Origin of the sequence: Paenibacillus sp. Lou8.1 (assembly GCF_024213565.1) — a bacterium.
GTDB lineage: Bacteria > Bacillota > Bacilli > Paenibacillales > Paenibacillaceae > Paenibacillus > Paenibacillus polymyxa_B.
The window spans coordinates 115,343-173,013 of sequence record NZ_JANAVN010000013.1 but is presented as its reverse complement, the minus strand read 5'-3'; the positions used below and the strand labels follow the sequence as shown (position 1 = coordinate 173,013).

Here is a 57,671-nt window from a genome sequence, read left to right as displayed (position 1 = left end):
GAAAAACGGATACAACCGATAGTGGTTATTTTCTTCAAGCACTTGTACTTTGCTTTTAGGAACGACTACCGCATCTGCAGGTGGTTCATTAATCAGAGCAGTGAAAGAGATTTTTAAGCCGTTCGCAATTTTCCATACGGTTGTAATCGAGGGATTAGATTCTCCCCGCTCAATCTGACCGAGCATCGTTTTACTGATCCCCGTCAGATCAGCTAATTTATCTAGACTTAATTTTCTTTCATTTCTTAGATATTTCAAATTTTTACTTAAAATCAGATTAATATTCTCCATAATTCTTCGCTCCTATTGTGCTTTATAAAGAACATATTGTACAATCATAAAGTACAAATGTGCGCTTCAACGTACATTTCATTCAATTATAACATACTGGAGTTGATTGTTGCATGCCATTTATTCCGTTCCTTTCTTATGTACTTGTTACCAGCTTTACGCCAGGTCCCAACAATATTATGTCTTTAGACAGTGCCAGACGGTTGGGTTTGAAAAAAGCATTCCCATTCTTGCTGGGAGTAACAGCAGGCTGTTTCGCTATTATGCTGTTAGCCTGCTATTTTAATCTTGCTTTGTATCATTTTTTGCCACGAGTTAAGATCTGGATGAATGTCCTCGGCAGTCTGTACATGCTCTATCTGGCGGTGAAAATTGCAAGGAGCAAATCCTCTACGGACGATAATGATCACAATGAGGGATATTCCTTCAAATCAGGACTGCTGCTGCAATTTATTAATTTAAAAATCATTTTGTATGGTATTACGGTCATTTCAACGTTTGTAATGCCTTATGATGTATCGTATATAGAGCTTATTACGATTTCATTACTCCTGACCTGTATTGGATTTGTAGCTGTAGTATGCTGGGCGATTTTTGGCGCTGTGTTTCAACGTTTCTTGAATAAGCATGAGCGTTCCTTCAATATCATAATGTCCTTATTGCTCCTTTATAGTGCACTATCGATATGGATGTAAATGAGCACCTTTATTCATCATAGAAAAGAAGGGTTCCTGACTATAGGCAGGAGCCTTTTTTTCGTTGAATTGAGCTTATTCTACGAGTCATAACATACAATCGAACAGAATGGATGAGTCTCCTGATCATTTAGCTGCAAAACGGGTATTACCTTAATAGATAAAGCTGTTGACAACTTGTATATACATGACTTAATCTTGTATATACAAGATGTTGAAAGCGTTATATTATTTTTACGCTACTTCATTTCGCAAGAAAGGAATGAGCATGAATGGAAGCAATGAACAAGACTTTAATTCCTCAAGATAAAGACTGGTGGCGTAAATCAGTTGTCTATCAGGTTTATCCCAAAAGTTTTAACGATACGACGGGCAAAGGAACCGGTGATATAAGAGGACTGACGCAAAAGCTGGATTATTTAAAAAAACTGGGTGTTGATATTGTCTGGTTGCAGCCTGTATATGTCTCACCACAACGTGATAACGGGTATGATGTAGCCGATTATTGCCAGATTAATCCTGATTATGGAACCATGCAGGATTTTGAAGAATTGAGCGAGGGAATCCGGGCACGTGGGATGTACTTAATGATCGACATCGTGGTTAACCATTCTTCCACAGAACATGCCTGGTTTCAGGAGGCACGGCTTTCTAAGGATAGTGAGTATAGGGACTACTATATCTGGCGTGATCCAGCACCCGATGGTGGACCACCAAACAATTGGGTTTCCAAATTTGGTGGACCTGCTTGGCAATATGACGAGGCAACAGGCCAATATTTCCTGACACTATTTGATAAGACTCAGGCGGATCTAAACTGGGAAAATCCCAAAGTCCGTCAGGAAGTTGTCAATCTGCTGGAATTTTGGGCTGAGAAGGGAGTCAGTGGTTTCCGGCTCGATGTCATTAATTTGATCTCCAAAGATCAACAATTCTCGAATGATGATGGGAGCACGGTTCCTGGCGACGGACGTAAATATTATACGGACGGTCCACATGTGCATGAATACATTCATGAGTTACATGAGAAAGTATTTGCCAAACAAAACAGCGTCACTGTGGGTGAGATGTCCTCTACCTCCCTAGAGCACTGCATCCGTTATTCCAATCCAGAGAGAAAAGAATTGTCTATGACCTTTAATTTTCATCATTTAAAGGTGGATTACCCAAATGGACAGAAGTGGGAACTCATGCCATATGATTTTGAAATGCTGAAAAAGCTATTCTCGGATTGGCAAACGGGCATGCAACAGGGTGGCGGCTGGAGTGCATTGTTTTTTAATAATCATGATCAGCCAAGAGCAATCTCTCGCTTTTTGGATGATGGCCAATACCATGCGGAAAGCGCCAAGCTGCTGGCAACCACGCTACATGGTCTTCAAGGTACACCTTATATATTTCAAGGTGAAGAAATTGGGATGGCCAACCCGCAATGGGCAGACATTGAAGAGTTTCGGGATGTTGAATCTCTGAATATGTATCGTATTTTACAGGAGCAAGGCAAAAGTGCAGAAGAAGCATTGAATATCATTCGAGAGCGGTCTCGTGATAATTCGAGGACACCGATGCAGTGGGATAGCACTCGCAATGCGGGCTTCACTACAGGCACTCCCTGGATTAAGGTAGATGAACGATATCCACAGATTAATGTTCAGGATCAGTTAGAGGACCCGAACTCTATCTATCACCATTACCGTAAGTTGATTCACTTGCGCAAAACGGTGCAGGTCATTACCGATGGTAATTATCAACGCTTGGACGAAGCTCATCCTCAGGTCTACGCCTATCAACGCAGCAATGAAGAGGAGACTTTGATCGTCATCTCTAATTTTAGCGGACAGGATGCGCAATTCCGTATACCGGATTCAGTTTATTCACGATTAATAAATCAAGCGTTGGATGCGGCTGAGCTCTTAATTGGTAATACCCAGCACGCCCCAGAGCTAAAACAAGTGATCTCTTTAACTCCATATGCTTCATATATGTGGATTGTTCGTAGACTTAGTGAATAGTATGGAGACATCTAGTAGCACCCCGGGCACGTTATTTTGATAACCGGGGTTGCTACTTTAAAATGAGCAAACGTTAAGGGAGTGGGCTAAATGGCGATTGAAAGATCACAGGTAGAAGACATTATAAAAGCCGTTGGTGGCAAAGACAACATAGAGGCCTCTACGCATTGCGTAACTCGTCTGCGATTTGCCCTTTATGATGATAAGCTGGTTGATAAAGATGCACTTGAACAAAATGATCTGGTCAAAGGCCAATTTTCTTCACAAGGACAATATCAGGTCGTGATTGGCCCAGGTCTGGTGGATAAGGTATATGACGAAATGATCTCCATTACAGGAGGTAGTCGGGCTTCTAAAGATGATGTCAAAAATGCGGCAAGCAAAAAACAAAATCCAATTCAGCGTGCCATCAAGACGCTGGCAGATATTTTTATCCCCATCTTGCCCGCAATCGTGACTGCAGGCTTATTGCTTGGAATAAATAATATTTTGACTGGCAAGGGAATCTTCTTCGAAGGTATGGCTCTGGTTCAAGTCTATCCTCAATGGACCGACTTTGCTGCTATCATTAACACCATTGCCAGCACCGCATTTACATTTCTACCTGCCTTAATTGGATGGTCGGCTGTGGTCCGGTTTGGCGGCAGTCCTTTACTCGGGATCGTACTGGGTTTGATTCTGGTTCATCCGGATCTGCTAAGTGCATACGGTTATGCAGATGCTGTTACCAAAGGAACCGTTCCGGTTTGGAATTTGTTTGGGTGGGAAGTGAACAAGATTGGTTATCAAGGACAGGTTTTACCCGTTTTAGTATCCGCTTACGTGCTCGCGCACATTGAGAAATTCCTAAATAAGAAGATAGCAGATTCATTTAAACTGTTACTTGTAGCACCGATTACATTATTAATAACGGGATTTCTGGCTTTTACAGTGATCGGTCCGGTTACTTTTATGATTGGTAATGCTATTACGTCTGGTCTTGTATACGTTTTCGATTTGGCTCCTGCGCTGGGAGGCCTGATTTATGGAGGCTTGTACTCCTTGCTCGTGATTACGGGAATGCACCATACTTTCCTGGCGGTGGACGTGCAATTAATTGGTACGCAGGGTGGAACATTCCTTTGGCCGATGCTGGCGCTGTCCAATATCGCTCAGGGTGCCGGAGCACTGGCAATGATGCTGGTATTGAAGGAGCAAAAGGGAAAAGGATTGGCTCTTACCTCTTCAGTGTCTGCATTTTTGGGTGTAACCGAGCCTGCCATATTCGGGGTGAATATCCGATATAAATATCCGTTTGTATTCGCAATGATCGGTTCCGGTATTGCAGGTATACTGCTCACCGTAAATCATGTGATGGCTTCTTCCATTGGTGTGGGCGGGATTCCAGGCTTCTTGTCTATTTTCCCAAACAACTGGGGTGTATTCTTCATCGGGATGGCGATCGTGTTAATTGTGCCATTTGCTTTAACCTTTATGTATGGAAAACTGCTAAATAAGCGCCGTCAGACTCCAGCTACACCAGCTAACGACTCCGTACAGAAAGAATCGGGCGGTCAAAATTCTGCACTGGATGTGCTTGAAGTAAAGACTCCGGTACTGGGACATGTTGTGCCACTGGAGCAGGTTCCTGATCCGGCTTTTGCCGAACGGCAGATGGGGCAAGGTATTGCAGTGGAACCGAAGGATGGCAAGATTCTTGCCCCATTCAGGGGAAAAGTTATTCATATCATGATGAAAAGCAAGCATGCCTTGATTTTGGAGCATTCGACAGGTGTACAGATTCTGGTACATGTGGGGATCAATACGGTGTCACTGAAGGGTGAGGGATTCACCATGCATGTGGAGACCAATCAAACCGTGGAGCAAGGACAACTACTGATGGAATTTGACCGTGATCTGATTCAGAAATCCGGATATCCCGTCATTACACCAGTCATTGTCCCGGATGGTCAGAGTATGATTGAATCGGTTGAGGAACTGCCAGGTGAGGCAGACCATTTGCAGTATACCTTAATGAGAATTCATTTGAATTCTTCATCAGGTCATAGGAATTAATTCAGATTCAATTCGCACAGTCTATTATAGTGAACAGGGAAGTGAAAGAATGCTACAATGAACGTGGTGATGAAAATTGACAAAGAATATATTTTTGCAAATTTATCAGGATTATTCGGGACAGATCCAGACAGGCGAATTGGCTCCAGGCACGAAAATGCCATCTGAAAATGAACTGGCCAGAGAGTATAACACTTCTCGTGAAACCGTACGTAAAGCACTTCACTTGCTTGCACAAAATGGGTATATCCATAAAATAAAAGCTAAAGGATCTTTTGTTCTGGATATTGGACGGATGGATTTTCCTATAGGAGGACTGGTCAGTTTCAAGGAAATGTCTGAACGAATTGGGCGTACATCACGAACCATTGTACATGAAAATCAGCTAATTCCAGTTCCAGATGACATAGCCAATCATCTTGAGATTGACAAAGACAAGTATTTGGTCTGGAAAGTTATTCGTGCGCGTGAGATTGAAGGTGAATGCGTCATACTGGATAAAGATTACTTTCGATCAGACATTGTACCTGTGCTTACCGAGGAAATTAGTCGTGGGTCCATCTACGAATATTTGGAGGGAGAGCTCCATCTTCAAATTAGTTATGCCAAAAAAGTGGTTTCTGTAGAAAATGCAGACGAAGAAGATCATAGGCTGATGGACCTTCAGAACTACACTCATGTGGTCGTAGTACGTAACTATGTTTATCTGGAAGACACCACGTTGTTCCAGTATACCGAGTCAAGGCATCGGCTAGACAAATTCCAATTTATTGACTTTGCCAGACGTTCCCACGGTGAAGACAAGAGAGCAGATTTTTTAAAATAACGATCAATAAAATAGTTAAGAAACCCCGTCTTTTAAGACGAGGGTTTCTTTTTTACCTTGGATGCAACTGCTGAGCAGCTTGTATACTGGCATTTGAGGGATTTGAATTTGCGTTTTATCCAAAAGCTGTTTATTGAATATTAAAAGGTTATATACTGTTTAGAATACAATTCCATGATCAATGCAATGGGAACGAGGTGTATGTTATTTATGTATAGAGTGGCTATCTGCGATGATGAGCACAAGCAGAGAGAACTTGTTAAAAATATGCTGATTACTTTGTCGATAAAGACCAGTATAGAATTTAAAGTTGAATTATTCGACTCCGGAGAACAGCTGGTATCTCATTATCAAAACCATGAGTCTCCATTCCATATCTTAATATTGGATGTTGAAATGAATGGCATGAACGGAATTCAAACCGCCCAAAAAATAAGGAGTTTAAATCACCTGGATGAACAGATTGTTTTTTTAACGAGCTACCCTGAATATATGGTGGAAAGTTTTGACGTAGTCACATTTCAGTATTTAATAAAACCGATTGCTCCCCATATCTTTGAGGAAAAAATGATAAAGCTGTGTCAATATTTTCAATCTCTCGATAAAAAATTCGTTATCATCAAGTCAGCTTATGAGGAAGTGCTTTTAAAATATGATGATATCATTAGTATTGAAGTGGTCAAAAGCTTAACCATAAAAAACAAACTGCATTTTGTAACCTCTACTCAAACCTATGATAGCAAAGGGATTCTTTCGGACTATGCTTCAGCATTAAAAGAACATAATTTTCTACAAATTCATCGTTCGATTATTATAAACTTAATTCATGTGAAAAAATTTGCTGGCAGTGATGTTTTGATGTCAAATGATGTGAAGTTACCTATTGGGCGTTCTAAAATAAAAGAAGTTAAAGATTTATATACCAAATTTATGATCATGAAGATGCATTAATATGATGGAATATAACTCCCTGCTTCTTAATCTTTGCGTTGTCCTTGTTATGTGCTTCCAAGTGAATTTTTACTTTAACTCGGTTTTTGATAAGTCCAATCGAAAGCCGAACAGATTCGTGTACTTCATTATTTTTGGGTTGCTGAATTCCTTATATTTAAGTGTTTATTTGACTCCTGCGGTATCTTCGATTTTAGCATTACTTGTCATATTTAGTTTAGCGCAATCGTATACAGTGGAAATAAAGACAAAGATCATTTTTTCTATTCTTTATGCTGTATTGATAACCATCGTTAATTTTATATCTCTTTATATTTTATATGCTGTAGGCTCCGTTAAAATTAGCAACTTTAGCCATTTGAGTGGACAAGATCACTTGATATTCTCTAAGGTTATGTTACTCAGCTGCATTATCATGTTTGCTGTCATTCAGATTATACGGCTATTTGCCAAACGCAGAACCTTCCCTTTGCAGCATCGTTACTATATTTTATTTCTAATCGTTCCCATCATAAGTTTATACCAGGTCAATGTTTTATCTGTTTATAGTGAAAAGAATATGTATTATTTTGGTTCTATTATTGGCTTTATTTCCTTAAATGTTTTTATCATATATATTTTTGATAATGTCATTGAAAAATTTCAATTAATGCATGAAAATGCTCAATTACAACATCAGATGGACTACCAAGATGCTAACTACGAAAAAACGGTTCACAGCTTCAAAAATATAAAAAGAATCATTCATGATACACACCAACAGTTTTTGTATATTGAAGAATGTATCAAGAGAAATGAATTGGCAGAGGCAAGTGAACATATTAAGGTTACCTTAAATAAAATCGAAGGAGCATATCAAAGGGTTAATACCGGTAATCTGGTTATAGATGCCCTTGTCACGAATAGTCTTAATATTGGGCAAGCCAATGGCATAAAGATAGATACCCAACTTCACTTATATTCACAGAAAGTAAATATTGAGCGTTATGATTTATGTGTAGTTCTAGGGAATTTGCTGGATAATGCCATAGAAGCATCTAAAAAGGTCAAGATTGCCGATGACAGGTACATTCTTATTAAAATACATTCCAATGAGTCTGCGCTTTTCATTCACATCCTTAATCATGTGGAGAATGAAGTGGCTCATTTGCATAGTCAAAAATCAAATCCGGATTTTCATGGTATTGGCTTAACCAATATATCTAGAATATGTGACAAATATGGTGGGAATATGACCATTGAAACGAAAAATAAAGTATTCAATAATATGGTTTTATTGCCATTTTATAAAGACATTCCTTAGACATTATGTTGTTTAGGGATTGTTTTTTACATTTAAGGGTGTTTTTTTATATAGAATCCTCGTTCATTGTATGATCAGGTCAGTAATAAAGACTGGTGAAGCTATAAGAGGAGGAAATATGGAATGAAGAAAATAATAGCTGTGTTCGTTTCTGCTATGCTTTTTGTACTGCCGATGACGAATACTTTTGCTCAAGGCACTGCTGAACCCATCAAGGAAAAGGCTCGCAGTCTAGCCTCGGAGCTGGTATCCAAATACGGTGTTAGCGGTGTGCAGTATGCCATTATGGACCAAGGAAACATTATATTATCGGATAGCGTGGGTGTAAAGAATAAAGCAACCAACGAGCCGATCACCAAAGATACGATGTTCGGTATAGGCTCTACAAGCAAAATGTATGTATCTGCTGCAACGATGATGCTGGTCGATGCCCATAAGGTAGATATTGATCAGCCGCTAACAACATACATTAAGGACTTTAAAATGTCTGATGAAAGATACAAACAAATTACACCCCGTATGCTGTTAAATCATTCGTCAGGTCTTTACGGTGCTCACTATAAAAATAGTATGTTATTTAATGACAATGATACAGAAAATCATGATGAGCTCTTGCTAAGGTTGCAATCAGAAACTTTAAAATCAAACCCTGGCGAATATTCCGTATATACCAATGATGGATTTCAATTGCTTGAAATATTGGTTGAGCGGGTGAGCGGTCTAAGTTACACCGATTTCCTGGCAAAGCATATTAGTACACCTTTAGGTTTGAAATCTACCAAAACACCTCTCGATCAATTTGATAGACAAAAGCTGTCCAAAACTTATTTTCCTGCGATTGAGGGAGCTTTACCGGTTGAAAATGCCAATGTCATCGGGACAGGGGGCTTATACTCCACCGCAGAAGAGATGGCTATGTTTTCAGAAGTATTAACGGGGAACAGACCCGATATTCTGTCTGCACAATCGGCGAAGTCCATGAAAAGTCATGAATATCGAAATGGAATATGGGTACCTGAAGAGACAAACAGCTTTAATTATGGACTTGGTTGGGATGCGGTTCAGTTGGCACCGTTTAGTGATTACGGAATAACTGCGTTATCCAAGGGTGGGGATACTGTTTTGTATCACTCTACTTTGATCACCATACCAGAGCATCATATTTCTATGGCTGTGCTTTCATCTGGAGGGTCTTCCATCTTAGATAGTATTTTTGCTTCTAACATTTTATTGGAAGTTTTAAAAGATAAGGGCATCATTAAAGACATCATACCGGAGAAAACATTTGAGCCTCCTGTAAAAGTGGAAATGCCATCTGATTTACTTTCTTATTCGGGATTATACGGTTCTGTGGGTACAACCATCAATGTAGAGATTAAAAACGGTGAGTTTGATTTACCTGCTTTCTTGGATGGATTCGTCCCGGCGCAAAAATATGTGTATACAGGCAATGGACAATTCAAAAGCAATGATGGCAGTGTAGCCATAAGCTTTGACAAACAAAAAAACGGGAAAACGTATATTAAGGCTAACCTATATTTAAACTTTCCGGGATTAGGTCAAATGGTTATGGTGACTTATGAATATCAAAAGCTAGATGCCAATCCTGTAAATCCCACAGTTAAAAAGGCATGGGAAAACAGAAACGGGAAAAATTATTATGCTTTGGATGAAAAGATATCCTCCATATTTTATCTGGCCCCCTCATTTATAACGAAAAAAATATCCTTTGATCATGATGGATACGCAAGTGGTACTAAAATTGTGGATGAGAATAAAGCAGTAAATGCCGTTGAGATTCCTGTTATGAGTGGAAGAGATGCATTTGATCTGAATTTTTATACCAAGGATGGTTCGGAGTATTTAACCATAGATGGACAATCCTATATCAGTGAAGATGCTGTTAAACCTATCTTGGGAGGAAAGTCAGTGTACACCATACCATCTAATGGCCAAGCCACATGGTATAAAATAGATAAAAACTCAGCCAATAAAACGATGACCGTTGATTTTCCAACAAGCGGAGGGTTCGCTGTCTATGATGAAAACGGAGCGGTTGTACAATTTTCAACTGCTAGCAATAACAATTCGGTTGTACTGCCCAAAGGTGGCTTGATTGTTTTGGGTGGCAATGCAGGGGATGTATTTAAAATCAATTTGAATTAAGCGTGTAGCCGCTTCTGGAAATTCAGGAACGACCGTTGCAGCGTTGGAAGGTTAAGTAGATAACCGCGAATCTTAAGTCGAATTGGCCTTTATATAAGGCCAATTCGACTTTTTCATTCAGCAGATGAGCCTAAATCCGTAATAGATAATTTTATATCGAAGGTTACGGGGATTTTGCTGAATTTGTAATCCCAATCATCCTTTACTTTTTTCCACACCTGAGGTTTCTCGATATGCAAATGATCACCAAAACCGGCAACATCGACTTTATATTCTGACTGTAATTTGTGCATAACAGACTTAACCCTGCGAGTCACTTGTTCTTCAAACTCTTTCTCAGCCTCTTTCATGTTTCGTGTCTCAGTCGGGTCCGCTTTATCATCCCAGTTTTCGATTAGACGTCCTTTAGATTCAATTTTTACATGGAACGAGATATCATTGCCCTCGGTCACCTTGGTTGTTATTTTGCTTTTTACCGATTTGATTTCGTAAGTGATGGCTTCATTCCGCTTGTCATACGTTTTGACAGCCCCACCTTTAACATCACCGGTAATCCATCCAATACTCTCCACGTCTTGTTGTCCCAAAGTACCTATCCAGTGACCGGTATCTCCTTTAATAATCCCGGCACCTGAAAATTCTAATTCTCCATCTGATTCAGTGATGTTCTGTAATATATAGCTTTTTTTGGAATGCATTAATCCATCCAATTCAGACAAATTGACTCCCCTCATTACCTTGCTGGTTCTGAAATGGTTACGAAGCATATACAAAATATGAATGGATGGGACCTCGTCTTCATATTTGGTAACTAAAGTGCTAGCTGCTCGATCCTTGCTTAAGAAGACCAAACAACTCGGGCGAATATCATTATCACGTAGCACAAAATCCATTAATTGCTGCATCGTCTGTTCTTTCGCCAAATCGGTGGCAACCACCATGACCTTTAGATGGTGACCAATAACCGGGCGATCCAAACGGAGAGAGAGTTGTCGAAAGATTTCAAGCAAAGAATCCCCGGTGGCTGCTATATTGACATAGTTTGGTCCTTGTCCGCCACCGCCTTGCTGCTCTGTGCTTCCAGATGATTTTTTGGGGACGATTTGTACGCTGGCGGTAATTTTATTTTTCTTGAAGTAACGACTACCTTTCTTTTCCAGATTCTGCTCTAATGGAGTAAGCTCCCCCTTATCCAGAGCCAGTCCTGTATATATGCTGAGCTCTTCTACTTCTTTGCTGCTCCAGCAACCGACTTGAGTTATAAGTAGAATGAAAGCAAGCAGCAAGGATAGCATAGGGCGTCTACACATTTTGCTTCATTCCCTTCTTCCTGATTATGAACACGATGGAGAGAAGTACCGGAACCAGAACAAATATAACGATTCCCATGTATCCGATCGCATCGCCTAGACTAAACACTTCCATCATACGAACAGGAGTCATTGTAGAGATAAAAATAATTGGGATTAAGCCAAAAATCGCATAACGATATTTAAGACCGAACACCTGTGAGACCCCTAGGGAAGCATTGAAGAAGAAACTGCAGAAATTACAAAACATTTGCATCATCCAGATCACTAGCAGAGGAAACTCAAGCCGCTCAAAAAGAAAACCGGGGATTTCAAAACTGCGCATCAAATTGATGGTAGGCCAAGTACTTGTCACAGTGGAGTCCATCGATAACCCGCCGATCACCATAACTACGGTCAAAAAGTACAAAATTAAGGGGATACTGATCCCGACTACCATGGCCTTTAATGCTTTCTCAGGGTATTGTAAAAAAGCGACCAGTGTCATGACGACTTCACATCCAGAGAAAACAAGAATAGTCGATTTCAGACCCTTGATGACAGGTAAAATCCCCTCACTCAGTACAGGACGAAGATGATCAATCTCAAAAATCCTTAAGCTAAAGACAAAACAGAGCAGCAGAAAAAAAAGACTAATTGGAAGTACAATCTGGTATAGCCGAGCGATGGGATTAATGCCGCCAAAAACCAAATAGCTTCCTACCCAGATGAATGGAATCACAATCGCCCAGATCGGAGTGCCTTCCAGCAGAAAAAACATGGTCACTTCAGCTAAAACCCGAATCTCAAAGCCGGCGATGATTAAAAAATATATAATCAATAACACACTTAAAAATCCACCCGGAATTGTGCCCACGATTCTTCTGGAATATTGATACACGGTGTTTTCAGGAAACTGTTGACTTAATTTCACCATGAGCCAGACGACCAATATGACAATACATCCACCGAGAAGGACAGAAAGCCATGCATCAGGAGTCTGTACCTTTTCAGTTACACCTCTCGGCAGTGTCAAAATCCCTGCGCCCAATACAGTATTGGTCAGGAACACAGCCGCCTGCTTGGTTGTGATCTTATCATCAGAGCGTCTAAACACCATAGCTCCTCCTTCGTCTTGGCATCATGGCCTACGTTTGGTTTGCTGAGTTTTCATCATAAGAGGTCTTTTTTTCATCATAGATATAGGAGCTCGAATATACATATCCTTCCAATCGCTTAGGCGCATAGGGGAAAAGGGCGTTACATACGGTACGCCAAAGCTTTTTAATTTCGTCAGATGGATACAAATTAACAGAAAGAACAATATAGTTCCGAACATGCCCAGGATGGCTGCAAAGAGCATGCCGGCGAAACGCAAAAGACGCAAGGTAATGCCCGCACTGTATGTCGGTATCGAAAACGAAGAAATGGCAGTAACCGCAACCACAATTACCAGGAAGGGGCTAACGATGCCTGCATTTACAGCAGCGTCGCCGATGACCAAGCCTCCCACAATACCCATCGCAGGACCAATGGGTTTGGGCAAGCGAATGCCGGCTTCCCGTAGGATTTCGATAGAGATTTCTAAAATCATAACCTCAATGACGGATGGGAAGGGGACGCCTTGACGGGTTTCGATGATGCTAATGACCAGCTTGGTCGGAATCAAACCGGGATGAAACGATATAAAAGAGATGTACAAAGCAGGCCCCATAAGCGCTATAAAAGCCCCGCTAAAACGCAACAGCCGTAAAAGTGTTCCTGGAATCCAGCGCTCATAATAGTCTTCAGGTGATTGAAGCAGCATACTGAAGGTCACCGGAACAATAAGTGCAAAGGGAGTCCCATCCAGCAAAATAGCTATTCTTCCTTCCAACAAAGCATTAATGACACGGTCGGGACGCTCTGTGTTGTGAGCCTGCTGGAACGGACTTAAATAATTGTCTTCAATAAGTTGTTCCACATAACCGGATTCAGCCAAAAAATCCATGTCTATCTTTGAAATTCTGCGGGTTACTTCTTCGAGGAGATCTGGATTCACAATATCCTTTATATACGCGACAACCAGATCTTTTTTGATTCGGCTTCCCACTTGAAATTTCTTCATTTCCAGACTTTTGTTTAAGCCTTGGCGTCGAAGCATCGAAGTATTTTCACTTAATACCTCCGTAAAACCAATGCGGGGACCCCGAAGTAATGCTTCAGAGGTTGGTTCATTGACGGAGCGAATGGCGCCATTGGGCGAGCCCACCAGGAGTGCTCCCTTCATACCTTCAATTAATAAGGCAGTATGGCCTAAAAGTATAGACTCCTGCAGGTCCTCCATATCAGCAACTTCACTAATCTGCGTAAGTGGCATCAAGTTTTCTTTTATAAAAGAGTTACTTATACTTTCCAGCTGTTCCTGTGGGCGCTGTGGGTCCTGCTGGCCCTCGAACATCAAGACCTCCAATACCTGCTTGCTCATAAGCTTTTCATCCTGCATACCTTCTATGAAGACTAACACGGACCGAGCATGATATTTCTTTACTACAAACTCACGAAAATGCACATCACTATTTTCGCCTATAGCCTCTCGGATCAACTTTAAATCGGAATCATAATTCCCTGTAATTTTGGAGCTTGATTCATGCTGCTGATCAGCATCGCCTTCGTTATGTTCGTCGGAAAGCGGACGATCAGAAGAATGTTTGGGTTTTGCTCCCTTACTGCCAACAAACGAATAAATCGATGTGTTTATATAATAAATTCCTAAAGGAATAACCAACGCGAGGCCTGCTTGAAAGAGTGTACTCCAGCTTGGAATATAAGAAATAATTTTAGACCACATGATGATCACCTCCATACGATTCAATTCATGTTTCCTTAAGATACAAGTTGTTCCTAAAGTATTCCTTATAAAGGTTGTAATTACACATGAAATGGAAAGATTCGTTCGATGAATTGGGCAAGTGATGTATTTAATATTATGAAATTTGATTTCAGCTTCTTACCTTTATCCCTTGAAATAGAATAGGGAAATCCCTAAATATTCTTAATTTGAACTATATTGTGACTGTAATCACATATAGCTCTGTCTGCTGTATTAGAATAGAAGCATAAGCAATATTCATAGGAACGTAGGAGATGTCGTCGGATAGGGAGTATCGTCGAATGAATGGAGGAACCGGTATATGATAAACAGTAAACAGAAACTTGTGGTTATAGGGAACGGGATGGCTGGTATCAATACGGTCGAACAAATTTTAAAATTAACAGATAAGTATGAAATTACGGTCCTGGGAAATGAGCCGCATCCGAACTATAACAGGATCATGCTCTCTTATGTACTGGAAGGCAGTAAAACGATTGATGATATCATACTGAACGATTTGCAATGGTATGCGGATCAAGGGATTACTTTGTTTACAGGAAAAATGGTGAAAAGCATCGACGGTGAGAACAAGAAGATTCACACCGAAGACGGACTGGAAATTGATTACGATGTAGCTTTGGTAGCTACTGGCTCACAATCATTTATTCTGCCTATTCCGGGTAAAGAATTACCGGGTGTCATCGGTTTCCGAGATATCGCCGATTGCTCGGCAATGCTTGAGGCAGCGAAGACCTTTAAAAAGGCAGCTGTCATTGGTGGAGGTCTGTTAGGGCTGGAAGCAGCTAAAGGCTTGGTCAACCTGGGAATGGATGTTACGGTCGTTCATTTAATGGAGGATTTGATGGAACGCCAGCTGGACCGGGAAGCCTCTGCGATGCTGAAAGCAGAACTAGAACGCCAGGGAATCAAGTTTGCTATGCAAATGCAAACTGCGGAGGTGTATGGTCAAGATCGGGTACAAGGGCTGCGGTTTTCAGACGGAAGCGAGCTAGAAGCGGATTTGGTCGTTATGGCCGTCGGGATCAAGCCTAATATTCAGGTGGCTATGCAAAGTGGTATGGAAACGAACCGTGGTATCGTAGTCGATGATTTGATGAGAACCTCCGTACCGGATGTATACGCCGTAGGGGAATGTGTTGAACACCGCGGAATCTGTTATGGTCTGGTAGCTCCGCTGTTTGAGCAGGGAAGTGTCATTGCCAAACATTTGGCAGGCGCGGAAACTGAAGGTTATATGGGATCGGTGGTTTCTACCAAGCTCAAAATTTCAGGGGTGGATGTTTTCTCAGCTGGCGAATTCATAACCCAGCCTGAACATACGGTGATTGTTGCAAAGGATGAGTGGAAGCGCACATACAAAAAAGTGCTGCTTCGTGAAAATAAGATTGTTGGAACTGTACTGTTTGGCGATGTGAGCGAATCTGCTAGTCTTCAAAAATATGTGCGTCAGCAAACATTGATGACAGATGAGATATATGGACAGATCATGGGTACTGGATGTAGCAATCACGGGGCGAAAACATTATCCGCTGAAACGATGGCTGATGATGAAATTGTCTGCGGCTGTAACGGTGTGACTAAAAAGGCGATTGTGGATGCAATTAATGATAATGGACTGACCACAGTCGATGAAATTAAGGCATGCACCGGAGCAACGCGTTCCTGTGGAGGATGTAAGCCAGTCGTTGAGCAAATTTTACAATATGTTCTTGGAGACAGCTTCAAGACGTCAGCCAAGCAAGGAATATGTGGTTGCACATCATTGAGTCGGGACGAGATTGTGGAAGCGATCAAAACCAAAGGGCTGACAACAACGCGTGAAGTTATGAATGTACTGGGTTGGCATAATGATGAAGGATGCTCCAAATGCCGCCCGGCGCTGAATTACTATTTGGGAATGATTAACCCGGATACCTATGAAAATGAGGGAGATTCCCGTTTTGTAAATGAGCGATTGCACGCAAACATTCAAAAGGATGGAACGTTTACAGTTGTTCCTAGAATGTACGGCGGTGTAACGACCCCAGAAGATTTGAAGAAGATAGCAGATGTTTCTCTTAAATACAACGTTAAGGTCGTTAAAGTAACAGGAGGACAGCGGCTGGATTTGATCGGTGTCCGTAAAGAGGATCTGCCTAAAGTATGGGAAGAACTCGATATGCCGTCGGGATATGCCTACGCGAAGTCACTTCGTACGGTTAAAACCTGTGTTGGATCGCAATTTTGCCGGTTTGGCACACAGGACTCGATGGGAATGGGAGAAGTGTTGGAACGAAAATTCGAACGACTGGATTTCCCAGCAAAATTCAAATTAGCAGTTAATGGATGTCCACGTAACTGTGCGGAATCATGTACTAAAGATATCGGAATCGTAGGTAATGATGGGGGCTGGGAGATCTTTATCGGTGGTAATGGCGGTATTAAAGCACGGTTGGCTGATTCACTCTGTAAAGTGAAAACCGATGCCGAGTTGATTGATATTGTAGGTAGCGTAATGCAACTCTACCGGGAAACAGGACAATACCTGGAGCGCACGTCGGAGTGGGTGGAACGGATCGGTCTGGAAGAGATTCAGAAGGCTGTCGTTCAGGATACAGATCATCGACAAGCTTTAGTAGAACGCATCGAATTTGCACTACAACAGGTGGAAGACCCGTGGAAAAAGATTATCAATGATGAGGATACACGCAAAAATCTATTTGAGGTTGTCACTCCGTCTATTGTGTAATTGTATCTAAAATGCCTGAGGAAGGGAGCGATCAAGCAAATGATCAAAAATGCCGAATGGCTTGTCGTCGGTCACAGTAAGGATTTTCCGATCAGAATAGGGCGTACCATCCATATCAAAGGTGCTGAAATTGCTGTTTTCCGCACTTCGGAGAATGAGCTTTACGCCGTTGAAAATGTCAGTCCTCATCCCAAAAGAGGCCCTCTTACAGAGGCGATAGTATCTGGTCATTATATCTATGACCCTTTATATGACTGGAAAATTGATCTGCAGACAGGCATCGTTCAAGAGCCTGATCACGGACAAGTTAAAACATTCGCCGTTTGTGAAGAGGGAGAAGAAGTAAAAGTATCACTCGAAACAGTTTAGTTCGTCTGATGGAATATAAATAAAAAAGGGCTTGATAGGAACAATCCTGTTGGGCCCTTTTTTCGTCTCGGATCAGGTAATGGTAACGCCTGCACTTGCATAACCTACGATAGTGTTTACGAGGGAAAGTCCCGTAGCTGTTGCAGAGAAGACAAGGAGCAGACGAGTCTGTGCGGTTACCGGTATAGCCAACCCGGTAGTAATACCGCTAGAGATCGTTCCCAAAGCAATAATGCCAGCCAGTGAAGGGGCCAATGTAACGATAGCTCCGGGAACTGCTGTGAAGTTATTATTAGGTGTTGGGGAACTAAACAACTGGGCAGTAATCGTCGCAGTTGAACCCACGAGAGTTAACGCAGCTGTTGTACTGAAGTAACCAGCAATAGATGTAATTACGCCATCCCGTGGTACGGAAAAGGCAAAATTAATCAGAGGTCCTACAAGTGTACCTGTGAGGTCAATGGTATCGCCTACGAGGCTAACCCCTGTTGCTGAGCTTCCAAAGCCGATTAAACTGGTAGTTCCTACCACCCCGCCAAGAACGGTTGTCAGGATAGCAGGTCCACCCGAAGCAAATGGAATGATGGCTCCCGAACCGGTCGCTCCAGTAACACCAGCTGTGCCCGTGGCTCCGGTAGCGCCAACCGCGCCTGGCAGCCCATCAGCTCCGGTCGGCCCTGTGACCCCGGCTGGCCCGATCAATCCATCCGCGCCCGTAGCGCCCGTGGCACCTGTCACACCCCCGTCAGGTCCCGCAGCACCCGTAGCGCCGACGGGTCCGGCAGGGCCTTCCGGTCCAGCGGCCCCGATAGGCCCTGCGGCGCCAATAGGTCCAGCTGCTCCAACTGGTCCGGCAGGCCCCGCAGGCCCGGCAGGGCCAACTGGTCCAGCCGCACCGATAGGTCCAGCGGCGCCGATAGGTCCGGGAGGCCCTTGTGGGCCAGGTCCACCTGCTGGTCCAGGCGCACCGCCGGGTCCCGCAGGTCCAGGAGGTCCTTGTAAACCGGGCTCCCCTGACAAGTATGTTTCACCTAATACGTTGCTAACCGTCTTTCCAGCGATTCTGATCGCGCTGATTAAGCTATCTTTAAGAGCAGGATCGAGGGATTCTTGTAAAACGATGGACAATAGGGCATCCAGCAATTGTTGCAGTGCAGTACCTACGCCGATCGGAGAGAAGGGTGTAGCTTCTAACGCAACAATAGCAAGCTCCAGCGCTGCCAGTAGGTCTGCCTTAACCCCGCCTCTAAGTCTTAAGCTTTTCGCCAGAGACAACAAACGTCTTAAAATCTGTTGCAAGGAAGATACATTAGCCGCAGAGGGGTTTGCGAATACGATGGGGATGATCGCGGTCAATTCATTAATCAGTCTGAGAAGATCTTCGATACTTCTATTTACTCTTGTTGGTTTACAGTCTTCGTCTTTTTTTGAAGCACCACTGAACCTGAACGGTTTTTTATGTTTCATGCTCAAATATCTCCTCCTCATTCTTCCTACTGTAGAGGTGACAGGTGGTTCATCGCCCCGCTTCGCAGATATTCATAATATATTTACTGAAGCGTAAAGGGTGAATAAATAAGCAAACATGATTGTTAAAGGCTTGTACATAAAATATACATAAAAAAATACGGCCCCCAAAAAGCATGGAGGCCGCGTTGTATGTGCGTATACTCATCTGGTCTATGAAGCTTAAAAAGTCTTATTTAAGAATACGTACCAGCAGTTCAGCCATCTCACCTCTGCTGATAGCCGCTTTTGGCTTGAGTGTTCCATCTGGATAACCGCTGATCCAACCGGAGGATACTGCATTCTGGAATGCTGCGGAGGCCCATGCTGCAATCTGCTGCTCATCCTTGTAGGATTGCAGTGCGGCAGTGCTGGAAATGGATGTCTGATTCTGCATCGCGTGTGACAGGATCACCATCGCCTGTTCACGGGTAAGACTCTCATCAGGTGCGAAAGTTTGAGCGGTTAGCCCTTGAATCCATCCCTGACGGTGAGCAAAATCCACGGCTGATCCAGCCCAGTGTCCCTGCATATCTGTAAATGAGGTAGAAGGGCTCTCGTCTCCAGCAGTTCCCAATGCTCTGGTCAGTATGGCTACAAATTCTGCACGGCTTACAGCGCGATCAGGACGTATGTTGCCGTCTTTATAGCCTTGTATCCAGCCTTTGTCTGCAAGAGATTGCAGGGACTTCGCTGCCCAATGGCCTTGTACATCCGGCCATACTTGAGCTAGCACTTGTGGATCTGACGAATTGCTTGGGTCATTTTGCACACTGGCATTATTGGTTTGAGTCTTGGCGTCTGTGGCGACGGCAAAGGTACCTAACCCGGTCGTATTCAGACTCACACCCGACAACATCCCTTTTGAATCCATTACAGCAGTCCCTTTTAGAATCTCACGCTCACCATTCTCATGAATAACAAGAATGGAGAACTGGGGCTCTGTATTGTGTAACTCACCTAAGGATTCGTTATCCAGCGGTAGAATGATCGACGAGGTCCCAGTCACATTGGCTTTGATGTCTGTAACCGGACCCATCAGCGTCAGGCTGGATTGTTGCTCGGCCCAGTCACGGATCTGCTGTGCACGTTGTACATCTGCCTGCTGGAATGACAATGTAACATCCTGCTGGCCTGAGGCCATGCTGGTTAAGGTGTCACTGGATATCAACAGTGTTCCATATCGGGATATTACCGATGCACCAAACTTATCCCATTTATTCAGTGAAGAATGAGAAAGGATAACACGACTCAGTTGCTTCTCCTGCTCCAAACGAATGTCTGCGTACGCTTTGCCTTCGCGAAGTGCTTGCTGTATCTGCTCATCCAGGAATGCCGGCGAAGGAACAAAGAGGGAGAACTCTTTCCCTTGTTCGGAAAATCCGATCTGTGGTACGAAAGCAGATAGATCCTCATTCTTATCTTTGTTAGATTTGCCTGTGTTCGCAATTACCTTGGCAGGGACCGTGACTTCTATGGCTTGCGTGAAAGCATGAGAACCATCGCTTACCCTCATAACATCCAGCATGATAGTTACAACGGAAGGAGTATCTGCTTGAATAATAGTTCCGTCTGTACGCACGATGTCTGGTTGGCTACTGCTGCTGATGGTCACACGGAAGCCATCAGGTACAACAGGCAACCTGAGCAGTGTATCACTTGTTGTAGGAGCTGCTATGCTTGTGATGGAATCCGCAACGCGCTGCGCGGTTAACCCTTGCGGATACACTAGCCCTGACGGAGCACTCTTCATGCCATTTACGTTCTGCAGCACATAGTAGCTGGCTCCTTCAGGAACAGGTGTAAATGTATACCTTCCCTCTCCCGAAGCAATTCCTTCCGCTATAAGCTCCTGCTGGGCATTGTACAACTCAAGCCTTGCGCTCGGCAACGCGCCTGTAACGATTACTGAGGCTATATCCTCATTGCCTGCTGAAGCTGTAACAGCACGAGGCAGCACGTTTATACGGCGTTCTGCCGGTTCTGCCGTCCAGCCCCCATTGTCGCTATAAGCATAGTTCAATACGTATACGCCAGGTACATTTGTATCGACATTCCCGCTACCTGAAAGCTCAGGGATCAGGATATTGCCGTATACGCTGTCCAGTACGCTGGCTCCTGGATCAGTGAAGCTATCGCCGGTTTCCAGAACAATTGGATTACTACCGTTTAGTCGTACGTAAGGTGTATTCGGTAATGCCTTCAGCACGGTGATCGTGAATGTTCTTTGTACAGAAGCTGCACCTTTAGAAATAATGGCAATTAATTGTACATTCACATCACCATCTGTAAATTTAGGCCGATTCACTTGACCGCTGTCGCTGAGGATATCTGGTTGTTCCGAGGACCAATCAATCTGGGTGTCAAATGCTCCTGTACGAGGCAGAGCGATGGAATCCTTAATCCCTTGCGGGTAATCCAGATTCAGTGTATTTGCTGCCAAATTTACGGCTTCATCAGCGCTTACAGGCAGTGCGGGCACGAGCAGGCTAAATGTTTTTCGTAGCTCAACCGCGCCTCGTGATACAACTGCTTCCAGCGTGATGGTCTGATCGCCCTGTACATAGCTTGGGAAGGTTACATGCCCAGTATGATCCAAGAACTGGGGTTGATTCGATGACCATGACACCTGAACACCATTCAGAGCATCTTTTGGCAAATATACGTCTCCCGTTACTGTCGTTATCGGCAGTTCAAGTGCTTTGTATGCTGCGTCTACGGCTTCAGTGTCGCTCATCGGCAGACGGAGTACGTGTGCAGTAAAATCCTTTGTTTTCGTTAAGCCTGCAAGTTGCAGGGTAGCCGTTAGGGTAACATCCGTATCTCCACTGTTATAGGAGGGTCTGGTGAGTGTTCCATCTGCTGCAATGACAAGAGGTTTAGACGAGGACCATTCGATCTGCGCTCCACCATAACCGGATAAAGGAAGAGAAATATTTTCTGTTAGCGCAGACAAATCGCCAAGCGAGAGGGTGTCTGCTGCTTGATTCAATGTATCTTGAGCAGTGATCTTCGCTACGGTAACCTCAAAAGTTTGGGTATCTGAGGCGCTTCCCTTCGCAATCGTTGCTGTCAGTTTTACTTTTCGGTCACCCAGATCATACTGCGGGCGTGTGACAGCCCCCTCGTTCGTAATGATGTCAGGAGTATCCGAACTCCAGCTCACCGTCGTATCATTCAACCCAGCGAGTGGCAGCGTCAGCTTTTGGGATACCGAATCAGCTGTATCTCCAGGTGCGAAGCCTAATGCAAGAGCAGCTTTTGCCTGTGCAACTCTCTCGGCATCGGTAAGTATGTTCACTTTAACCTCTGAGGGAGTGCTCTCCCCCTTAGCATTCACGGCCTGAACCGTGTAAATTGCTTCACCTGGGGGCAATGCTGAAGTGTCTATGAATTGAGTTAAGTTACCTGAATAAAGCGTTACACTATCTCGTATGACTTTGTATGAAGTTGCATAAGGAACAGCATCCCAGCTTAACTCTACTGTATTTCCATTTTTAGTTCCTGTAAAATGACCCGGAGCCTGTGGAACGGGCAATTGCTCGCCATAAGCTGCGAATTCCATGATGGAAGCCCATTGATTGTTTCTCGCATTTCCTTGATCAATATATACTCGCAAGTATCGTGTAGTTACAGGAGTAATACTCTTTTCAACATTAGAGCTCCCATTATTCTGGACGGTATCCACAGTCACCCAATTACTTCCGTTGCTGCTTGTTTGCAATCGGAAACTGTATGGATCACGTTGATCATGCCACCCATAATGGACACCCATACCTGTAATAACGTATCGATCTACGATATACCAGTCTCTCAGATCGACCTGAATCCATTTCTCACCGTTGCTGGCTTGATACCAGCGGCTTGTTGGTCCGATTGACCCATCCACAGCTCTGGAGGGATCATAGGGCTGGCTATAGCCACTGGATGTGGCTGGTTTGTTAAGTACTACATTTTCCCAACTGGCAGCGTGAACCTCATTCGTCCCTATCAGCAGGAACGCACCGCCGATGAATGGCAGCAATGGAACCAGCAAGCGATAGGGTTTAAAATTGTTGCGTGTGAAGTTATTGCCTTCGAGCACGCCATCACCTCTTCTTCATTAAGTAGCACACCATTGAGCATTTCATTATGGACGGGACGGGAATCCTCCTACGGTTGCAATGTAGTAATCTACATTCGGCATTGGAGAGGCTCCACGCAAATCAGGCAATGCAAATGTGGTTGTTCCATTCCCCCCGAAATTAGTACCCAATAGACTGAACAGTGCTGTATTTTGCGAAATAGATAAGAGCTGACCTTCACACTTTAGCCATCCATTGGGAGCGAACGTGTAAGGATACATCGTAATTTCCCCAAGATAAGGTTCGGTCGATGCTTGAGCCTGTTTGGGACTGATCGCCGTTCCCCCTAACAAAATGACCGCTAACAAACTCAAAACAGCGGCTTTCTTCCAAAAATGCTTCTTCATACCTACAACTCCTTTTTAGATTCGAATAATGGCCCACGAATTCAACAAATTTGTGACATTAGTCATAGAATGAATAGATATTATCATGGAATTCCACATTTGGCACTACAGTTCATCTATCAAATTCACCTTTTTATTCCTTTTGTGAGTAAAGAAATTTATTCCATTGTCCATGCATCTTTTTTCTAATCCAGGTAAATCTATATACAAATCATCTGGAAGTGAAGGAGGAAAGAGTGTGTGGCAGGTCATCGGAACTCATATGCCCAAATGGAACGTGTGGATGGAAGCCTTCTTTTTATCCATCATCCCTTTGATTATTTTTCTGACAGTACGACAAATCAGAGCGATGGATGGTCGAGAGAGCAGACGTATGGAACGATTAAAGCTTTTAGAAGAAGAAGACCGTTCGCAGCATGCAGATCATAATCCGTCTGTAAGTGAGGCTGAGAAGGAAAAGGGAACCTTTACCGAAGATTATGAAGCCAATGTAGCAAAAATCAGACAAGCCGTCACGGATATGTCGGACGTGAACGAACGATCCATTTTTCTGGAAAAATTGAACGCTGTAGGCACACTTTTTTTTGTGGATGGATTAACAGACAAGGTTGGCATGGATCAGAACATACTAAAGCCGCTGATGGATTGGGGCAGCTCCGGAGAAGGCGGGGAGGATCTTCCGAGAGGAAAAGAGCTTCGGGATATGTTTATTCGTCAGGTCATGCTGGTATCGGAGACTCAGTATACGTTAGAGGTGCAGTTCTCCTTGCAAAAGGTGCTGTTCGGTTCAGTCATACTCATGATTCAGGGCATACCGGGTGCCTTTGTGCTGGGCACACCCAAAGGGAGTACACGAGGGGTGGAAGACCCCATATCGGAATCGGTGCTGCGGGGACCGCGAGTTGGTTTTACCGAGACCCTTAGCGACAATACGGCAATGCTGCGCAGACATGGAGAAAGTACAGAACTGGCCATGTCGTCCTTCAAAGTGGGCAAAAGAGTGGAAAAGCAGCTGATGGTGGTGTATTTCAGAGACATTGCCGACCCGGAGCTTGTGGACGAGGTGAAGCGGCGGGTCAAAACCATTGATATGGATGAGGTGTTGGAGTCGGGCTATGTGGAGCAGCTTATTGAAGATAATTTTCTTAGTCCCTTTCTGCAAATTCAGAATACGGAGAGACCGGATCGGGTCATGGCTGCATTGCTGGAGGGACGTGTGGCGATTCTGCTGGATGGTACACCTTTTGCGCTCCTTATGCCTGTGACGTACGGGATGATGCTCCAGTCTCCCGAAGATTATTATGAACGATGGATACCGGGGTCGCTTATTCGATTTCTTCGTTTTATGGCAACTACGATATCTCTGTTCGCCCCGGCTCTCTATATCTCCTTTATCTCGTTTCATCCCGGACTGATTCCAACCAAGCTGGTCATTTCCATTATCAGTGCGAGACAGGGGGTTCCGTTTTCGACGCTGATTGAGGCCCTAATTATGGAAATTTCCATCGAAATTTTACGCGAGGCGGGACTACGGCTGCCCAAACCCATCGGTCCAGCGATGGGTATCGTCGGCGGTCTGATCATTGGACAGGCCGCTGTTGACGCCGGGATTGTAAGTCCGATTCTCGTTATTGTGGTAGCAGTCACGGCAATTTCTTCCTTTGCCTCCCCTGTATACAGCGCAGGGATCTCTATGCGTATTCTTCGTTTTGGGGCCATGTTCACGGCGTCTATCTTTGGTTTGTATGGAGTGATCATGTTTTTCCTGCTGCTGAGCATTCATATGGCTAAATTACACAGCTTCGGCGTGCCATATCTTAGTTTAACGACCCCCAGTTCATTGAAGGACTGGAAAGATTACTTCTTGCGAGCACCGCTACAATTTATGAAAAATAGACCCATTCTATTGAAGCATAAAGACCCTAAACGACAAGGATGAGTTCAACAACACAGGAGGGAGCAAGATGGCCCGTGGGAAAAAAATGGATAAAATTACAACGCTACAGACGACGGCAATTGTGCTTTGCTTTATGCTGGCTGCCGGGCTGCTTACTCTTCCCAGAGTAGCCGTTGAAACTGCAAAAACACCGGATGTATGGATGTCTGTCATTTTAGCAGGGGCTGCCACTTTCCTGTTCGGATGGATTATAGTCAAACTAAGTTCACGTTTTCCAGAAAGTACCTTTTACCAGTATGTTCAGCGGATAACCGGCAAAGCCATCGGCAAGGTGATGGGCATGTTGTTCGTCATCTATTTTATTTGTATAGCTGCATATGAAATCCGATCTGTGGAGGAAGTAACGTCGTTCTTTTTGCTTGAAGGAACTCCAGCGTGGGCTATTTCAGCACCTTTTATGTGGATATCTCTATATCTTTGCTTAGGGGGGATAGGTACGTTGGGGAAAATATGCCAATTTATATTCCCGATTACGGCGTCTATCTTTTTGTTAATATGCTTGCTGAGTTTGAATATTTTCGAATTGAATAATTTGCGTCCTGTTTTGTCCGAGGGTGTGATGCCAGTGCTTAAAGCTCTCAAGACTACAACCCTAACCTTAACAGGGACAGAGTGCTTGCTGTTTATTCTTTGTCGGATGGAAAAGCCGGAGAAAGCAACCAAGGCAATCGGACTGGCGATCGGGATCTCGACCATTTTTTATATAGCTACACTGATCTTATGCATTGGTGCCTTTTCGGTGGAAGGGGTTATGAGCAGAACCTGGCCTTTTTTAGATTTGGCCCGCAGTTTTGAAGTGGAGTATCTGTTATTGGAACGGTTCGAATCTTTATTGTTGACCATTTGGATCATGCAAATTTTTGCTACATTCAGCATAGCTTTTTATTGCGCTTCGCTCGGAGTTTCTCAAATTTTGAATAGCTCTTATTCCAAGGTGTTGTTTATTTTGCTCCCGATCATCTACGTCCTGTCCCAAATACCCAAAAATTTGAATGAGTTATTTTCTTTTGGAACGATCATCGGGAATGCAGCATTCGTTTTATTTGCTTTACTTCCACTGCCGCTGCTGCTTATTTCTCGCTGGAGGGGTGTGGGGTCATGATGAAGTTCCGTTCAGGAATACTCGGAATAGCGGTTCTTCTAATATGCAGTACACTTTCAGGTTGCTGGAGCAGCTCTCCCGTGGAGGATCTAAATCTGGAGACAGGCATTGCTATGGATATAGCGACAGAATCTTCACAAGAAGAGCAAATTAATCAAAAAGGAGGAGATTATCCGAAAAAAGAGTTAATTACGGGAACCTTTCAATTTATCATCCCAGAGGAAAGCGGCGGTTCCAATAGCTCCTCACCGCAAGCTAAAAAATTTTTTAATATTACAGAAACAGGGGATTCCGTTTTTGAGATGTTAAGAGAAATTTCATTGCGAACCAACCGACCGCCCATTGGGCAACATTTGAAAACGATTATTATCAGCTCCAGTCTGCTTCGCAAGATCCCGTTGTACGAGCTGCTGGACTTTTTCTTGGGGGATAATGACATTCGGCTCAGTGTCCAGCTACTGATTAGTACAGACAAGGCGAGCAATGCGCTTCAGGAAAAAACTCCTGGTCAAATTCCTGCCTATATCTTAAAGGATATTTTCCAAAATCGTAAACGGAACGCACGGTTGATAAAGCCCGTGGCTTTGGTTAAAGTGGTCGGGCCCATGAAGAGTAAGGGAAGTTTTATATTACCCAATGTCATTTCGACGGAGAATGAAATCAAGGTCGCAGGTGCGGGGATCATCAAAGGAAAGACGCAAACATACGGTGGTTTTCTGAATGAATCAGAGGTCGAGGGTCTTATGTGGATCAAGGGCCAATTGGTTGGAGGCGTGTTGAAAGGTAACGATCCTCAAACCGGTAAAAATATAGCCTATGAGATCAAAGCAGTGAAAAGCAGGATCAAGGCCATCGTTCAGGGGGACGACATTTCCTTCCAAGTAAAAATGACCTCAGAGGGGCGCGTTTCCGAGGTTTTAAACAAGAAAGAAAATTTGCGCAGCAACGCTGTGCTCGGACAAGAAGAAAGTATCTTTCAGGAGAAAGTGAATTCATTAGCTGAACAAACTGTAGCCAAAATGCAAAAGCTGCAGGCTGATGTCGGAGGTTTCGGAGAAGCCTTGAGGATTCAGCATCCTAAAGCTTGGCGTAAGGTCAAAGAGGATTGGGATACCACTTTTAGTACCATTCCCGTACGTTTTAGCACAGATATCCATATTGAAGATTACGGTTCTTCGATTACGACGGCAGACTAGTTTGTATGTATTTTAGAAAAACCTTCAATACCACGAATCTACGTGGCGTTGAAGGTTTTTTAGGCTATTCAAACAGGGATAGTGTATCTTCCAGCCACGTAATATAGCTTTCTTCCCGATTAATGGCACGGCTCAGCACCAGATAATGCCCGAATTGATTAGAACCGGGGGCCTGAAGGTTCTCGTCCTGCCGTTGGAGGGATTTCTTACTTTCGTACAGATACTCCAGCTTTTCTTTACGTTTGGTTATCTGGTCCTCGAACAATCGCTTGTTCTCTTCCTTGGGGATGGCTGCTGAGAAATACAGCATGAGCATAAACTCATCCTTTTCCGTTTCTGGTAACTCTTTGGGACTTAGAAGCCATTCGGTCAGTTCTTGGGTCCCTTTGGGGGTAATGCAGTACAGCTTCTTTTCCAGCTTGGCTCCTGTAATGGAGGTGCGATATTCAATAAGCTCCTCTTCGGTCAGCCTTTTTAACTCAGGATAAATCTGACTGTGTTTGGCGCTCCAAAATTGTCCGATTTCCTTTTTGAATTGACTCGTAATATCGTAGCCGCTCATTTCCTCTTTATGAACCAGGCCCAAAATGGCGTATTTTAATGTGCGTTTCAACGTAGCTCTCCTTGTCAAACGTTATTTGACACTAGTATACCATAGTGCTACAATTTATATGTATTTAAAAACATGTTTAATATTACATGTTTTGAATTGAATATTTATTATCTTTGGTCTCCTATTCAATTCATAAAAACTTATAGTTTAGGAAAGAAGGATGCAAGATGGACAAGTTTATCGGCAGCCACATGATCTACACTTATGAGAATGGTTGGGAGTACGAAATATATATTAAAAATGAAGATACGATCGATTATCGCATTCATAGTGGTATGGTAGGTGGCCGCTGGGTACGTGATCAGAAGGTCAATCTGGTGAAGCTGGTAGAAAATGTGTATAAAGTATCGTGGACCGAACCGACAGGCACTGACGTTTCTTTGAACTTTATGCCTGAGGAAAAACGTATGCATGGCATTATTTTCTTCCCTAAATGGGTTCATGAGCATCCGGAAATCACTGTGCGCTATCAAAACGATTTTATTCCGCTAATGGAAGAATCGCGTGAAAAGTATGAAACGTATCCGAAGTATGTGGTTCCTGAATTTGCAGATATTACATTCATCGAAAATGCGGGTGTGAACAACGAACAACTAATTTCCCAAGCACCTTATACAGGAATGACAGACGACATTCGTGCAGGTAAACTGAAAGTGTAATCAATTCTGCGCTGAAAGTGTAAAAGCCTGGCCTGTGATAAACAGTCTCAGGCTTTTTTACGTGAACTGGAAAGTGGATTGACAATGGAGTTGTGGACGATATCTAGAATGAATAGTAGACCAGGCCATGCTCTATGAGATATGAACGACTAATCCGAGAGGGGAGGATGGTCGCTGTTGGGGAGAGAATGTGCAGGTTCGCATGGGCAGTCAGATCGGATAAGGCAGATAGAGCCAGCTCTGTTTTATCAGGTCCCCAGTGATCAGCGTGGTGCTGAATATATTGCTCAGCCTCGGTTAAGGACAGACCCTTGAGCGAGGTAAACACGGAAGCCCAGCGGACGAGGTCAAAAGCGCCTTTAATTTCAGGCAGCTCGTATTCCGCCAGACCTTGAGCGCCGTTACACGACATAGTAAGCAAGCCACAGCAATGGTGTTGATAAGGTTTTGAGTCAGGAAATTGACGATAGTCGTATTGAATCATTTCCATGGAACCAATGCGTAATTGGGTCACTTGGGACGTTGTGGGCTGGGCAAGCGTCATGCTCATGCTAGAACGGCCTCCTTCTTGGATTCACTGTAAATAGGGATGGAAGAATCATACGTCACAGAGGATGTAATGTAAATCACGGATACAAGTGTAAAATGAGGATATATGGCAAAAAACGAGCTTTAATGCCAATGGAAACGGATACTTGCATCCATTTCTTTTGTTATCTTGGGGAACGTCTTTATATCATAAAAAAAACAACCCCAGATCTCCCCAGGGTCGTCTCTACTAAACATATAGTTCAGCATTTCGCAAAATACTTGTTTTGCTGATCACACGGGTGTGACGTCCTGAATCTCTTCTTCTTTCCAGATCACGTTCTCGCGATAGTTTGATCCCCAATCGTACATTGCTCTCAGTACCGGAATCAGGCTTTCGCCATGCTCTGTCAGTGAATATTCCACATGCGGAGGAACGACAGGATAGACTTTACGCAGAATGAGTTTATCTTCCTCTAGTTCGCGCAATTGGTTGGTCAGCATTTTTTGCGTAATGTGGGGGATTAGCTTCTTCAATTCACCAAACCGCTTGGTGCCTTCCATACCGAGATGCCACAAAATAATCAGCTTCCATTTTCCACCGATGACCGCGAGAGTCAATTCCTTATCACAATTAATCAGCTTCAAATCAATCCGGTCTTTTACAGTAGTGATATTCATCGACCTCCTGTCCGTAGTTATTCCAAGTATACTATCTATAGCTACTATACGCAAAAGGATATACATCCATTTTGGAAACTATGCATATGATTGGGCACTTATAGACCGGACAGGGATACCTAATGATGTGTGCAAGACTGGAAGAGTCCAGAAATCTGCGGCGTTAAGAAGGAATCACAATAGTATTAAAGGACTCCGGCTCCAGCTCTAAGCGGTGTGTTGTTTCTCCGAGAGACAGATTCAGCACACGCGATTCCTTGAACGGATTGGCGATGACTACCACCCTTTGCCCGTCTGTATTTTGAAAAGCAACTGCATTTCCAGTCCATGAACCACGAAGTCCGATGCGTCGGGCACCCGGTAATACAAAATGAGAAAAGTGCTTCATGACGTAATATTCCGGGTTCAGGACAGGTTTTCGATCCGCCGGATCAACGGTGATCATCGAATTTTGCTCCCAGCCCCATGTACTCTTGCCTTTCGGTTCCAAAACCATATTCCAGTAAATATAAGCATTTACGCCATTGGTGAAGTAGTGCTGGTACAGATTATATACATATTTGGCGTAGTCCCATGAGTTTTCTCCGTTCCCGCATTCATTTTCTGTTTGCATGTAACGAAGCTCAGGATAACTGGCAACGGTGCGCTGAATGGCATTTTTGCCTGCCCACTGGTAGCCTACGCCTTTAATATATTTGTAGGCCTCGGGGTCACTCAACACGGTATGGGCATACTCATCGAATCCGGTCGAAGTCTTCTTCATTAATTCCTCCCACGGATCGGGTGCGTTAATGGTGCCCAGCCAAATTTCCGTATCCAGTCCGTGTTCCTCAAAAGCAGGACCCAAATAATCGCGAATAAATTCACACAGCTGCTCTCCGGTCCATACACAGGAAGGAAACTTCTGATCGGCAATGACTTCATTTTGAACATGAATCTGATGAATTGTAATACCTGCCTCTCGATAAGCCTGAACAAATTTGACAAAGTATAATGCATACGCTTTCAAAATATCCTTTTCCCAGCGCAGCATGCCGTAATTGTAGGCTTTCGGTGATTTCATCCATGTCGGCGGGCTCCAAGGTGAGGCGAACAACTTCAAGTCCGGATTGAGTTGTAACGCTTCCCGAATAAAAGGAATGAGATATTGCTGATCACGCTCAATAGAAAAGTGCTTCATCTCCACGTCACCGTCTGTTTCATTGTGGCTGTACCACTCCAGCGCGTAGTCACTCGCTCCAATAGGAAGTCGGCAAATCGCAAATTTGTGCTCGCCCGCTGGATGAAAGAGAGAATGAAGCACCCGATCTCGTTCGTCTTTTTCCAATTGGTTCAGGGCCACATAACCTAATTCATTAAAACAGCCACCAAATCCTTCGACAAGCTGATGTGTTTCTCCCGTAAAGATTAGATTGGCACTCTCTTGAGTATCGGTCAAATGATGAGCTTGGGATTGCCAAGCTTTAGCTTTGGAAGTGGAAAACCACTGAATGGTTTGATTACTCATGTATTACCCTCCTGTTCAAGCTTTTTGTATCTCTTCTTATTATAGGGTAGGATCATAGGAGATGAGATGGTCTGAGCCACGACAAATTTGCCCTAATCCAAGGTTGAATTTACGGATGAGAACTTCTGCTGATAAGAAGTGTCAAGAACACATAAAGTACACATGTCTTTGATATGCTGGTGTCCTAGAATGACCGAAAGAGGGAAGTCGATTGAAGAAAAGAGTTCTTCTCGTGGAGGATGAAATACGTATTCGTGAAGTGATTGCTGACTATTTTAAACAGAATAATTGGGAAGTCTATGAAGCAGGCAATGGAAAAGATGCACTGATCTGGTTTGATTCGGTGCAGCCGGACCTGATTATACTCGATATTATGATGCCGGAACTGGATGGTTGGGAAGTGTGCCGCCAGGTGCGTAGCCGCTCAGGTGTGCCGATCATTTTGTTGACAGCCAAATCCGGTGATGATGATAAAATATTAGGCTTTGAACTGGGAGCCGATGATTACGTGACCAAACCTTTCAGCCCCAAGGTGCTGATCGCCCGCGCCAACGCGCTGATGAAACGGGTGGAGGGACATGTACAGCCGGAGTCGCATATTTTGCGGTTCGGTAGTGCCATTCTCAACACGATGGCTCATCGGCTTGAGGTGGATCAGGCGGAAGTCGAGCTGACGCCCAAGGAGTATGAGCTGCTGCGGCTGCTTATACATAATAAAGGCATAGTTATTTCACGGGATGCGATACTGAACCGGGTGTGGGGCATCGACTTTGAAGGAGATACACGAGTTGTCGATACGCATATCAAAAAGCTGAGAAGTAAGCTAGGCCGTGAATCACGCCATATCCGCACGGTTTTTGGTACTGGCTATAGGTTTGAGGAGGAAGAATGAACAAACGGGGAGTTACCTTTAAGTTGTTCATTATGACGGTTGTATTTTTCCTGTGTTTTTACGGTATGGTGATTTTAAGTCAATTGCTGTTTTTTGAAAATTTTTATCAGGAACAGAAGATTGGTCGTGTGGAAAGCCGCTTGCAAAGCTTCGGTCAAAGTTATGTCCAGGAGGCTTGGGGATCGGGCAGGGTTTCCCGTGAGGCAGCTCGCTTTATGCTTCAGAATAAAAACCAGCTGGCGATTGTAACGCTGGACGGCAAAGTAAAGCTGGATGATGCGTTTCATATCAATCTAAGAAAAGCAGATGGTAAAATCGTTAAAATATCGCTGTCTCTGTTTATGAGTGAGTACGGAGATGAACTGAGAGCTGCTCGGATTCAGCCCGGTGATACGGTAACGGTTGAAGGTGAGGGATTAGGAACGGACGGCATCTCTACCGCCAATTTAATTTATCCAACCGGCATACAGAAGCTTGGTTTCAAAAATATAGGATCGACTTCGGAAGAGGCAAGCACAGATGGCCGTGTAAGGTTTTCCGGTACGGTGACAGAGATTGTACTGCCGGATCTGAAAACATGGAGTCAGCGACAAGGCTTACTGTTTAGTGCGCTGGAGGAATGGTTCCCTTTATCACAGGCGCATCTGGAGAAACTTAAGAATTTCGAAGTGTTGGAAGAAGAGTGGACGGAACCTTGGACAGGGGTACGCAATGCAGTCATAGTCCATCCTGTTCGTCAGGACACAGGCGAGATCGACCTCCTGTTCACAGTGACATCGTTGCAGGAAATTAGTGAGACGAATGAAGCTCTGCGCTGGTTTTATCTGTACCTAGGGATCGGGGGATTTGCACTCATTCTGATTTTGTCCCTGTTCTATTCCCGGATGGTGACCCGTCCGCTCATTGCTTTGAATAATACCGCCAAGCGGATGGCTAAGCTCGATTTTACAGCCCATACACCAATCCGGCAGAATGATGAACTGGGCAGTCTGTCCTACAGCATGTATACCCTGTCCCAGAACCTGGACACAGCTTTGCGCGAGCTTCAGGAGGCCAATCAGCAATTGGTGGAGGACATGGAACAGAAGCAGAGGATGGAGGCTGTGCAACAAGACTTTTTTGCCAACGCTTCTCATGAACTGAAAACCCCGCTGAGTATTATTAAAGGCTTCGCAGAAGGATTACAAGATGGAGTTAGCGCCGGGAAGCAGGATCATTATATGAAAGTCATTGTAGAGGAAACGGACAAAATGGAGCGATTGGTCAAAGATATGCTGGACCTCGCCAAATTGGAATCGGGTACCCTCAAGCTTCGCAAGACGACCTTTATCTTGAGTGAGCTGGTGGAGGAGGTCGTGGACAAGTTATTCCATTTGTTGAAGGAGAAAAAGCTGGAAGTGGTCATTATTCCCGCCAATGAGATGCCGATCCATGCCGATGTAGGATGGCTGGAACAGGTGATTATCAACTTTGTTGTCAATGCCATACGACATGCTGAGGAAGGAAGCTCGATCACGATTCGTATCGAAGGTGCTGGGGAAATCAGTTTTTTTTCCATTGAAAATAAAGGTGAGACCATTCCTGACGATCAACTGGAGCAGATATGGGATCGCTTTTACCGGGCCGAGCTGTCCCGAAGCCGTCAGACAGGTGGGACAGGACTGGGGCTATCGATCGTCAAACGAATTTTGGATTTGCACGAATTCCGCTATAAGGTGGAGAATACCAAGGACGGCGTCCGTTTTGTTGTTATATTCGGAGGCTAAGCTATGGCAAAGGAGTTAAGAGTATGAAATGGAATTGGTTGCCCTCACTATGCACGATTGCAAACCTGGGGGCAGGGGTCTTATCCCTGTATTTCACGATTCATGAGCAATACATGACCGCTTTTATTCTCGTGGTTGTGGCTGCTTTATGGGATGTATTAGACGGTTTGCTGGCAAGGCTGCTGCATTGCTCCAGTGATTTTGGCAAACAGCTCGATTCGCTGGCGGATGTTGTCTCATTTGGGGTTGCCCCTGCTTTCTTGATCTTGTTATACAAGCTGGGAGATACCCATTGGATAGGACCGCTTGTGGCTGTTTTGTTTGTCATATGCGGTGCGGTAAGATTGGCAAGATTCAACCTAATGGCTTTTAGCAAAGGCTTTGTAGGTATGCCGATTACGGCGGCGGGTGTGATTTTGTCCTTTATGTTTTTATGGAGTGAGCATTTGAAGCCGGGGTTGTTGCTTGCGTTAATGGTAGTGCTGTCGTTCCTGATGGTTAGCCGTATTCCCTTTCCGTCCTTCAAAAAATAATCGGTCAGGAGGTGGCTCCCCTATGGAATGGGTCATCAGCATGATTACACAATACGGATATATCGCTATTTTTGCTCTTCTTGCTCTTGGGATTATCGGCCTACCGGTTCCAGATGAAATTATTATGGTGTTTGTCGGCTATTTATCTTCTATTATGGTACTGAATTATTCAGTGTCTATATTAGTCAGCTTCATCGGTGCAATGACAGGGATGATGATCAGCTACACGCTAGGCAAAAAGCTGGGTCAGCCCTTGGTGGATAAGCACGGCAAGTGGGTTGGATTGACACCGAAGCGATTTGCAAGAGTTAAGGGGTGGTTTGCACGCTTTGGGTTGTGGACCATTTTGTTCGGTTATTTTATCCCAGGAGTCAGACATGCGACAAGCTATTTGTCGGGCATTAGTGCGATGCCTGTCCGAAAATATATGCTGGTGGCAAGCGCAGGTTCTCTGATATGGACGCTTATCTTTATCTCCATTGGTTATATTGCAGGGGCGAATATAAACTTTCATTAAGGTGACCCCAAAAGTAATGTAGCATTTTTCACGTATACCACCGATAATATAAATAAAGATACTGTACAACCAGTGAGGGGATCTGTATTGAATGTACTAATGAAGTATATTGAGAAGTTACCGAGTTTTCTGCAAATGATCTTGAATATCTCGCTGTTTCTGGTCGGGCTGATTTTAAGCTTCTTACTGCTAAAAGAAACATGGTCCATTTTTTCTTATGTTTTTTTGTACGCAGAGACCGACAAAAATTACTATGAATTCACGGAAGAGTTGCTTGTGTTTTTCTTGTACTTTGAATTCATAGCATTAATAGTTAAGTACTTTAAAACCAATTTTCATTTTCCATTACGTTATTTTATCTATATTGGGATCACGGCTGTCATCAGGCTCATTATTGTAGATCATGATGATGCTAAAAATACATTCTGGTGGTCTATTGCTATCCTAGTCATGGTAGGTTCTCTATTGATCGCTAACAGTAAATTGTTAAAAAGAGAAAGTTGATGCTCAGGAAGATTGCAAAGTTGACAGTCAAGTGGGAGAGAGGGAATAAAGACGAATGGTAAGAAACTGGATGAATCATGCGGGCGTCAGGCGGGTAGCCGTCCTTGCGATAATCGTTTTGCTGTTGTTTATGTTAAGAAGCATGATGAATATTATGTTGTTAACACTGCTGCTTACGATCTTGATTGGCAGTATATATAACGGAGTGAATAAGCTGGTCAAGCGGTTCGTCAATGTGCCGTCAATGATCGTGCTACTACTGGTGTATGGGTTGCTAATTCTGATTATGGTGTGGGGCGTTTACCGAATGGTGCCGCTAATCGTTGTACAGGTCAAGCAGGTGTATCTCATGATTCAGCAAGCGTATATGTATCCTGATCGTAATCAATGGAACGAAACGATTATCGAATTTATGGACACGCTGAATGTTCAGCGGCTATTTGAGCCTGGCCTGAGTGCAGTGATGAAGGTCAGTCAATTGGGAACACAGCTTCTGGTGTCGATTATTTTGAGCTTGTTCTTCCTGATGGAAAAATCCTATATTACACGTTTTACAGCTACGTTTGTAGATAGCAAGCTGGGTTGGTTTTTCAAGGAAGTGGGTCATTTTGGCCGTATGTTTCTGGGTACGTTCGGGAAGGTATTGGAGGCTCAACTGCTGATTTCACTTATTAATTGTATATTGACCACGATTGCGCTCTGGATTATGGGCTTCCCTAATCTGCTCGGTCTTGCGCTCATCATTTTCGTACTGGGATTGGTTCCGGTGGCAGGTGTGTTTATCTCACTGGCACCGCTCGGCCTGATCGCTTTCAGTGTCGGCGGCATTCAATATGTGGTTTATCTGATTATTCTGATCGTGGTGATTCATGCGATTGAGGCCTACTTCTTAAATCCGAAGCTGATGTCATCCAAAACGAATTTACCGATCTTCTTTACCTTTGTCGTACTTATTTTCTCTGAGCATCTGATTGGAATTTGGGGCTTGATTGTAGGTATTCCATTGTTTGTTTTCTTCCTGGATCTGATTGGGATAAAACGCAAGCAAGAGAAGGATACTTGATTCAGCATTACAGATTCCACCCTAGTACAGTGACTATTGATTCATTACGAATGCCTGCGAAGCCGCAGGCATTTTTTTATTGGCCGTTTGTTCATAGGAAGAATCGTTGACGCTCATCCACTTTTTAATTCTCTTGTTAGCTATAGTACACTGAATATGCAAGATTAGATCAAGATAAAAGAAATGAGATGATCGGATGGAACAGAAAATTAAGGTATTGGCTATATCGGGTAGCCTTCGTCAAAAGTCCTCCAATACAGCACTTATGAAGGCTGCTATGGGGCTGGCTTCTGAAAATATGATGTTCACAGTCTATGATGGATTGGGGGATCTTCCGCATTTTAACCCTGACTTGGATGTAGATGAGGGGCCAGCTTCCGTAAGAGAGCTACGGGAACAATTGAAACAAGTGGATGGAGTGCTGATCTGTACACCGGAATATGGAAATGGGGTGCCGGGTGCTTTGAAAAATGCCTTGGATTGGCTCGTATCTTCAGGTGAATTTGTAAATAAACCTACAGCGGTCATCAGCGCGTCACCGTCTCCTATGGGCGGCCATCTGGCCCATGCCTCGCTGCTACTCACATTGCAAATGATCAATGCAGAGATTGTGGAGAATGGAAAGGTTATTATTCCGCATATCACCTTGAAGCTAAACCAGGAAGGTGAAATTACAAACGCTGAAACTAGGCAGGAGCTAGAAGCATTACTTCAAGGGCTTGAGCAAGCTTGCTTAAGCACAGGAACTCTTTAGATTTTTGAAGTTTAATAAATGAAAAGCAGCGGCAGTCTAAGATTTCATTATCACCTTCGAAGCTGCCGCTTTCTCTTTTAATTGATTTTAAAGTTTGAATGTTAGACAGTGTCCAATAAGTTCTCGTATACCTTTAATCGGGCATATACCGTTTCGAGTATGGGGTAAACAGTATTACTGGTTGAAGCCAATGCAAGCAGTGAACCATGTAGATGACTGGCTTCAATCGGAAGCTTTTTATGCATATCGCGTTGCATGGATGACATCATCTCTGGTCGTAAGGATTCCATCGTTTTCAGTGTATGAGCTTCCATCTCCGAATCAATCGGCATCCCTGCGTTGCGAGCAAGTGTGACAATCTCATGCAGCAGCTTTTCGTATATAGCACGTGACTCTGCCGTGGCAAGTATAGTCCCAACCGAGGCATCCATCAGTGTTGTAATTGCACTCAAGCTGGCAACGAATATATATTTCTGCCACACTTCACGCTGAATATCGTGACTTCGTGCCACTGTGAAGCCTGCATGATCAAGATGATTCAGCAGCAGTTGTGTACGCTCTGATTGCACTCCGTTCCATTCACCGAAGACGATACGGTGGAACGGACTTGTCTGAACAATAGAACCATCATGATCCAACGTAGTTTCAATATAACAAAGTCCGCCCAGCACTTTTTCAGAACCGAATTGTTTGCGCAAAAAGTCAAAATGTTCGTAACCATTAAGTAACGGAAGAATCATGGTATGATCACCGACATAAGGCTCAAGATCGAATTGCAATTGGGGAAGATGATACGCTTTGACTGAAATGATAATACAGTCGAACGGATCGGCGTCTTCACCATTTGTAATAGCACGGATTGGCGTCTGGAAATCTCCATGAACACTTCTAACAATCAGACCGTCTTTTGCCAACTGAGATTTTTTTGAAGGGCGTACGAGGAAGGTCACGTCTTCTCCTTTTTGAACAAGAAGTCCCCCAAAATAGCCTCCAATCGCCCCTGCACCTACAATCAGAAATCGCATTATAGGGTTCCTGCCTTTACTTTTGCATTCCCGTATAGTCCTTCTACTACGTTCTCATCTGCCTTAAAAACATGCTCCTCGCCCGGAAAAGAACGATTCTTCACGTCTTCGACATATTGCCCAATGCTGTTGCGAATCAAAGCACCTATATCCGAATAGGTTTTTACGAACTTTTTCTCCCGGTAAGGAGCTGAATATTGTAACATGTCATGATACACCAAAACCTGGCCATCACAGTATCTCCCCGCACCGATGCCTATGACCGGAATAGATATCTCTCGGGTGATGTTCTTCGCTACTTCCTCTGTCACCAGCTCTAAAACGATGGCAAAAGCTCCCGCCCGCTCCAGGGCCCGGGCATCATTTAGAAGGCGCTCAGCGGCCTGTGAGTTTTTACCTTGAATGAAGTATCCGCCGATTTGATGCACAGACTGGGGTGTAAGTCCGATATGTCCCAGCAGGGGAACGCCAGATTGAACAATTCGCTTCACGGTGTCGCAAATTTCCATGCCCCCTTCTAGTTTCACGGCATGGGCATGTCCCTCTTGCATGAGCCTGCGCACATTAGTAAGGGCTTCTTGACTACTCCCGTGGTACGTCATAAATGGCATATCCGCGACAATAAAAGTATGTTCCGCACCGCGCACGACAGACCGTGTATGATAGACCATATCATCCATAGTGACGGGCAGTGTGGAGTTATAATTAGATAACACATTACCTACGGAATCACCGACAAGGATGATATCGATCCCGGCTTCCTCAGCCAAACGAGCAGATGGATAGTCATACGCCGTAATCATACTTATAGGTGAACCTTCTTGTTTCATTTTCTTCAATTGTAAAATATTAAGTGCTTTTGAGGTTGCCATGGTTGCATTCAAATCCTTTCCTACCTTATTTTAGATCACAAAAAAAACCTTTCAGCACATGGCTGAAAAGGTCCGAAAGGCAAAAAAAGAGTCAATTTGCGACCGTTCTTTTGTCTCGGTCCTTGCGGATCAGAGCAAAATCCAACGAGTTCACCTCCATAGGCTCACACATCTACATATTGAATTACACTAACTAGAGTACCGTTCGAATGTATCGATACAGCCTCTCACGGAAGTATACCAAAATATAGGGCTGTTGCATAACATTCTCTACTATATGAACAAAACAGCCCTTCCAACTTCCTATTCGGAAGTGAAGGACGGTCGATAAATTCATATAGAAAGGATTGACCCTCCCGATAGAATTTTAATTGTAGCATGGGACTATTGTATGTGGAGAGCGTGATATAATAGGGCGCAAATAGGTTCATAGTTCGACAACTTGGAGCAGAGGAGAGAAGGCTGGTGTTTGAGCAAATTGTAGCATATGGTCTGAGCCAAAAAGAGGCTGTTAAGGATTATCCATTTGGTGCTGATCCCCTGGTACTAAAAGTAGGGGGCAAGATGTTTGCACTTCTAACTGAAAAGGATGACATTTGCCACGTATCCTTGAAATGTAATCCAGTCATTGCGGTAAATCTGCGTGAACAAAACAAGGCGATTAAGCCAGGCTATCATTTGAATAAAAAGCATTGGAATACGATTGAGGTTGATGCTACCTTCCCACTGGAGGATTTGTACAGCATGATCGACCATTCGTATGAGCTGGTCTTCAAGAGCTTAACCAAAGCGCAACGCGAAGCGATTACGATGAGAATACGGGCAACGGATCTGTAAAGGGCTGGTATAAGCCCTTAGGTTGTATCCAAAAATACTTACTAACATTATTATAGTTTTACTTGACAGAAATCACGAATGGATATATTCTTAATTTAAAGATAATTCATTTGAAAATAATATCAAGGAGTGGAACTTAACATGAGCGAACTGGTGAATATTATTCAAGAGAGAAGATCAGCTTCTAAATTTATTCCTGATGTTACTATAGATGCAAAAGAACTAGAAGAAATATTTCAGCTGGTGAAGTTTGCTCCATCGGCTTTTAATTTACAGCATGCGCGTTATATCGTAGTGCAGGATGCTGATACCAAACAAAGACTGCATGATGAGGCAAGTAAGCAGTATAAAATATTAACGGCTTCGGCGACCATTGTAGTGCTGGGGGATACAGAGGCTTATACCAAGGTAGCCGACCTCAACGAAGGATTCCTGAATTTGGGCGTTCTGAGCAAGCAGGAATATGATAGCACAGTAGAGTCGGTAACTCAGTTTTATCGCGAGCGGGGACCTGTCTTCCAGAGAGAAGAAGCGATCCGTAATGCCAGCCTGTCGGCTATGCAATTGATGTTGATTGCCAAGGACAAAGGCTGGGATACATGCCCGATGATCGGTTTTGATCCGGCGAAGGTGCAGGAAGTACTGAATATTCCAGAGCAATTTGTACCGGTAATGATGATTACCTTGGGTAAAGAGGACGAATCGGGTCAGCGGGCACGGGGATACCGCAAGCCGGTTGGACAATTTGTCAGCTACAATGGATTTTGAAATTTGTAAATCATTTGTGTAAATAAATCAACATGTTAATGAAGGAGTGATAAAGATGTCATTGAAAACCGCTGGAATTCACCATATCACGTCCTTTGCAGGCGACCCGCAGGGCAACGTTGATTTTTACGCAGGCGTGCTTGGTTTGCGATTGATTAAAAAGACGATCAACTTTGATGCTCCAGAAGTATACCATTTGTACTTTGGTAATGAAGAGGGCAGCCCGGGCACGATCATTACTTTTTTTCCAGCTCCGGGTACACGCAAGGGTAAGATTGGAGGCGGACAGGTCGGGATTACGACGTATGTTGTGCCGTCCGGTGCTTTGGAATACTGGGAAAACCGTCTGCACAGCTTGAAAGTATCTTTCACGAAGGCCACTCGTTTTGGCGAGTCATTCATCCAGTTCCGAGACAACGAGGGCTTGCATCTGGAGTTGGTGGAGCGGGAAGATGGCCCGTTGAACACGTGGATAGCCGGGGGTGTGCCTACGGATAAAGCTATCAAGGGCTTTGGCGGGGCGGTACTGTACAGTGCGGATTCCAAGCATACGCAAGGGGTGTTGGAGAACGTCCTGGGGATGACTCTCATCGGAGAAGACGCAAATGCAGGCTACATCCGCTATCAGACGACAGGTGATTTGGGCAACCTGATCGACATTCCGGTCAAAGGTGTCCCGTGGGGGAATGGCGGCGCCGGTACGGTTCACCATATTGCCTGGCGCGCGCAGGATGATACGGAGCATCAGGCGTGGAACGAATGGGTTCATCAGCATGGTTTTGGGACCAGTGGTATTGTAGATCGCCAATACTTCAATGCCGTATACTTCCGCGAGCGGGGCGGTATTTTATTCGAGATCGCAACCGATCCACCCGGATTTACCGTGGATGAGGAATTGAATGAGTTGGGACATAAGCTGATGCTGCCTGAATGGTATGAGCCTCAGCGTACCCAGATTGAGTCTAACCTGGTTCCCATTGAACCTAGAGTATTAAAACAGGATTAATCTGTTTGATCCAAACAATCATATTAGAACGAAAAAGGTCCAATGCGGGAAAATTTCTACCGTCAATTGGACCTTTTTTGCATGTGGAATTGTCATACTAACGTAAAAATAAGCGTGGAGAGTTGGCTAGATCATGAGCAGTTCGCGGATCTCCAGCTCGGTCAGTGCCGAAAGGGTTTCTTGTCCCGGCTGAATGACCTGGTCGATCATGTTTTTCTTTTTTTGTTGCAGCTCATACATTTTGTCCTCTACCGTACCTTGGGCGACGAGACGAATAACCTGCACGACTTTTTTCTGGCCCATTCGGTGTGCTCGGTTGGTAGCCTGCTCCTCTACAGCGGGATTCCACCACAGGTCATACAAAATGACCGTATCTGCACCAGTGAGATTCAGGCCAGTGCCTCCTGCTTTTAGGGAAATCAGGAACAGCTCGCGTTCTCCTTCGTTGAAGCGACTGCACAACTCGACTCGTTCCAGAGCAGGAGTCTGCCCATCCAGGTAAAAGTAGGACACCCCTTCTCGAGTAAGCTCGCGTCCGATCATTTGAAGCATTGTGGTGAACTGTGAAAAAATGAGCATCCGTTTCCCGGAGCTGAGACATTCCGTAATGATCTCCAACAGCTGTTCAAATTTGGCAGAGCTTCCCGTATATCCTTCGATGAACAAGCCCGGATGACAACAGAGCTGACGAAGTCGAGTCAGACCGGCGAGAATTTTGATCCGATTTTTCTGAAATCCTTCCTCGTTGAGATGCTTCAACGTTTCATGCTGAAGCTTGGCCAGATAGGCGGTGTACAGCTTTTTTTGATCTGGCAGAAGCCGGGATACCTGCACGGATTCGATTTTTTCCGGCAGCTCCTTGAGGACATCACTCTTAAGACGGCGCAGCAAAAACGGACGAACCCGCTTGGCAATCACATTTCGAGGCAGGTTGTGAAATGCTCTTTTCCCGCCGGGAAATAGCGCGGGAAATACAACGTCAAAGATGGACCACAGTTCTTCCAAGGTATTTTCTACGGGCGTTCCTGTCAGGGCAAAACGGTAACGAGCTTTTACATCCTTAACAGCCTGCGCCGTCTGGGTAGCATGGTTCTTGAAAGCCTGCGCCTCGTCCAGAATGAGCGTATGAAACGACGGCTTGCTGTACACATCTGCATCGCGCCGTAGCAGCGGATAAGACGTAATGACGACGTCATAACTGGCGGCATCCCGTATGATTCGGCCACGTTCTTCCGGGCTGCCATCTGCGATAGTGACGCGGACGTGTGGAGCAAATTTCTCCAGCTCATTCCGCCAGTTGTACACCAGTGATGCAGGGGACACGATCATGGCTGGAAGCTGCTGGCTGCGAATCTCCGGCAATACTGAGACGAGAAAGGCGATACTTTGCAGCGTTTTGCCCAGCCCCATATCATCTGCCAAAATGCCCCCAAAACGGTAATGCGCCAATGTCTTAAGCCATTGAAAGCCGTAAACCTGATAATCTCTCAAGATTGGGGCAAGCATGTCTGGAACTGGAAAGTCGAGATGGTCTGGGTTGCGTATATTTTCCAGTAGCTGGCGAAAGGTTTTACCCAAAGTCAGATTTTTCCCATGATCGTGAGGATCAATTAAGTACAGTCCTTGCGTGACGGAAACACGAATTTGTGCTGCATCCAGATCGCTTTTGCGGATACCTGTTTCATTCATGAACCGAATCAATTCCTTGTACTCTTCTGTTTCGAGTGGCAGCAAGGCACCATTTGGCAGACGATGATATTTCTGTTTTTCCTCTAACGATTTGAGCAGTTTGCGAATTTCCGGTTCCGGTATGCCCTCCATATCAAATTTAAATTCAAGCCAATCTGTACGTTCATCCCACTCCGCGCGTATCCTTGGGGTAGGCAGAGTATTGTTTATTTTTGCTTTGACTGCACCTGTAGCATAGACATCCAGCAGCTTTTCTAGCTGCGGAACAGTATGATACAAAAAATCATACTCTGCATCTTCATCTTCCATAAAATATCCGCTATCTGTTCTGGCAAAGGAGCTATGCTCCATCAGCTCCAAAATCCGCTGTTCCTGTTCCCCATCACGTATCAGAATTCGGTCGTTACCAGGCGTTCGTGCATCTGTTTCCAGCGGGTTGATGATGATATCCCCATATTGGAACTCCAGCCCTGCCAGCAGCTTGTCTCTTACCCGGTCCAGATATAGCTTTGCCTTCAATGGCTGCTGTGTGACCCGATCTGAGACGGACCGAGTCATATGAACACGTCCGAGCTTCATTAACCCGGGTACAACCTTGTCCATAAAAGATTCCATCTGCTCTGGCGCAATCTGAACTTTTCGCCTGTGGTGTACTTCTACCATCCGTTTTAGCTCGGACAAACGCCGTAAGGGATCGGCTTTCTGTTTGACAAGCTTGCCATCGGCAATGACGACACCATAGTCTTCCATGATGGTCAAGTCATCTAATCCTTGAATGCTTAGCTGGTAGCCTTCGATTTCGGCCTCATCAAATTCAAATTGCAGCGGAAGCATCAGGTCGGACTGGGGAATACCCTCGCTCATGTTTCCGTGAATTTCAAAGTAGACGCCCTGTGCTGCTGTCAGCAAGGGGAGCAGCTTTTCCCAAGCCGCAGGCGGGATGAGGAGCATTCGCTCGCCGCTCATATGACTACTGGAAGATGAATACGTGCCTGAGGTTTCCCGAATCATACGCTCATGGTGGCACACTTGGGATAATTGCTGGAGAATAGCGTCATGTTCAGGTCGGAAGCGGTATACCTCAGGCTCGTATGAGAAGCTTTTCGTGAACATGTAGCTATCCCCACGGTCAATACTATCCAGAAACGGACGAATTTTCTGCACGATATATAATCGTTTGGGCCCAGCCTTCATTTCCACACCAAACATATATTTTTGGTAACCGTAGGCAAAAGGCCGGATGATGAACTGAAAATCCAAGACCGCGCGAGTATCCAGCAGGGTTGGTGTGCTGCGAAGCGGTCGCTTGCGGTCAAATAGTTTTAACATACTGTCGGTCAGCTGGAGATCGCCTCGTGTGATGTCAGAGGATCGTGCCGTTCTAGCAGTGTGATCATATGGAGCATCTGTAGATGTGTACATCCCGTCTGAATCCATGCTTCCTGCTGTATCTGGGGCAGTACCGGGATGAAGCCTGGAGGCATAGGAGCGCACAGACAGACTTTTTCCACGGCGTATATCATGGGCGTTAAGGAGAACAGCTGCGATATGTTTACAATATCGTCCAGTGTTCTGAAATGTGCTACAGGTGCATTCTGCTCGGATACTTCCATTGGATCGGATCAACGCCGCAACAGCATAAAAGCTGCTTCCTTTGACCGTAGCTTCGTACACACCTTCATCATGATCTATTTGTGTAAAGGCCACTCTTTTGGCCCGGTAATAGGCATCCCCGTCGTCATAAGCGGCTTGACTGCATAGTTGTCTGATGGCTCGCCGGGTAAGTTCAAAACTCATGATTCGTAATCCTTTCCTGGGTTATTCCGTTTTCTTACATGATAACAGAACAGACAGGAGGATGGACACTTGGGTGCTTATCTGTGGGTTAGAGAAGCTTTTACAAGCTGCACATAGCAGGATACAATGGAAGTGTTAAAGAAAGGAGACGGATACCTTTGCAAAATGAAGAGAAAAAGACCGATTCCAAATCCGGCTCATCCAAATGGTACCTTGGTAGTGCAGCAGCATTGCTTCTTCTGAAAGGCAAGTCGTTACTTGCCCTTTTAAAATTCAGTAAATTTGGCGGTGCGCTGATATCTATGGCGATAACGATTAGCACATATGCGATCATTTACCCGTGGGGATTTGCGGTTGGATTCGTGTTGCTGTTGTTTGTGCATGAGCTGGGACATGTATTGGCTGCCAAGCGCAAGGGGCTTCCCGTGTCAGCACCGTTATTTATTCCTTTTCTCGGTGCGCTGATTACAATGAAACGGCAACCTTTGGATGCGCAGACAGAGGCTTATGTAGCCATGGGCGGCCCGTTACTGGGGACGGTTGGGGCTATGGCGGTATACGCAGGAGCCTATGCAACAGGCAGTCCCCTGTTGTATGCGCTCTCGTATGTCGGTTTTTTCCTGAACCTGATCAACCTGCTGCCGATTCATCCGCTCGACGGAGGACGGATTTCCACGGCAGTGACGCGTTGGCTGTGGCTGGTGGGCTTATTGGGTGGAATTGTAGTCGTAGTATATTTAAAATCCTTTTTATTTTTCTTCATATGGGCGTTCTTTGCCTACGATTTGTACAAAAAATATGTTAAACGCAATAAAGGAGAGGTCAAGATCCAATCCTTTTTGCAAAAGCCGCTGGTGAACGTACAGCATCTGTATGAGCAAGGATATCCACTGCCCGGACCGGAGCACACACGCAGATTATCCTTTAATACCTACTCGGATTTAGAGGGGCAGCAATATGTGACGGTGTATATGGAAAGTTTGGATGTGGAGCAGACACTTAAGCTGCCGCAGCAGTGTCTTGTCCAGCATGTATGGCTGAACGGTGTGGAACATATACCGACGCCGGATGCGTACCAGCTCAGATTGCTGTGTGGGATTGATTACATTCCGTTTGAAAATGATAAATATTACGAAGTGCCCGCATCATCGCGTTGGAAATTTGGCATCAGTTACTTAGCTTTGGCCGTATTCCTGATGGGGATGATGTATGTGGTGCACCAGCATATAGGGGATATTAGGCTGTGATCTGAATAATGAGTGCTTGGTCAAGATTTTAGATCATTAAGGCAACGGTACAGCTTATAGAAAATAGAGACAAAAGAGCGTGACAACCGCGATATTCGGTGTCACGCTCTTTTTTTGGTTGAATAACACGGTGGAGCTTTTGCTATCCGTCCTTATATCTTAATCCTTTGTTCATCAGTAATCGGTTTTAACGTCTGGCGGTATTTAAGTGGGCTGGTGCCTGTCCAGCGCTTGAACTGTCTGCTGAAATGAGCCAGACTGGAGTATCCGAGCAGGGAAGCTACCTTGTTGAGTGGCAGATTGGGTTGCTGGATCAGCACCTTAGCCTCATGCAGCTTGGTCTCCGATAGATAGTGACGTGGAGAATAACCGTATACCTTGCGGAACACTTCCTGGGCATAGCCGGGACTGATCCCGAGGGAAGCCGCCACATCTTCAAGACGGAATGCTTGCTCGCCAGATTCATCTTCCCGATAAGGCTTAAACCTTGATTGAATGGCTTCCATGATGGCCTTGGCATATTGAACGGATGAAGGCGCAATTCTGGGCTCCAAACCGGTAGATATCATTTGCGAGAATATCCCGAATAGCTCAAATAAGGCAATTTGCATACGAAAACGGTCTGCTGTCGTATATTCTCCGCTTTCCTGCACCATGCCAATCCAGCTATGGACGACCTTTTGCAGCTTGGTATTCGTTTCAGTACCCGCTGGAAAAAAGAGCTGATTGCTCTTAATCATTTCCTGACGGAACAATGGATCATCGACATTAAAATGAGAGCTAAAATAGTACATGCCGTTTGGGGAAACACATTGACTCACATGCTTGAAACCCGGCGGAATAATTAAAATATCACCTTCCCCAACCGAATATAAGTTATTTTCCATAATCGTTTCCTGACGACCTTCTAAAATGAGTGCAATTTCAAAACCGATATGAGACTCCTCCGGCATGCACCAATCCGCTTGGACCCGGTGAATATGGGCGCCAAAAAATTTCACATTCCAGTCAATAATGGGCAGCCATTGGCAATCATGAAATAGAGCTGGATCAACATCAGGATTTAATATCATCAGATCACCTTCGATTAGGGCAAATTTTACACCGCTTAGACAATCTCATTGTATCTAACATTTAACTATAATAAAAGAGCGTTTACAAATGCTATAGTATAAGCTTTTATATATAAAAGAAAGCGATTGCACTGCTATTTATACGGATTATGTTGGCATATCTGTTTCTATTATCAGTACTTTATTCGTACTAGCCCGTATATGGGATGCACTTAGCGCTCCGATCTTCGGCGTGATCATTGACCGGGCCAATCTAAAGGGCGACTTGGTTCGTCTATATCTTGCACTTCGGAGCGACAGGAATTGAATTTTGCAAAATCCTAACGAACCTAATTGGAGGACGATTTGATGAAAAAGCTACTATACGGTGTTGCTTATTATGATGAGTATATGCCTTATGACCGTTTAGACCAGGATATCCAAATGATGAAGGATGCGGGCATCAACGTAGTGCGGATTGCCGAATCCACTTGGAGTACGCATGAACCGCAAAACGGCGTGTTTGATTTTACCTCTGTGGATCGGGTGCTGGACGCCATGCATAAAGCGGGCATTGAAGTCATTGTGGGGACGCCCACCTATGCCGTACCCACATGGCTGGTGAAAGAGCATCCCGATGTATTGGCGACAACACCTCAAGGTCCGGGCAAATATGGAGCTCGCCAGATCATGGACATTACGAACCCGGTGTACCTGTTCCATGCCGAGCGAATCATACGCAAGCTGATTGGGCGGGTGAGTCAGCATCCGGCGGTTATTGGCTTTCAGACGGATAACGAGACGAAGCATTACAACACAAGCGGGCCCAATGTGCAATTGCAATTTGTAAAGTATCTGCGGGAGCGGTTCGAATCGCTGGAGGAGCTAAACCGCAAATTTGGTCTGGACTACTGGAGTAATCGCATCAATAGCTGGGAGGACTTTCCTTCGGTGGTCGGAACGATTAATGGAAGTTTGGGCGCAGCCTTTTCCCAATTTCAGCGCAAGCTGGTGACGGACTTTCTGGCATGGCAGGTCGCGCTGGTGAAGGAATATAAGCGGGAGGACCAATTTGTTACGCAAAACTTTGATTTTGCGTGGAAAGGCTATTCCTTTGGCATTCAGCCGGATGTGGACCATTTCGCGGCATCGCAAGCCTTTGATGTGACTGGGGTGGATATTTACCATCCATCACAGGATGACCTGACTGGTATTGAAATTTCCTTCGGTGGCGATGTGGCACGTTCGACGAAGAATAACAACTATCTAGTGCTGGAAACGGAAGCTCAGGCCTTTACCCACTGGGTTCCCTATCCGGGGCAATTGCGTCTGCAAGCGTTCAGCCATCTGGCTTCCGGGGCCAATATGGTGGCATACTGGCACTGGCATTCCATCCATAATTCCTTCGAAACCTACTGGAAGGGTCTGCTCAGCCATGATTTTGAACCGAATCCGGTGTATGAGGAAGCACAGACCATAGGGAAGGATTTTGCAAGATTGTCTCCACATCTGGTCAACCTGAAAAAGAAAAATAAAACGGCGATTCTGGTCAGTAACGAAGCATTGACGTCGATTGACTGGTTTAAATTTAATATGAGTAGCCCGTTAAATTACAATGATATCGTACGTCGTTTGTATGACGAGTTGTATAAACTGAATATCGGGACGGATATCGTTCATCCAGGTACAGAATCGTTTGAAGACTATGATCTCTTGATCGTCCCGGTCCTCTATTCTGCCCCAGACGCACTACTGGAGAAGCTAAACCGATATGTGGAGAAAGGTGGTCATGTGGTATACACATTCCGAAGCGGATTTACCGACGAGCATGTGCAGGTAAGAACGTCCCGGCAGCCGGGCGTGATTAGCGAAGCCTGCGGCAATCATTACAGCTTGTTCGTGGAGCCGAAGAAGGTGACGCTTAAGAATAATCCTTTTGAGGTGGCACCAGAGGACAATCAGGTAGATACGTGGATGGAACTGATTACCCCGACGACTGCTGAAGTATTGGCCTATTACGATCACCCGCATTGGGGAAAATATGCCGCCATTACGCAAAACCGCTATGGTCAGGGAACAGCGACCTATATCGGCTGTGTCGTCAGTCCGGCGGTCATCCGTGAACTATTCAGCTCTGTAACCAAAAAGGCAGGAGTATGGGGACTGGATCAGGAAGCGTCTTATCCGATCATTGTTAAATCCGGCACGAATGAGCTGGGACGGACAATCCGGTACTATTTTAACTATTCCGAACAAGCAGGCTCGGTGGTATATCCGCATGGAGACGGCAAGGAGCTGATTGGGGAGCATGCGGTTACCCAAGGACAAACGCTTACATTAGAGCCTTGGGGTGTTATAATTATCGAAGAAGCGTAAATGATGCATAGTGAGCCACAACTGACTCACGAATAATATCATATAGGTATTCTCCGGGAGTATCCGGTACATGAAGCGCCCCTGCGAATTGCGGGGCGTTTTCGCATATGGCTGAATAGAGGAGTGCATCGCTATGACAACCCGAGCAGTCCGCTGGTTCCGGGCGCTGACAGCCCCGTATCGACGCAGCATTCAGATCAAGCTGATCCTGACGATGATTGTTCTATCTGTGCTGCCGGTCATTGCTGTCACGGTGCTGGCTGCGGAAAAAAGTAGAGCTTCCATGGAAGCTGAAGTAGTAGAGACGAACATGTCCAATATGAAATGGACGGGGATCTATATCAGCGACCAGCTAGATCGTCTAAATCATCTGATTTACAGCATTCAGATCAGCCCTGATCTGAGCGATTATTTGAATGAGCGCGAGCCTGACAATCTTTCAAGCCAATTTAATGCCCAGCGAAAAATGCTGAATACGATGGCGAATGTGTATTATTCGGCCGGAAGTCATGTGATCGGCATCCAGCTTTATTTGAAGCAATCGCAAACCTTGTTTACCTTCAATAGTATGCAAAATGAAATTACGACAGTGAGCGGTATTCCCCCACAGTATACCGAGATGTGGCAAGCGAATAAGGATTATTCGATTCGTCCAAGCTCTGCTGACCCGGAACGCTTTATTTTGACGCGCAGTATTCGGCGTTTTGAAGACCAGAAGCAGACGGGGGCTATTTCTTTGGATGTATTGTGGTCGCAATTCGATCAGACGCTGGGCCTGCTGGGACGAGGGGATCAGCATCAGGTGCTTATTACAGATGCAGATGGCGGGGTTATGTATCCAGCACAGGCTCGGCAGTCGCCTCCTCCTACAAGTGTGCTGTCAGCTCTTCATGACGTTAAGCCGGGCCCCGGGATGATTCAAACTGCTGAACATTATGTATTCTATAATGATCTGGATGTAGTTGGGCTGAAGCTGGTCAAAATCGTACCCACTTCCTCCATTAACCACAGCGCTTTTTCAACGATGCTGTATGGTATTATCGTCGGCGTAATTTCAATCCTGGTTTCCATCTGCATTGCCGTGTTCATCGCATGGCGGACTGCACGTCCGATTGTTCATTTGGCGCGTTCCGTACAGGAGCTGGATATGATCAAAGGACCGATTGGACAGCCAAGTACACGCCCGGATGAGATAGGGCTGCTGGAAAGAAGTCTGCATGGGATGGCAGGCCGAATTCGCGAGCATATTCAGGCGGAATACAGTATAAATTTGCAAAAAAAGACGGCTGAATTGAAAGCGCTCCAAGCGCAGATTCATCCACATTTTCTGCAAAATACGCTGCAAATGATCGGAAGTATGGTGTTTTCGCAAAAGCCGGAGGACACCTATGAAGTCATTCGGTCGCTGAGTGAGATGTTCCGTTACGTGGTACGGGAACCTCAGGATTTGGCCTCTTTACGCGCAGAGCTCGACCATGTGGGACACTATATGCGCATCCAGCAACGGCGATTTCCACAAAGATTGGTGTTTCAGGTGGAGACGGAGGAACAGGCGATGGATATTCGTCTGCCTAAGCTATCGCTTCAGCCATTGTTGGAAAACGCGTTTCAGCACGGTCTTGACCGAAAGGCGGGGGCATGGAGAATGGGGATTCGGGTGGAGATTATGAAAGAAGATGTGTGTATTACGGTTTGCGATAATGGAAACGGCATGGCCCCGGATAAGCTGGAAAAAGTACGGGCAAAGCTGGAAAACGTGTCGGAGGAACCGATCTGGGCGCAGGGTAGTCATATCGGATTGAGCAATGTGTCTTCACGCATACGGATGAATTTTGGAGTGCGCTACGGAGTGACGATAGATAGTGAGCAGGGAGTCGGTACACGTGTCACTATCCGCATTCCATTTACCTCAGCAGAGGAGGGAAAAGTATGATCAGAGTATTAATTGTGGACGATGAGCCATGGAACCGCGATATTCTAAAGACATTTGGCACATGGGAAAAACTTGGAATGTTGGTAGTGGGTGAGGCTGAAGACGGAGACGAGGCGTTCAGGCTGGTCGGAGAGTTAGCTCCCCATATTGTGATTACTGATATGCACATGCCGGGTGCGGACGGAGTGGAGCTGCTGCAAGCGCTAAATAACCATTGTCCTGATGTAAAAATCATTGTCGTGAGCGGATATGATGACTTTGCGTATGCCAAACATGCCATCCGTTACAAGGCCGTCGATTATTTGTTAAAGCCAGTCAATCCTGCAGAGCTGAATGCAGTGTTGCTCAAATGCAAAAACGATCTGGAGGTCAAGGCTGCTGAACAGCAGCAAGAAGCGACGGAGCTGGATTATGAGTTTTTTCACAAGCTGACCCGGTATAAGCAACTGCTGCGTCTTTATTTTAATGAGTTGAACCGTGACGGGGTGAACATAACTTGTAGGCAGGTTATGCAGGAGCTGGAGAGTTATGGAGCACCAAGTCCACATATGCTGGGCAGGCTGGTGCAGGAGCTTCTTTCCCTGCTAAAAGAGCTCGCAGCGGATAACGGGCTGGGTACTTCTACGGCAAAGGCAGGATTCCCACTGTCGCAGGATGCCGTATCCTCTGTAGAACATGCGCTGGAATTCGTATCGTCGTGCTATGTTCAGGAACTGGATCAGCTCATTCGGCAGCGGAAATACAAAAACAAACTGAATTTAGAAGAAGTACGGCGATATATCGACAGTCACTTTGCTGGGCCGATTACACTGGAGCAGTTGGCAAAAAACTTTTTTGTGAGCAAAGAGTATATGAGCAAGGTATTTAAGCAGGAGTATGGTCAAAATGTAACGGACTACATTGTAGAGCGAAGAATGGAAAAGGCGCGGGAATGGCTGGTCAATAAACAGATTTCAATCAAAGCAGTCGCGGAGATGGCAGGATATGAGGATGTGTCTTATTTCTATCGGGTATTTAAAAAGCATTTTGGCATGGCACCCGGTGAAATGAGGAAGGAAGTTTAAAAAAGTCCAATCCAATAAGCTAAGGGTGTCCAATGGCAGAAGTGACCTCTCATTCTATAATGAAAGCGTATACAAAACGAGCAGTACAAAGGAATTTGGCCTTTATGAAGTTTGCACAGAGCTGAATAGAGGTTGAAGACCGGCGGCATAGCTGCTTTGAATAACAACTGATTTGCAGATGGGCAACGGTTATTTTCAAAATAGGGGAGGTCATTTTTCATGAAAATGTGGAAATGTGTATTGAGCACGATGCTGGTTGGCACGTTATTGGCCGGGTGTGGAGCGAATTCTTCAGGCAGTGACAGCAACGGTTCCGGTGGAGACGGCAAAACGGTGAATCTCAAAATGTTTATTGCTCAGCCCCGTTTGAAGGAGCACTACGATAAATACATTAATGCTTTCGTAGCGAAAGAGAAGAAAGATAAAAATATCGACGTTACGGTGCAACTGGAGATGCCGCCTGCTGACAACGCCGCACAAATTTTGAAGACAAGACTTGCATCCAACGATGCGCCGGACGTATTTGCATTGCACGCGGTGAATGAAATTCCTCCGTTTTATAAAGCGGGCTATTTGGAGGATTTGTCCGGTCAGCCTTTTGTTAACAAATTGATGGATAGTGTGAAGCCTTCGGTGACAACCAAAGACGGAAAGGTCGTAGCGGTTCCTTTGGAGACGATCTCATGGGGCTATTTGTACAATAAAAAGATATTTAAGGATTTGGATTTGCAGCCGCCGGGAACGTTGACCGAAATGAAGGCTGTGGTCGAGAAGCTGAAAGCGAATAATGTGAAACCGTTCCTGTTGTCTTACAAGGAATCCTGGATTCCACAGCTGTTCGTGCCTCTGACAGCAGGTGCGATGATGAACACACAGAATAAAGATTTTATCGAACGGATGAATCAGGACCAAGGCTCCTTTTCCGAAATGAAGAGCATGTTCGATATTATTGATCTGGTGAATAGCAACGGTACTGACAAGGCGCTGGAAATCGGCGGGGATGATGGATCGGCTGCGTTTGCTTCGGGTAAAGCGGCGATGTGGATTCAGGGACCATGGTTTGCGGAAACGATTTTAAAATCTGATCCGAAGATGGATTTTGGGGTAGCAGTGCTGCCGATCAATGACGATCCCAATGCGACATTGATCAATTTGTCCACTTCGACTTCGCTGGCTGTATCCTCCACAAGCAAGAACAAGGAGGTTGCGCTCGATTTTGTTAACTATGTGCTGGATGACAAGGATTCTAGCGCGTTCTATGAAGCATTGAAATTTAACCCGATCTCCAAAGTGCATACGTTTAAAAGCTATCCTTGGGTTAATGACGCTACCGAATACGTAAAAGCAGGCAAGTCGTACCAAGATCCATCTATCCCGCAAGCGGTTAAGGACGAGGCAGGCAAATCGCTACAATCCTATTATGCTGGTCAGCTCACGCAGGATGATGTCATTAAGGCGCTGGATAAGGCATGGAAATCGTATAACAAAGTGAACAAGTAACGGTAACCTATAGAATTACACCAGGAGGGAGAGACTCCATGCCTTTTAAAATCTATAAAAAATACGTCATGCTACTGGCGTTTACGGCTCCGGCGCTGATCTTTTATGCTATCTTCCTGCTCATTCCAACGATCAGCGGCATGTACTACAGCTTTACAGACTGGAACGGATTGAATCCCAATTACAGCTTTATCGGCTTGGGGAACTTTGTGGAATCGTTGAAGGAAGACCCCGATTTTCTCAATTCCCTTTGGTTTACTCTTAAATACGTATTAGTGATGATTGTGCTGCAAAATGTACTGGCACTGGCTCTGGCAGTGTTGATTGAGTCGCGTACACGTACCAAAGGATTTTTCCGGACGATATTTTTCATGCCCAATATGATCAGTACCATTATTAGCGCATTTATGTGGACCTTCGTTTTTTCTTCCGTGCTGCCACAGATCGCCGAAAAGACGACTATCGCCTTTTTGGGCCAATCGTGGCTGGGCGATCCGAAAGTATCTTTCTTCTCTATCATTATTGTGTCGCTCTGGAATGGTGTCGGCTATATGATGATCATCTATCTGGCTGCGCTTCAAGGTGTACCACAAAGCTTGAAGGAGGCTGCTATTATTGACGGGGCGAACGCATTTCAGACATTACGAAGCGTAACGATGCCGATGATTACTCATGCGATTACGATCTGTTTCTTCCTGACGCTGAATGGTGCCTTCAAGGTGTACGAGGTCGTATACGGACTGACTGGCGGGGGGCCGGGGCGCAGTACACAGGTGATTACGATGAACATTTATGAGGAGGCGTTCTCCAACAACTTCCGTTATGGTTATGCGAGCGCCAAATCTGTTATTTTGTTCGCGATCGTTCTTATTTTCACCCTGATTCAGTTGCGCGTCATGAAGAAGAGGGAGGTGGAGGCATGAGGCTGAAGAAAGCCAATTCCTTACTGATTACGCTGATTTTGTGCGTGGGCGCTGTCGTGTCCTTCTTCCCAATCTACATGGCGGTAATTAACTCGCTTAAAACACAGGGTGAGATGTTTGCATCCTTTACGGCGCTGCCGACGAAGCTTCACTTTGAAAATTACAGTCAGGCTTTTCATCAGACTCATTTGCTGAACAGCGCTCTTAATTCCACGATTATTTCTTTTATCGGCATTGGTGGCATTGTGATCTGTTCGGCACTGGCAGGCTACAAGCTGTCTCGTACACAGGGGAAACTGAGCAGTGCGATTTTCTTCCTGTTTGTCGCATCGATGCTGGTGCCGTTTCACTCTATTATGATACCGCTTACGCGAATGGCGAAAGATTTGTCCGTTCAAGGCAGTACGTACGGCTTGGCCCTGATCTATATCGGCTTGGGTGTGAATATGGCGATCTTTTTGTATCATGGATTCGTCAAATCCATCCCGCGTGAGCTGGAAGAATCCGCACAAATGGACGGCTGTAATGAGTTCCAAACGTTCTTTCGCATTATATTTCCTTTGCTGCTGCCGATCACAGTTACCATCGCGATTTTGGATTTTCTGTGGATTTGGAACGACTTTTTGCTTCCATTGTTAATGCTGACGGATGTGAACCATTACACTCTGATTCTCTCGACCAATACGCTGTTTGGAGAGTACAACAAGGATTGGTCGCTTATTTTGGCCGCACTCGTACTGACCTCTATCCCGGTTATCCTGATCTATGCATTCTTCCAGAAATTCATTATGGAGGGCATCGCAGAGGGAGCGGTTAAGGGATAACTGGAGACGGCGGGCAGTCAGATGGTACTTCCCATCGCCCTCATGACATAAATATCCCCAACGCTAACACGAAAACCTTCCTATGAATAAGGAAGGTTTTTTGTGATTCAGTTTTTTTCTCGCCAACGTTTCAATAAAAAGATGGGAAGGGTTACAAACAAAATTGCAAAGGCTACAATGATCCACCACTGAGGGTCAATGATATACAACACGACTCCGATCAGCAGAACTGTTGTTATTATGAAAATTCTCACTTTCAACATTGTTCTCTTACTCACCCTAGCTTCTAATTTTGGCAACGTTATGAGGGAGATTGCAGTTAACGCAGCAAAAAATATGGAGGTAAATGAATTATAGATAATATCATCTCCTTGATCTAATTACCCACCCAGGATTGTTCGGAATTAATGTGATAAAACAGAAACCCCCCGCTAAGGAAGGCTTTTGTTTTGGAACGACGCACATCCAACGTTACTTCGAGAAAATACTTATAATAAAAAATAAAAGCGAAATGATGATCAAAGTTAGATATATACTGGAAACCCGTTTTCCGATCGTAGCTCCAAACTCTTTAGGATTTTTATATCCAATGACTAAACTGGGAATAAAAAAAATACTGGATAGAAAAATGGTGTAGTGAAACCTAGTATTATCAACACTGTTAGACCAGGCGGGCAATCCTAAAAAGGAAAGCAACTGGTCTCCCAATATGTAATTGCCAAATTCGAAAGAAACAGCCATACCAAGAAGAGATAAAAGCAGTGAAAGTGATCCCCAACCTATTTTTTTTCTGTTTTTTCTCAACAATTCAAAGATAATTAGTAAAATTACAATTGCTTGTATGCTGTAAGTCAACATGATTGAAAACATGAAGAACCTCCTTGAACATCAGAATTAAATGATAAGATGTCAATTTCGGGAATGAGTATACCATTTTATGGAATGTTTT

General features: G+C 44.7%; 47 protein-coding genes (1 of these 47 cut by a window edge). 31 read left to right on the top strand and 16 right to left on the bottom strand.

The features are described from left to right. Positions 1–291: the 5' portion of a helix-turn-helix domain-containing protein gene (locus NLX78_RS19100; RefSeq protein ID WP_254351268.1), read on the bottom strand. The gene continues 261 nt to the left of window position 1, outside the view; the window shows 291 of its 552 coding nt (coding positions 1–291); the start codon lies at positions 289–291; the stop codon falls past the left edge of the window. A 113-nt stretch (positions 292–404) separates the two neighbouring features. Here NLX78_RS19100 and NLX78_RS19095 point away from each other — a divergent pair, with 113 nt between their 5' ends. The 7 genes from NLX78_RS19095 to NLX78_RS19065 all read left to right on the top strand — a co-directional run bounded on the left by NLX78_RS19095 (position 405) and on the right by NLX78_RS19065 (position 10,299). Continuing rightward, positions 405–986: a LysE family transporter gene (locus NLX78_RS19095; protein WP_061831118.1), complete on the top strand. Its 582-nt coding sequence runs from the start codon at positions 405–407 to the stop codon at positions 984–986. A 272-nt stretch (positions 987–1,258) separates the two neighbouring features. Then, positions 1,259–2,998, top strand: coding sequence for an alpha,alpha-phosphotrehalase (gene treC / locus NLX78_RS19090; RefSeq protein WP_254351267.1), 1,740 nt, complete (start codon positions 1,259–1,261; stop codon positions 2,996–2,998). 90 nt (positions 2,999–3,088) lie between these two features. Further along, the gene (gene treP, locus NLX78_RS19085) at positions 3,089–5,053 is read left to right on the top strand and encodes a PTS system trehalose-specific EIIBC component (RefSeq protein WP_254351266.1); all 1,965 of its coding nucleotides are present in this window, start codon (positions 3,089–3,091) and stop codon (positions 5,051–5,053) included. Positions 5,054–5,129: 76 nt separating this feature from the next. Continuing rightward, positions 5,130–5,879 (top strand): trehalose operon repressor, encoded by a 750-nt coding sequence (gene treR / locus NLX78_RS19080; RefSeq protein ID WP_165178918.1) that lies wholly within the window; start codon positions 5,130–5,132, stop codon positions 5,877–5,879. 210 nt (positions 5,880–6,089) lie between these two features. Further along, positions 6,090–6,830 (top strand): LytR/AlgR family response regulator transcription factor, encoded by a 741-nt coding sequence (locus NLX78_RS19075; RefSeq protein ID WP_254351286.1) that lies wholly within the window; start codon positions 6,090–6,092, stop codon positions 6,828–6,830. Position 6,831: 1 nt separating this feature from the next. Further along, the gene (locus tag NLX78_RS19070) at positions 6,832–8,133 is read left to right on the top strand and encodes an ATP-binding protein (RefSeq protein WP_069291032.1); all 1,302 of its coding nucleotides are present in this window, start codon (positions 6,832–6,834) and stop codon (positions 8,131–8,133) included. Positions 8,134–8,256: 123 nt separating this feature from the next. Beyond that, complete coding sequence (locus NLX78_RS19065; RefSeq protein ID WP_254351265.1) at positions 8,257–10,299, top strand: serine hydrolase domain-containing protein; 2,043 nt, start codon at positions 8,257–8,259, stop codon at positions 10,297–10,299. Positions 10,300–10,412: 113 nt separating this feature from the next. Here the strand turns inward: NLX78_RS19065 and NLX78_RS19060 are convergent, their stop codons facing one another. From NLX78_RS19060 to NLX78_RS19050, 3 genes are read right to left on the bottom strand one after another with little or no spacing between them, the layout of a single operon-like run. Further along, positions 10,413–11,609: a Ger(x)C family spore germination protein gene (locus tag NLX78_RS19060; RefSeq protein ID WP_069291034.1), complete on the bottom strand. Its 1,197-nt coding sequence runs from the start codon at positions 11,607–11,609 to the stop codon at positions 10,413–10,415. After that, positions 11,602–12,705: a GerAB/ArcD/ProY family transporter gene (locus tag NLX78_RS19055; protein WP_069292060.1), complete on the bottom strand. Its 1,104-nt coding sequence runs from the start codon at positions 12,703–12,705 to the stop codon at positions 11,602–11,604. The genes NLX78_RS19060 and NLX78_RS19055 overlap by 8 nt, the downstream gene beginning before the upstream one ends. A gap of 24 nt (positions 12,706–12,729) precedes the next feature. Then, positions 12,730–14,418 (bottom strand): spore germination protein, encoded by a 1,689-nt coding sequence (locus NLX78_RS19050; protein WP_254351264.1) that lies wholly within the window; start codon positions 14,416–14,418, stop codon positions 12,730–12,732. A 343-nt stretch (positions 14,419–14,761) separates the two neighbouring features. Here NLX78_RS19050 and nirB point away from each other — a divergent pair, with 343 nt between their 5' ends. Then, the gene (gene nirB / locus NLX78_RS19045) at positions 14,762–17,191 is read left to right on the top strand and encodes a nitrite reductase large subunit NirB (protein WP_254351263.1); all 2,430 of its coding nucleotides are present in this window, start codon (positions 14,762–14,764) and stop codon (positions 17,189–17,191) included. A 39-nt stretch (positions 17,192–17,230) separates the two neighbouring features. Then, positions 17,231–17,560 (top strand): nitrite reductase small subunit NirD, encoded by a 330-nt coding sequence (gene nirD / locus NLX78_RS19040; RefSeq protein ID WP_061831122.1) that lies wholly within the window; start codon positions 17,231–17,233, stop codon positions 17,558–17,560. Between the two features lie 72 nt (positions 17,561–17,632). Here the strand turns inward: nirD and NLX78_RS19035 are convergent, their stop codons facing one another. The 3 genes from NLX78_RS19035 to NLX78_RS19025 form a co-directional block, all read right to left on the bottom strand. Beyond that, a complete protein-coding gene (locus NLX78_RS19035; protein WP_254351262.1) occupies positions 17,633–19,027 on the bottom strand; it encodes an exosporium glycoprotein BclB-related protein in 1,395 nt (464 codons plus the stop codon). 232 nt (positions 19,028–19,259) lie between these two features. Further along, the gene (locus NLX78_RS19030) at positions 19,260–23,150 is read right to left on the bottom strand and encodes an immunoglobulin-like domain-containing protein (RefSeq protein WP_254351261.1); all 3,891 of its coding nucleotides are present in this window, start codon (positions 23,148–23,150) and stop codon (positions 19,260–19,262) included. 45 nt (positions 23,151–23,195) lie between these two features. After that, on the bottom strand, positions 23,196–23,537 hold the full coding sequence (locus NLX78_RS19025) for a phage tail protein (RefSeq protein ID WP_254327320.1): 342 nt from the start codon (positions 23,535–23,537) through the stop codon (positions 23,196–23,198). Between the two features lie 238 nt (positions 23,538–23,775). Between NLX78_RS19025 and NLX78_RS19020 the strand changes: the two genes are divergently transcribed. From NLX78_RS19020 to NLX78_RS19010, 3 genes are read left to right on the top strand one after another with little or no spacing between them, the layout of a single operon-like run. Next, positions 23,776–25,476 carry a spore germination protein gene (locus NLX78_RS19020; RefSeq protein WP_254351260.1) on the top strand — a complete coding sequence of 567 codons (1,701 nt, stop codon included), beginning with the start codon at positions 23,776–23,778 and terminating at the stop codon, positions 25,474–25,476. A 25-nt stretch (positions 25,477–25,501) separates the two neighbouring features. After that, entirely contained in the window at positions 25,502–26,596 is a 1,095-nt protein-coding gene (locus tag NLX78_RS19015) for a GerAB/ArcD/ProY family transporter (protein WP_250259485.1), read from the top strand. Beyond that, positions 26,593–27,792 (top strand): Ger(x)C family spore germination protein, encoded by a 1,200-nt coding sequence (locus NLX78_RS19010; protein ID WP_254351259.1) that lies wholly within the window; start codon positions 26,593–26,595, stop codon positions 27,790–27,792. Before NLX78_RS19015 ends, NLX78_RS19010 begins: the two co-directional genes overlap by 4 nt. 64 nt (positions 27,793–27,856) lie before the next feature. On the opposite strand, the gene NLX78_RS19005 is transcribed toward NLX78_RS19010, so the two are convergent. Next, on the bottom strand, positions 27,857–28,405 hold the full coding sequence (locus NLX78_RS19005) for a PadR family transcriptional regulator (RefSeq protein ID WP_061831257.1): 549 nt from the start codon (positions 28,403–28,405) through the stop codon (positions 27,857–27,859). A 167-nt stretch (positions 28,406–28,572) separates the two neighbouring features. Here NLX78_RS19005 and NLX78_RS19000 point away from each other — a divergent pair, with 167 nt between their 5' ends. Continuing rightward, positions 28,573–29,064 (top strand): phenolic acid decarboxylase, encoded by a 492-nt coding sequence (locus NLX78_RS19000; RefSeq protein ID WP_254351258.1) that lies wholly within the window; start codon positions 28,573–28,575, stop codon positions 29,062–29,064. 103 nt (positions 29,065–29,167) lie between these two features. Here the strand turns inward: NLX78_RS19000 and NLX78_RS18995 are convergent, their stop codons facing one another. From NLX78_RS18995 to NLX78_RS18985, 3 genes are all read right to left on the bottom strand, one after another. Beyond that, complete coding sequence (locus NLX78_RS18995; RefSeq protein ID WP_254351257.1) at positions 29,168–29,578, bottom strand: hypothetical protein; 411 nt, start codon at positions 29,576–29,578, stop codon at positions 29,168–29,170. 308 nt (positions 29,579–29,886) lie between these two features. Then, entirely contained in the window at positions 29,887–30,273 is a 387-nt protein-coding gene (locus NLX78_RS18990) for a winged helix-turn-helix transcriptional regulator (protein WP_250259483.1), read from the bottom strand. Between the two features lie 163 nt (positions 30,274–30,436). Continuing rightward, positions 30,437–31,780, bottom strand: a complete 1,344-nt coding sequence (locus tag NLX78_RS18985) for a glycoside hydrolase family 30 protein (RefSeq protein ID WP_254351256.1) — start codon at positions 31,778–31,780, stop codon at positions 30,437–30,439. A 211-nt stretch (positions 31,781–31,991) separates the two neighbouring features. On the opposite strand from NLX78_RS18985, the gene NLX78_RS18980 reads away from it, so the two are divergent. The 7 genes from NLX78_RS18980 to NLX78_RS18950 all read left to right on the top strand — a co-directional run bounded on the left by NLX78_RS18980 (position 31,992) and on the right by NLX78_RS18950 (position 37,809). Beyond that, on the top strand, positions 31,992–32,672 hold the full coding sequence (locus NLX78_RS18980) for a response regulator transcription factor (protein WP_061831262.1): 681 nt from the start codon (positions 31,992–31,994) through the stop codon (positions 32,670–32,672). Continuing rightward, positions 32,669–34,438: a sensor histidine kinase gene (locus NLX78_RS18975; RefSeq protein ID WP_254351255.1), complete on the top strand. Its 1,770-nt coding sequence runs from the start codon at positions 32,669–32,671 to the stop codon at positions 34,436–34,438. Before NLX78_RS18980 ends, NLX78_RS18975 begins: the two co-directional genes overlap by 4 nt. Positions 34,439–34,461: 23 nt before the next feature. Beyond that, positions 34,462–34,971 (top strand): CDP-diacylglycerol--serine O-phosphatidyltransferase, encoded by a 510-nt coding sequence (pssA, locus tag NLX78_RS18970; protein ID WP_025677988.1) that lies wholly within the window; start codon positions 34,462–34,464, stop codon positions 34,969–34,971. Between the two features lie 22 nt (positions 34,972–34,993). Continuing rightward, positions 34,994–35,488: a DedA family protein gene (locus tag NLX78_RS18965; protein ID WP_013308662.1), complete on the top strand. Its 495-nt coding sequence runs from the start codon at positions 34,994–34,996 to the stop codon at positions 35,486–35,488. Positions 35,489–35,575: 87 nt separating this feature from the next. Next, complete coding sequence (gene psiE / locus NLX78_RS18960; protein ID WP_081330719.1) at positions 35,576–35,992, top strand: phosphate-starvation-inducible protein PsiE; 417 nt, start codon at positions 35,576–35,578, stop codon at positions 35,990–35,992. A gap of 55 nt (positions 35,993–36,047) precedes the next feature. Further along, complete coding sequence (locus NLX78_RS18955; RefSeq protein ID WP_254351254.1) at positions 36,048–37,055, top strand: AI-2E family transporter; 1,008 nt, start codon at positions 36,048–36,050, stop codon at positions 37,053–37,055. 196 nt (positions 37,056–37,251) lie between these two features. Further along, positions 37,252–37,809: an NADPH-dependent FMN reductase gene (locus tag NLX78_RS18950; RefSeq protein ID WP_250259477.1), complete on the top strand. Its 558-nt coding sequence runs from the start codon at positions 37,252–37,254 to the stop codon at positions 37,807–37,809. A 101-nt stretch (positions 37,810–37,910) separates the two neighbouring features. Here the strand turns inward: NLX78_RS18950 and NLX78_RS18945 are convergent, their stop codons facing one another. Together NLX78_RS18945 and panB are read right to left on the bottom strand one after the other, a co-directional pair. Continuing rightward, positions 37,911–38,834 (bottom strand): ketopantoate reductase family protein, encoded by a 924-nt coding sequence (locus NLX78_RS18945; RefSeq protein ID WP_254351253.1) that lies wholly within the window; start codon positions 38,832–38,834, stop codon positions 37,911–37,913. Further along, on the bottom strand, positions 38,834–39,706 hold the full coding sequence (gene panB, locus NLX78_RS18940; RefSeq protein ID WP_254351252.1) for a 3-methyl-2-oxobutanoate hydroxymethyltransferase: 873 nt from the start codon (positions 39,704–39,706) through the stop codon (positions 38,834–38,836). Before panB ends, NLX78_RS18945 begins: the two co-directional genes overlap by 1 nt. A 465-nt stretch (positions 39,707–40,171) precedes the next feature. On the opposite strand from panB, the gene NLX78_RS18935 reads away from it, so the two are divergent. The 3 genes from NLX78_RS18935 (at position 40,172) to NLX78_RS18925 (ending at position 42,317) form a co-directional block, all read left to right on the top strand. After that, positions 40,172–40,543: an MmcQ/YjbR family DNA-binding protein gene (locus NLX78_RS18935; protein WP_254351251.1), complete on the top strand. Its 372-nt coding sequence runs from the start codon at positions 40,172–40,174 to the stop codon at positions 40,541–40,543. Between the two features lie 141 nt (positions 40,544–40,684). Next, positions 40,685–41,311, top strand: a complete 627-nt coding sequence (locus tag NLX78_RS18930) for a nitroreductase family protein (RefSeq protein ID WP_039270528.1) — start codon at positions 40,685–40,687, stop codon at positions 41,309–41,311. Positions 41,312–41,366: 55 nt separating this feature from the next. Beyond that, positions 41,367–42,317, top strand: a complete 951-nt coding sequence (locus tag NLX78_RS18925; protein ID WP_254351250.1) for a ring-cleaving dioxygenase — start codon at positions 41,367–41,369, stop codon at positions 42,315–42,317. A 126-nt stretch (positions 42,318–42,443) separates the two neighbouring features. Here the strand turns inward: NLX78_RS18925 and NLX78_RS18920 are convergent, their stop codons facing one another. Then, complete coding sequence (locus tag NLX78_RS18920; protein ID WP_254351249.1) at positions 42,444–45,803, bottom strand: DEAD/DEAH box helicase; 3,360 nt, start codon at positions 45,801–45,803, stop codon at positions 42,444–42,446. A 158-nt stretch (positions 45,804–45,961) separates the two neighbouring features. On the opposite strand from NLX78_RS18920, the gene NLX78_RS18915 reads away from it, so the two are divergent. After that, on the top strand, positions 45,962–47,050 hold the full coding sequence (locus NLX78_RS18915; RefSeq protein WP_254351248.1) for a site-2 protease family protein: 1,089 nt from the start codon (positions 45,962–45,964) through the stop codon (positions 47,048–47,050). A gap of 152 nt (positions 47,051–47,202) precedes the next feature. Here NLX78_RS18915 and NLX78_RS18910 read toward each other — a convergent pair whose 3' ends face one another. Beyond that, positions 47,203–48,123, bottom strand: a complete 921-nt coding sequence (locus tag NLX78_RS18910; protein WP_254351247.1) for an AraC family transcriptional regulator — start codon at positions 48,121–48,123, stop codon at positions 47,203–47,205. A gap of 112 nt (positions 48,124–48,235) precedes the next feature. On the opposite strand from NLX78_RS18910, the gene NLX78_RS18905 reads away from it, so the two are divergent. From NLX78_RS18905 to NLX78_RS18875, 7 genes are all read left to right on the top strand, one after another. Further along, entirely contained in the window at positions 48,236–48,430 is a 195-nt protein-coding gene (locus NLX78_RS18905; RefSeq protein ID WP_367988458.1) for an MFS transporter, read from the top strand. 41 nt (positions 48,431–48,471) lie between these two features. Beyond that, positions 48,472–50,478: a beta-galactosidase gene (locus tag NLX78_RS18900; protein ID WP_254351246.1), complete on the top strand. Its 2,007-nt coding sequence runs from the start codon at positions 48,472–48,474 to the stop codon at positions 50,476–50,478. Positions 50,479–50,611: 133 nt separating this feature from the next. Continuing rightward, on the top strand, positions 50,612–52,411 hold the full coding sequence (locus tag NLX78_RS18895; protein WP_254351245.1) for a sensor histidine kinase: 1,800 nt from the start codon (positions 50,612–50,614) through the stop codon (positions 52,409–52,411). Next, positions 52,408–53,475, top strand: coding sequence for a response regulator transcription factor (locus NLX78_RS18890; RefSeq protein WP_254351244.1), 1,068 nt, complete (start codon positions 52,408–52,410; stop codon positions 53,473–53,475). The genes NLX78_RS18895 and NLX78_RS18890 overlap by 4 nt, the downstream gene beginning before the upstream one ends. Positions 53,476–53,694: 219 nt before the next feature. Further along, a complete protein-coding gene (locus NLX78_RS18885) occupies positions 53,695–54,975 on the top strand; it encodes an ABC transporter substrate-binding protein (RefSeq protein ID WP_254351243.1) in 1,281 nt (426 codons plus the stop codon). Between the two features lie 38 nt (positions 54,976–55,013). After that, positions 55,014–55,898 (top strand): carbohydrate ABC transporter permease, encoded by an 885-nt coding sequence (locus NLX78_RS18880; RefSeq protein WP_061831276.1) that lies wholly within the window; start codon positions 55,014–55,016, stop codon positions 55,896–55,898. Next, positions 55,895–56,722 carry a carbohydrate ABC transporter permease gene (locus NLX78_RS18875; protein ID WP_254351242.1) on the top strand — a complete coding sequence of 276 codons (828 nt, stop codon included), beginning with the start codon at positions 55,895–55,897 and terminating at the stop codon, positions 56,720–56,722. The genes NLX78_RS18880 and NLX78_RS18875 overlap by 4 nt, the downstream gene beginning before the upstream one ends. A gap of 471 nt (positions 56,723–57,193) precedes the next feature. On the opposite strand, the gene NLX78_RS18870 is transcribed toward NLX78_RS18875, so the two are convergent. Continuing rightward, positions 57,194–57,592, bottom strand: a complete 399-nt coding sequence (locus NLX78_RS18870; protein WP_254351241.1) for a hypothetical protein — start codon at positions 57,590–57,592, stop codon at positions 57,194–57,196. Positions 57,593–57,671: the final 79 nt, after the last annotated feature.

Excerpts from the sequence above, each read along its gene's own strand:
- NLX78_RS19035 (WP_254351262.1), bottom strand. The coding sequence starts at position 19,027 with ATGAAACATAAAAAACCGTTCAGGTTCAGTGGTGCTTCAAAAAAAGAC.
- NLX78_RS18965 (WP_013308662.1), top strand. The coding sequence starts at position 34,994 with ATGGAATGGGTCATCAGCATGATTACACAATACGGATATATCGCTATT.
- NLX78_RS18880 (WP_061831276.1), top strand. The coding sequence starts at position 55,014 with ATGCCTTTTAAAATCTATAAAAAATACGTCATGCTACTGGCGTTTACG.
- NLX78_RS19075 (WP_254351286.1), top strand. The coding sequence starts at position 6,090 with ATGTATAGAGTGGCTATCTGCGATGATGAGCACAAGCAGAGAGAACTT.
- NLX78_RS19050 (WP_254351264.1), bottom strand. The coding sequence starts at position 14,418 with ATGTGGTCTAAAATTATTTCTTATATTCCAAGCTGGAGTACACTCTTT.
- panB (WP_254351252.1), bottom strand. The coding sequence starts at position 39,706 with ATGGCAACCTCAAAAGCACTTAATATTTTACAATTGAAGAAAATGAAA.
- NLX78_RS18890 (WP_254351244.1), top strand. The coding sequence starts at position 52,408 with ATGATCAGAGTATTAATTGTGGACGATGAGCCATGGAACCGCGATATT.
- NLX78_RS18990 (WP_250259483.1), bottom strand. The coding sequence starts at position 30,273 with ATGAATATCACTACTGTAAAAGACCGGATTGATTTGAAGCTGATTAAT.
- treP (WP_254351266.1), top strand. The coding sequence starts at position 3,089 with ATGGCGATTGAAAGATCACAGGTAGAAGACATTATAAAAGCCGTTGGT.
- NLX78_RS18900 (WP_254351246.1), top strand. The coding sequence starts at position 48,472 with ATGAAAAAGCTACTATACGGTGTTGCTTATTATGATGAGTATATGCCT.
- treC (WP_254351267.1), top strand. The coding sequence starts at position 1,259 with ATGGAAGCAATGAACAAGACTTTAATTCCTCAAGATAAAGACTGGTGG.
- NLX78_RS19000 (WP_254351258.1), top strand. The coding sequence starts at position 28,573 with ATGGACAAGTTTATCGGCAGCCACATGATCTACACTTATGAGAATGGT.
- NLX78_RS18895 (WP_254351245.1), top strand. The coding sequence starts at position 50,612 with ATGACAACCCGAGCAGTCCGCTGGTTCCGGGCGCTGACAGCCCCGTAT.
- NLX78_RS18945 (WP_254351253.1), bottom strand. The coding sequence starts at position 38,834 with ATGCGATTTCTGATTGTAGGTGCAGGGGCGATTGGAGGCTATTTTGGG.
- NLX78_RS18875 (WP_254351242.1), top strand. The coding sequence starts at position 55,895 with ATGAGGCTGAAGAAAGCCAATTCCTTACTGATTACGCTGATTTTGTGC.
- NLX78_RS18950 (WP_250259477.1), top strand. The coding sequence starts at position 37,252 with ATGGAACAGAAAATTAAGGTATTGGCTATATCGGGTAGCCTTCGTCAA.
- NLX78_RS19025 (WP_254327320.1), bottom strand. The coding sequence starts at position 23,537 with ATGAAGAAGCATTTTTGGAAGAAAGCCGCTGTTTTGAGTTTGTTAGCG.
- NLX78_RS19060 (WP_069291034.1), bottom strand. The coding sequence starts at position 11,609 with ATGTGTAGACGCCCTATGCTATCCTTGCTGCTTGCTTTCATTCTACTT.
- NLX78_RS18870 (WP_254351241.1), bottom strand. The coding sequence starts at position 57,592 with ATGTTTTCAATCATGTTGACTTACAGCATACAAGCAATTGTAATTTTA.
- NLX78_RS18985 (WP_254351256.1), bottom strand. The coding sequence starts at position 31,780 with ATGAGTAATCAAACCATTCAGTGGTTTTCCACTTCCAAAGCTAAAGCT.
- NLX78_RS19065 (WP_254351265.1), top strand. The coding sequence starts at position 8,257 with ATGAAGAAAATAATAGCTGTGTTCGTTTCTGCTATGCTTTTTGTACTG.
- NLX78_RS18920 (WP_254351249.1), bottom strand. The coding sequence starts at position 45,803 with ATGAGTTTTGAACTTACCCGGCGAGCCATCAGACAACTATGCAGTCAA.
- NLX78_RS18975 (WP_254351255.1), top strand. The coding sequence starts at position 32,669 with ATGAACAAACGGGGAGTTACCTTTAAGTTGTTCATTATGACGGTTGTA.
- NLX78_RS19095 (WP_061831118.1), top strand. The coding sequence starts at position 405 with ATGCCATTTATTCCGTTCCTTTCTTATGTACTTGTTACCAGCTTTACG.
- NLX78_RS19015 (WP_250259485.1), top strand. The coding sequence starts at position 25,502 with ATGGCCCGTGGGAAAAAAATGGATAAAATTACAACGCTACAGACGACG.
- NLX78_RS18885 (WP_254351243.1), top strand. The coding sequence starts at position 53,695 with ATGAAAATGTGGAAATGTGTATTGAGCACGATGCTGGTTGGCACGTTA.
- nirD (WP_061831122.1), top strand. The coding sequence starts at position 17,231 with ATGATCAAAAATGCCGAATGGCTTGTCGTCGGTCACAGTAAGGATTTT.
- NLX78_RS18930 (WP_039270528.1), top strand. The coding sequence starts at position 40,685 with ATGAGCGAACTGGTGAATATTATTCAAGAGAGAAGATCAGCTTCTAAA.
- pssA (WP_025677988.1), top strand. The coding sequence starts at position 34,462 with ATGAAATGGAATTGGTTGCCCTCACTATGCACGATTGCAAACCTGGGG.
- nirB (WP_254351263.1), top strand. The coding sequence starts at position 14,762 with ATGATAAACAGTAAACAGAAACTTGTGGTTATAGGGAACGGGATGGCT.
- NLX78_RS19010 (WP_254351259.1), top strand. The coding sequence starts at position 26,593 with ATGATGAAGTTCCGTTCAGGAATACTCGGAATAGCGGTTCTTCTAATA.
- NLX78_RS19070 (WP_069291032.1), top strand. The coding sequence starts at position 6,832 with ATGATGGAATATAACTCCCTGCTTCTTAATCTTTGCGTTGTCCTTGTT.
- NLX78_RS18955 (WP_254351254.1), top strand. The coding sequence starts at position 36,048 with ATGGTAAGAAACTGGATGAATCATGCGGGCGTCAGGCGGGTAGCCGTC.
- NLX78_RS18910 (WP_254351247.1), bottom strand. The coding sequence starts at position 48,123 with ATGATATTAAATCCTGATGTTGATCCAGCTCTATTTCATGATTGCCAA.
- NLX78_RS18925 (WP_254351250.1), top strand. The coding sequence starts at position 41,367 with ATGTCATTGAAAACCGCTGGAATTCACCATATCACGTCCTTTGCAGGC.